This window comes from Lysobacter korlensis, from assembly GCF_042434515.1.
Map to the genome: position 1 here is coordinate 226,572 of NZ_JBHLTG010000006.1, position 54,921 is coordinate 281,492.

At 70.1% G+C, this 54,921-nt stretch carries 56 protein-coding genes and 1 riboswitch (2 of these 57 running past the window's edge); of the genes, 33 read left to right on the top strand and 23 right to left on the bottom strand.

The window, feature by feature from the left end; all coding sequences use genetic code 11:
• The 6 genes from ACFFGH_RS23395 to ACFFGH_RS23420 form a co-directional block, all read left to right on the top strand.
• Nucleotides 1–726, top strand: the 3' portion of a protein-coding gene (locus ACFFGH_RS23395; RefSeq protein ID WP_386672841.1) for a hypothetical protein. The gene continues 87 nt to the left of window position 1, outside the view; 726 of the gene's 813 nt are visible here — the last part of the coding sequence; its start codon lies off the left edge, out of view; it ends in the stop codon at nt 724–726.
• Nucleotides 727–799: 73 nt separating this feature from the next.
• Nucleotides 800–1,921, top strand: coding sequence for a GuaB3 family IMP dehydrogenase-related protein (locus ACFFGH_RS23400; protein ID WP_386672843.1), 1,122 nt, complete (start codon nt 800–802; stop codon nt 1,919–1,921).
• A gap of 63 nt (nt 1,922–1,984) precedes the next feature.
• Nucleotides 1,985–2,749: an SURF1 family protein gene (locus ACFFGH_RS23405; protein WP_386672844.1), complete on the top strand. Its 765-nt coding sequence runs from the start codon at nt 1,985–1,987 to the stop codon at nt 2,747–2,749.
• 4 nt (nt 2,750–2,753) lie between these two features.
• Complete coding sequence (locus ACFFGH_RS23410; RefSeq protein ID WP_386672845.1) at nt 2,754–3,197, top strand: DUF3817 domain-containing protein; 444 nt, start codon at nt 2,754–2,756, stop codon at nt 3,195–3,197.
• A complete protein-coding gene (guaA, locus tag ACFFGH_RS23415) occupies nt 3,194–4,768 on the top strand; it encodes a glutamine-hydrolyzing GMP synthase (protein ID WP_386672846.1) in 1,575 nt (524 codons plus the stop codon). Before ACFFGH_RS23410 ends, guaA begins: the two co-directional genes overlap by 4 nt.
• A 32-nt stretch (nt 4,769–4,800) precedes the next feature.
• Entirely contained in the window at nt 4,801–5,133 is a 333-nt protein-coding gene (locus tag ACFFGH_RS23420; RefSeq protein ID WP_386672848.1) for a TfoX/Sxy family protein, read from the top strand.
• 100 nt (nt 5,134–5,233) lie between these two features.
• Here the strand turns inward: ACFFGH_RS23420 and ACFFGH_RS23425 are convergent, their stop codons facing one another.
• Entirely contained in the window at nt 5,234–6,034 is an 801-nt protein-coding gene (locus ACFFGH_RS23425; RefSeq protein ID WP_386672850.1) for a Bax inhibitor-1/YccA family protein, read from the bottom strand.
• Between the two features lie 47 nt (nt 6,035–6,081).
• Entirely contained in the window at nt 6,082–6,648 is a 567-nt protein-coding gene (locus ACFFGH_RS23430; RefSeq protein WP_386672852.1) for a hypothetical protein, read from the bottom strand.
• A gap of 24 nt (nt 6,649–6,672) precedes the next feature.
• Here ACFFGH_RS23430 and ACFFGH_RS23435 point away from each other — a divergent pair, with 24 nt between their 5' ends.
• From ACFFGH_RS23435 to ACFFGH_RS23450, 4 genes are all read left to right on the top strand, one after another.
• On the top strand, nt 6,673–7,671 hold the full coding sequence (locus ACFFGH_RS23435; RefSeq protein ID WP_386672854.1) for a glycerophosphodiester phosphodiesterase family protein: 999 nt from the start codon (nt 6,673–6,675) through the stop codon (nt 7,669–7,671).
• 150 nt (nt 7,672–7,821) lie between these two features.
• Entirely contained in the window at nt 7,822–9,417 is a 1,596-nt protein-coding gene (locus tag ACFFGH_RS23440; RefSeq protein WP_386672856.1) for a S1C family serine protease, read from the top strand.
• 191 nt (nt 9,418–9,608) lie between these two features.
• Nucleotides 9,609–11,999 carry an ATP-dependent helicase gene (locus ACFFGH_RS23445; RefSeq protein WP_386672858.1) on the top strand — a complete coding sequence of 797 codons (2,391 nt, stop codon included), beginning with the start codon at nt 9,609–9,611 and terminating at the stop codon, nt 11,997–11,999.
• A gap of 178 nt (nt 12,000–12,177) precedes the next feature.
• Nucleotides 12,178–12,663: a TspO/MBR family protein gene (locus ACFFGH_RS23450; protein WP_386672859.1), complete on the top strand. Its 486-nt coding sequence runs from the start codon at nt 12,178–12,180 to the stop codon at nt 12,661–12,663.
• Here ACFFGH_RS23450 and ACFFGH_RS23455 read toward each other — a convergent pair.
• Nucleotides 12,660–13,400, bottom strand: coding sequence for an oxygenase MpaB family protein (locus ACFFGH_RS23455; protein WP_386672861.1), 741 nt, complete (start codon nt 13,398–13,400; stop codon nt 12,660–12,662). The genes ACFFGH_RS23450 and ACFFGH_RS23455 overlap by 4 nt on opposite strands.
• A 186-nt stretch (nt 13,401–13,586) precedes the next feature.
• On the opposite strand from ACFFGH_RS23455, the gene sucC reads away from it, so the two are divergent.
• Both sucC and sucD read left to right on the top strand, forming a co-directional pair.
• Entirely contained in the window at nt 13,587–14,750 is a 1,164-nt protein-coding gene (gene sucC, locus ACFFGH_RS23460; RefSeq protein WP_386672862.1) for an ADP-forming succinate--CoA ligase subunit beta, read from the top strand.
• Between the two features lie 16 nt (nt 14,751–14,766).
• Nucleotides 14,767–15,654 (top strand): succinate--CoA ligase subunit alpha, encoded by an 888-nt coding sequence (gene sucD / locus ACFFGH_RS23465; RefSeq protein ID WP_386672864.1) that lies wholly within the window; start codon nt 14,767–14,769, stop codon nt 15,652–15,654.
• Nucleotides 15,655–15,664: 10 nt separating this feature from the next.
• Here sucD and ACFFGH_RS23470 read toward each other — a convergent pair whose 3' ends face one another.
• A complete protein-coding gene (locus ACFFGH_RS23470; RefSeq protein ID WP_386672866.1) occupies nt 15,665–17,002 on the bottom strand; it encodes a phosphotransferase family protein in 1,338 nt (445 codons plus the stop codon).
• A 126-nt stretch (nt 17,003–17,128) separates the two neighbouring features.
• Between ACFFGH_RS23470 and ACFFGH_RS23475 the strand changes: the two genes are divergently transcribed.
• Genes ACFFGH_RS23475 through purH form a run of 3 tightly spaced genes read left to right on the top strand, consistent with a single transcriptional unit; the run spans nt 17,129 to nt 20,623 of the window.
• Nucleotides 17,129–18,373 (top strand): cell division protein PerM, encoded by a 1,245-nt coding sequence (locus tag ACFFGH_RS23475; protein ID WP_386672868.1) that lies wholly within the window; start codon nt 17,129–17,131, stop codon nt 18,371–18,373.
• 49 nt (nt 18,374–18,422) lie between these two features.
• On the top strand, nt 18,423–19,016 hold the full coding sequence (gene purN / locus ACFFGH_RS23480; protein ID WP_386672870.1) for a phosphoribosylglycinamide formyltransferase: 594 nt from the start codon (nt 18,423–18,425) through the stop codon (nt 19,014–19,016).
• Nucleotides 19,013–20,623 (top strand): bifunctional phosphoribosylaminoimidazolecarboxamide formyltransferase/IMP cyclohydrolase, encoded by a 1,611-nt coding sequence (gene purH / locus ACFFGH_RS23485; protein ID WP_386672872.1) that lies wholly within the window; start codon nt 19,013–19,015, stop codon nt 20,621–20,623. The genes purN and purH overlap by 4 nt, the downstream gene beginning before the upstream one ends.
• A 76-nt stretch (nt 20,624–20,699) precedes the next feature.
• Here the strand turns inward: purH and ACFFGH_RS23490 are convergent, their stop codons facing one another.
• The 3 genes from ACFFGH_RS23490 to ACFFGH_RS23500 are packed head-to-tail and all read right to left on the bottom strand — an operon-like array spanning nt 20,700 to nt 22,694.
• The gene (locus ACFFGH_RS23490) at nt 20,700–21,464 is read right to left on the bottom strand and encodes a DUF3618 domain-containing protein (RefSeq protein ID WP_386672874.1); all 765 of its coding nucleotides are present in this window, start codon (nt 21,462–21,464) and stop codon (nt 20,700–20,702) included.
• Nucleotides 21,465–21,477: 13 nt separating this feature from the next.
• The gene (locus ACFFGH_RS23495; RefSeq protein ID WP_386672876.1) at nt 21,478–21,900 is read right to left on the bottom strand and encodes a phage holin family protein; all 423 of its coding nucleotides are present in this window, start codon (nt 21,898–21,900) and stop codon (nt 21,478–21,480) included.
• Nucleotides 21,897–22,694: a hypothetical protein gene (locus ACFFGH_RS23500; RefSeq protein ID WP_386672878.1), complete on the bottom strand. Its 798-nt coding sequence runs from the start codon at nt 22,692–22,694 to the stop codon at nt 21,897–21,899. Before ACFFGH_RS23500 ends, ACFFGH_RS23495 begins: the two co-directional genes overlap by 4 nt.
• Nucleotides 22,695–23,172: 478 nt before the next feature.
• On the opposite strand from ACFFGH_RS23500, the gene ACFFGH_RS23505 reads away from it, so the two are divergent.
• Together ACFFGH_RS23505 and ACFFGH_RS23510 are read left to right on the top strand one after the other, a co-directional pair.
• Complete coding sequence (locus tag ACFFGH_RS23505) at nt 23,173–24,993, top strand: ABC transporter ATP-binding protein (protein ID WP_386672880.1); 1,821 nt, start codon at nt 23,173–23,175, stop codon at nt 24,991–24,993.
• On the top strand, nt 24,990–26,798 hold the full coding sequence (locus ACFFGH_RS23510) for an ABC transporter ATP-binding protein (protein WP_386672882.1): 1,809 nt from the start codon (nt 24,990–24,992) through the stop codon (nt 26,796–26,798). The genes ACFFGH_RS23505 and ACFFGH_RS23510 overlap by 4 nt, the downstream gene beginning before the upstream one ends.
• Before the next feature lie 19 nt (nt 26,799–26,817).
• Here the strand turns inward: ACFFGH_RS23510 and ACFFGH_RS23515 are convergent, their stop codons facing one another.
• From ACFFGH_RS23515 to ACFFGH_RS23525, 3 genes are read right to left on the bottom strand one after another with little or no spacing between them, the layout of a single operon-like run.
• Nucleotides 26,818–27,249 carry an MGMT family protein gene (locus ACFFGH_RS23515; RefSeq protein ID WP_386672884.1) on the bottom strand — a complete coding sequence of 144 codons (432 nt, stop codon included), beginning with the start codon at nt 27,247–27,249 and terminating at the stop codon, nt 26,818–26,820.
• Nucleotides 27,138–27,596, bottom strand: coding sequence for a GNAT family N-acetyltransferase (locus ACFFGH_RS23520; RefSeq protein ID WP_386672886.1), 459 nt, complete (start codon nt 27,594–27,596; stop codon nt 27,138–27,140). The genes ACFFGH_RS23515 and ACFFGH_RS23520 overlap by 112 nt, the downstream gene beginning before the upstream one ends.
• A 10-nt stretch (nt 27,597–27,606) precedes the next feature.
• Nucleotides 27,607–28,059 carry a GNAT family N-acetyltransferase gene (locus ACFFGH_RS23525; RefSeq protein ID WP_386672888.1) on the bottom strand — a complete coding sequence of 151 codons (453 nt, stop codon included), beginning with the start codon at nt 28,057–28,059 and terminating at the stop codon, nt 27,607–27,609.
• Between the two features lie 122 nt (nt 28,060–28,181).
• Here ACFFGH_RS23525 and ACFFGH_RS23530 point away from each other — a divergent pair, with 122 nt between their 5' ends.
• On the top strand, nt 28,182–29,396 hold the full coding sequence (locus ACFFGH_RS23530; RefSeq protein WP_386672890.1) for an NADP-dependent isocitrate dehydrogenase: 1,215 nt from the start codon (nt 28,182–28,184) through the stop codon (nt 29,394–29,396).
• Nucleotides 29,397–29,413: 17 nt separating this feature from the next.
• Nucleotides 29,414–30,382, top strand: a complete 969-nt coding sequence (locus tag ACFFGH_RS23535; RefSeq protein ID WP_386672892.1) for a malate dehydrogenase — start codon at nt 29,414–29,416, stop codon at nt 30,380–30,382.
• 27 nt (nt 30,383–30,409) lie between these two features.
• Here the strand turns inward: ACFFGH_RS23535 and ACFFGH_RS23540 are convergent, their stop codons facing one another.
• From ACFFGH_RS23540 to ACFFGH_RS23550, 3 genes are all read right to left on the bottom strand, one after another.
• Entirely contained in the window at nt 30,410–30,985 is a 576-nt protein-coding gene (locus ACFFGH_RS23540) for a dihydrofolate reductase family protein (protein ID WP_386672894.1), read from the bottom strand.
• Nucleotides 30,986–31,045: 60 nt separating this feature from the next.
• Nucleotides 31,046–32,008, bottom strand: coding sequence for an RNA polymerase subunit sigma-70 (locus ACFFGH_RS23545; protein WP_386672896.1), 963 nt, complete (start codon nt 32,006–32,008; stop codon nt 31,046–31,048).
• A 97-nt stretch (nt 32,009–32,105) separates the two neighbouring features.
• Nucleotides 32,106–32,543 (bottom strand): Hsp20/alpha crystallin family protein, encoded by a 438-nt coding sequence (locus ACFFGH_RS23550; RefSeq protein ID WP_386672897.1) that lies wholly within the window; start codon nt 32,541–32,543, stop codon nt 32,106–32,108.
• A 155-nt stretch (nt 32,544–32,698) separates the two neighbouring features.
• Between ACFFGH_RS23550 and ACFFGH_RS23555 the strand changes: the two genes are divergently transcribed.
• The 7 genes from ACFFGH_RS23555 (at nt 32,699) to ACFFGH_RS23585 (ending at nt 40,222) form a co-directional block, all read left to right on the top strand.
• The gene (locus ACFFGH_RS23555; RefSeq protein ID WP_386672899.1) at nt 32,699–33,838 is read left to right on the top strand and encodes an ROK family transcriptional regulator; all 1,140 of its coding nucleotides are present in this window, start codon (nt 32,699–32,701) and stop codon (nt 33,836–33,838) included.
• Nucleotides 33,839–33,901: 63 nt separating this feature from the next.
• A complete protein-coding gene (locus ACFFGH_RS23560; RefSeq protein ID WP_386672901.1) occupies nt 33,902–35,194 on the top strand; it encodes an extracellular solute-binding protein in 1,293 nt (430 codons plus the stop codon).
• Between the two features lie 137 nt (nt 35,195–35,331).
• Nucleotides 35,332–36,306 (top strand): carbohydrate ABC transporter permease, encoded by a 975-nt coding sequence (locus ACFFGH_RS23565; protein ID WP_386673339.1) that lies wholly within the window; start codon nt 35,332–35,334, stop codon nt 36,304–36,306.
• Nucleotides 36,306–37,163 carry a carbohydrate ABC transporter permease gene (locus ACFFGH_RS23570; protein ID WP_386672903.1) on the top strand — a complete coding sequence of 286 codons (858 nt, stop codon included), beginning with the start codon at nt 36,306–36,308 and terminating at the stop codon, nt 37,161–37,163. Before ACFFGH_RS23565 ends, ACFFGH_RS23570 begins: the two co-directional genes overlap by 1 nt.
• Entirely contained in the window at nt 37,160–38,557 is a 1,398-nt protein-coding gene (locus tag ACFFGH_RS23575) for a glycoside hydrolase family 3 N-terminal domain-containing protein (RefSeq protein ID WP_386672905.1), read from the top strand. The genes ACFFGH_RS23570 and ACFFGH_RS23575 overlap by 4 nt, the downstream gene beginning before the upstream one ends.
• Complete coding sequence (locus tag ACFFGH_RS23580; protein WP_386672907.1) at nt 38,554–39,450, top strand: ROK family protein; 897 nt, start codon at nt 38,554–38,556, stop codon at nt 39,448–39,450. Before ACFFGH_RS23575 ends, ACFFGH_RS23580 begins: the two co-directional genes overlap by 4 nt.
• Before the next feature lie 4 nt (nt 39,451–39,454).
• Nucleotides 39,455–40,222, top strand: a complete 768-nt coding sequence (locus ACFFGH_RS23585) for a glucosamine-6-phosphate deaminase (RefSeq protein WP_386672909.1) — start codon at nt 39,455–39,457, stop codon at nt 40,220–40,222.
• A 42-nt stretch (nt 40,223–40,264) separates the two neighbouring features.
• On the opposite strand, the gene nagA is transcribed toward ACFFGH_RS23585, so the two are convergent.
• Nucleotides 40,265–41,419 carry an N-acetylglucosamine-6-phosphate deacetylase gene (nagA, locus tag ACFFGH_RS23590; RefSeq protein ID WP_386672911.1) on the bottom strand — a complete coding sequence of 385 codons (1,155 nt, stop codon included), beginning with the start codon at nt 41,417–41,419 and terminating at the stop codon, nt 40,265–40,267.
• A gap of 28 nt (nt 41,420–41,447) precedes the next feature.
• Nucleotides 41,448–42,302, bottom strand: coding sequence for a formyltetrahydrofolate deformylase (gene purU / locus ACFFGH_RS23595; protein ID WP_386672913.1), 855 nt, complete (start codon nt 42,300–42,302; stop codon nt 41,448–41,450).
• A 125-nt stretch (nt 42,303–42,427) separates the two neighbouring features.
• Here purU and ACFFGH_RS23600 point away from each other — a divergent pair, with 125 nt between their 5' ends.
• On the top strand, nt 42,428–43,639 hold the full coding sequence (locus ACFFGH_RS23600) for an MFS transporter (RefSeq protein ID WP_386672915.1): 1,212 nt from the start codon (nt 42,428–42,430) through the stop codon (nt 43,637–43,639).
• A 16-nt stretch (nt 43,640–43,655) separates the two neighbouring features.
• On the opposite strand, the gene ACFFGH_RS23605 is transcribed toward ACFFGH_RS23600, so the two are convergent.
• Nucleotides 43,656–43,973 (bottom strand): SWEET family sugar transporter, encoded by a 318-nt coding sequence (locus tag ACFFGH_RS23605; protein ID WP_386672917.1) that lies wholly within the window; start codon nt 43,971–43,973, stop codon nt 43,656–43,658.
• Between the two features lie 91 nt (nt 43,974–44,064).
• A riboswitch (ZMP/ZTP riboswitch) is annotated at nt 44,065–44,147 on the top strand.
• A gap of 60 nt (nt 44,148–44,207) precedes the next feature.
• Here ACFFGH_RS23605 and glyA point away from each other — a divergent pair.
• Nucleotides 44,208–45,476: a serine hydroxymethyltransferase gene (gene glyA / locus ACFFGH_RS23610; protein WP_386673341.1), complete on the top strand. Its 1,269-nt coding sequence runs from the start codon at nt 44,208–44,210 to the stop codon at nt 45,474–45,476.
• Complete coding sequence (locus ACFFGH_RS23615; RefSeq protein ID WP_386672919.1) at nt 45,473–46,357, top strand: bifunctional methylenetetrahydrofolate dehydrogenase/methenyltetrahydrofolate cyclohydrolase; 885 nt, start codon at nt 45,473–45,475, stop codon at nt 46,355–46,357. The genes glyA and ACFFGH_RS23615 overlap by 4 nt, the downstream gene beginning before the upstream one ends.
• A 20-nt stretch (nt 46,358–46,377) precedes the next feature.
• Here ACFFGH_RS23615 and ACFFGH_RS23620 read toward each other — a convergent pair whose 3' ends face one another.
• The 5 genes from ACFFGH_RS23620 to galT are packed head-to-tail and all read right to left on the bottom strand — an operon-like array spanning nt 46,378 to nt 50,918.
• Entirely contained in the window at nt 46,378–47,241 is an 864-nt protein-coding gene (locus ACFFGH_RS23620; protein ID WP_386673343.1) for a 5-oxoprolinase subunit C family protein, read from the bottom strand.
• Nucleotides 47,242–47,246: 5 nt separating this feature from the next.
• On the bottom strand, nt 47,247–47,867 hold the full coding sequence (locus tag ACFFGH_RS23625) for a 5-oxoprolinase subunit B family protein (RefSeq protein WP_386672921.1): 621 nt from the start codon (nt 47,865–47,867) through the stop codon (nt 47,247–47,249).
• Nucleotides 47,864–48,580: a LamB/YcsF family protein gene (locus ACFFGH_RS23630; RefSeq protein ID WP_386672923.1), complete on the bottom strand. Its 717-nt coding sequence runs from the start codon at nt 48,578–48,580 to the stop codon at nt 47,864–47,866. The genes ACFFGH_RS23625 and ACFFGH_RS23630 overlap by 4 nt, the downstream gene beginning before the upstream one ends.
• 59 nt (nt 48,581–48,639) lie before the next feature.
• Nucleotides 48,640–49,800 (bottom strand): galactokinase, encoded by a 1,161-nt coding sequence (gene galK, locus ACFFGH_RS23635; RefSeq protein WP_386672924.1) that lies wholly within the window; start codon nt 49,798–49,800, stop codon nt 48,640–48,642.
• Nucleotides 49,797–50,918: a galactose-1-phosphate uridylyltransferase gene (galT, locus tag ACFFGH_RS23640; RefSeq protein ID WP_386672926.1), complete on the bottom strand. Its 1,122-nt coding sequence runs from the start codon at nt 50,916–50,918 to the stop codon at nt 49,797–49,799. The genes galK and galT overlap by 4 nt, the downstream gene beginning before the upstream one ends.
• A gap of 76 nt (nt 50,919–50,994) precedes the next feature.
• Between galT and ACFFGH_RS23645 the strand changes: the two genes are divergently transcribed.
• The 3 genes from ACFFGH_RS23645 (at nt 50,995) to ACFFGH_RS23655 (ending at nt 53,128) form a co-directional block, all read left to right on the top strand.
• Complete coding sequence (locus ACFFGH_RS23645) at nt 50,995–51,801, top strand: DeoR/GlpR family DNA-binding transcription regulator (RefSeq protein WP_386672928.1); 807 nt, start codon at nt 50,995–50,997, stop codon at nt 51,799–51,801.
• A gap of 9 nt (nt 51,802–51,810) precedes the next feature.
• Nucleotides 51,811–52,719, top strand: a complete 909-nt coding sequence (locus ACFFGH_RS23650; RefSeq protein ID WP_386672930.1) for an aldose 1-epimerase family protein — start codon at nt 51,811–51,813, stop codon at nt 52,717–52,719.
• Nucleotides 52,720–52,828: 109 nt separating this feature from the next.
• Entirely contained in the window at nt 52,829–53,128 is a 300-nt protein-coding gene (locus ACFFGH_RS23655; RefSeq protein ID WP_386672932.1) for a DUF7882 family protein, read from the top strand.
• Nucleotides 53,129–53,325: 197 nt separating this feature from the next.
• Here the strand turns inward: ACFFGH_RS23655 and ACFFGH_RS23660 are convergent, their stop codons facing one another.
• On the bottom strand, nt 53,326–53,976 hold the full coding sequence (locus ACFFGH_RS23660) for an arsenate reductase ArsC (RefSeq protein WP_386672934.1): 651 nt from the start codon (nt 53,974–53,976) through the stop codon (nt 53,326–53,328).
• On the bottom strand, nt 53,973–54,383 hold the full coding sequence (locus tag ACFFGH_RS23665) for an arsenate reductase ArsC (RefSeq protein ID WP_386672936.1): 411 nt from the start codon (nt 54,381–54,383) through the stop codon (nt 53,973–53,975). Before ACFFGH_RS23665 ends, ACFFGH_RS23660 begins: the two co-directional genes overlap by 4 nt.
• Nucleotides 54,384–54,537: 154 nt before the next feature.
• Here ACFFGH_RS23665 and ACFFGH_RS23670 point away from each other — a divergent pair, with 154 nt between their 5' ends.
• Nucleotides 54,538–54,921: the 5' portion of an aquaporin gene (locus ACFFGH_RS23670; protein ID WP_386672938.1), read on the top strand. 309 nt of this gene lie beyond the right edge of the window; 384 of the gene's 693 nt are visible here — the first part of the coding sequence; its start codon is at nt 54,538–54,540; its stop codon lies beyond the right edge, outside the window.

Genomic DNA, 54,921 nt, shown 5'->3' on the forward strand with positions numbered 1-54,921 from the left:
CACGAGACCGCGGCGCTGTTCTGGGGTATCCCGCGGATCCGGCCCCTTCCCTCGCGGATCCATGTGCTCACCTCGAGGGCGTCGGGGAGTCGCACTGAGGGCGCCTTCCAGCGGCACGCCACCGATGATCAGGAGGTGTACGTCGTCGCGCAGCAGGGTGTGCGGATCACCGGCGTGCTCAGGACCCTCGTCGACCACTGTTCGGTGATGCCCTTCGCCGACGCGGTCGTCGCGCTGGACTGGGCGCTCGGACCTGAAGGTGCCGTGACATCGCGTTCCATGTTGCGGCTGCTGACGGACCGGCTGTCGTCGCCGCGCGCCCGTCCCAGGGTGCTCCGAGCACTGGAGTTCGCCGATCCGCTCGCCGGTTCTCCGGGGGAGTCGCTCAGTCGCGTCGTGCTCCACCAGCTCGGGTTCCCGCGTCCGGTGCTGCAGCAGCGTTTCGAGGACCGTAGGGGCTTCGTCGGCATGACGGATTTCTGGTGGCCGGAGCATGGGGTGATCGGCGAGTTCGACGGCGCGGTGAAGTACCTGGCTCCGGAGTTCGCTGCCGGAGCCGCTCCTGCGCAAGTGCTCATCGCCGAAAAGCGGCGAGAGAACCGCCTGCGTGCGCTCGGCCCGAAGATCGTCCGGTGGGACTGGCGTGCCGCGACGCACCCGGCCGAGCTGCGCGGACTGCTGCTGGAGGCCGGCCTCCCGCTCGAACGCGGCCGGAATCGGCGTTGACGGGCCGCCGCGGCGGCCCGGTGACGCCGAAGCGGGCCGTTTTCGCGAATCGGGGAGCCGGTAGGCTGGGGCGGTGAGTGACATCGAGATCGGGCGGGCGAAGCGCGCCCGGCGTGCCTACTCCTTCGACGACATCGCCGTGGTGCCGAGCCGCCGCACCCGGGACCCGAAGGATGTGTCGGTCACCTGGACTATCGACGCGTTCACCTTCACGATGCCGGTGCTGGCCGCCCCGATGGACTCGGTCGTCTCGCCGTCCACCGCGATCGCGATCGGCAAGCTCGGCGGTCTGGGAGTGCTCGACCTCGAGGGCCTGTGGACCCGCTACGAGGACGCCGAAGGCGCGCTCGCCGAGGTCCGGGGTCTGCCCGAGGCCGAGGCCACCGAACGGATGCAGCACCTCTACGCCGAGCCGATCAAGCCGGAGTTGATCAAGAGCCGCCTCGCGCAGATCCGTGCGGCGGGGGTGCCCGTCGCCGGCGCCCTCAGCCCCCAGCGCACCCAGCAGTTCCACAAGACCGTCATCGACGCCGGCGTCGACCTGTTCGTCATCCGGGGCACCACCGTGAGCGCTGAGCACGTGGCCAAGTCGAGCGAGCCCCTGAACCTCAAGGAGTTCATCTACGAGCTCGACGTCCCCGTGATCGTCGGCGGCGCCGCCACCTACACCGCCGCCCTGCACCTCATGCGCACCGGAGCCGCCGGCGTGCTCGTCGGATTCGGCGGGGGAGCCGCGTCCAGCACGCGCACCACGCTCGGCATCCACGCCCCGATGGCGAGCGCCGTGGCGGATGTCGCCGGCGCACGCCGGGACTACCTCGACGAATCGGGCGGACGCTACGTGCACGTCATCGCCGACGGCGGCCTCGGCACCAGCGGCGATCTCGTGAAGGCGATCTCGATGGGCGCCGACGCGGTGATGCTCGGCTCCACCCTCGCCCGCGCCACCGAAGCGCCCGGCGGCGGCTGGCATTGGGGGCCAGAGGCGCACCACGAGGAGCTCCCGCGCGGACGCCGTGTGCAGGTCGGCACGATCGCTCCCCTCGAGCAGATCCTCCTCGGCCCGTCCCACACCGCAGACGGCCGGGTCAACCTCATCGGGGCGCTGCGGCGCTCGATGGCCACCACCGGATACTCCGATCTCAAGGAGTTCCAGCGGGTCGAAGTGGTCGTCGCCCCGTACACCGCCCACTAGGCGGCGCCAGCCGAGCGCACAGAGCCGCCCGGGGAACCGGCGACACGCGAATCGGAGAGCGAAGTGGATACAGGCGTCTGGAAGGTCGCTCGGCGACCGCGCTGGATCGCCGCGCTGCTGCTCGCGCTCGCCATCGCGGGCACGCTCGCCTGGCTCGGGCAGTGGCAGCTCGAGCGCAGCTTCCGCGCCACCGACGCACCGACCATCGACACCGAGACCGCCGTTCCCCTGACCGAGCTCACCGAGCCGCAGACCAGCGTGACCGAGAACGAGGCGGGCCGGGTGGTCACCGTATCGGGCACCCTGCGAGCCGAGGAGCCGGTTCTGCTCACCGGACGCTCCGGCGGCGGAGCGCAATCCGTCTGGCTCGTCGGCCGGCTCGACACTGAAAACGGCGCCACCCTGCCGGTCGCGCTGGGCTGGGCGGAGAGCGAGGATGCGGCGCTCGCCGCAGCACCGACGGCGGAGCAGCCGGCCGAGTTCACCGGCCGCTACCTTCCCGGTGAGGGCCCCCAGGAGTCCGACTTCGAGGCGGGGGAGCGCACCGCGCTCGCGCCGGCGGAGCTCGTCAACCTGTGGGACGACGTCGACGCCATCTACGGCGGCTACCTGCTGCTCCACGACGAATGGCCGGGACTCGGCCGGATCGACAGTCCAGAGCCCGAGCCCCCCGTCGCGGTCAACTGGCTGAACCTCTTCTATGCGATCGAGTGGGCAGTCTTCGCCCTCTTCGCCCTGTTCATCTGGTACCGGCTGGTGGCGGACGAGCGCGAGCAGGAGGCGGAGCAGGACCGCGACCAGTCGCCGCAGGCGGCCGCCGTAGACTAGAGGCATGCCGCTGGGTCCCCGGAAAGCCGACGTCCCCCGCATCCGCCGCACACTCGCCGTGTACAAGGTCTCGTCGATCATCACCGGCACGTTCCTGCTGCTGCTGTGCCTGATGATGGTGCTCCGATACGGCGTCGGCGTCGACATCGAGCTCGCCGGTGCCTACGGATTCCTCGCGCTGACGCCGAAGGAGCTCATCACCGGCATCAACCTGTCGATGTTCATCCTCATCGTGCACGGGTGGCTGTACGTGCTCTACCTCGCCTGCGACTTCCTGCTCTGGCGCTACCTGCGCTTCTCGTTCGCGCGCTTCGTCGTCATCGCCCTCGGCGGTGTGATCCCCTTCCTGTCCTTCTTCCTGGAGCGGCGCGTGCCGCGCGACGTCGAGGAGCGGCTTCGCCCCCTCGTCGATGCGGAAGCCCCCGACCTCGTGGAGACCCGCCCGTGACCGAAACCGACCACAAGCCGGTCCTCGTCGTCGACTTCGGCGCGCAATACGCACAGCTGATCGCCCGTCGCGTGCGAGAGGCGAACGTCTATTCGGAGATCGTTCCGCACACCATCACCGCGGCGGAGATCGCCGCGAAGTCGCCCGCGGGCATCGTGCTGTCGGGAGGCCCGTCGAGCGTGTACGAGCCGGGCGCCCCGGCGCTCGACCCCGGCATCCTCGACCTCGGAGTGCCCGTGCTCGGCATCTGCTACGGCTTCCAGGCGATGGCGAAGTCCCTGGGCGGCGAGGTGGCGAACACCGGCCTGCGGGAATACGGTTCCACCGCCGTCAGGGTCGCCGGTGACGGCGGCAGCCTGCTGGGCGGATCCCCGGCGGACCAGACCGTGTGGATGAGCCACGGCGACTCCGTCTCCAAAGCGCCGGATGGCTTCGACGTCCTGGCATCCAGCGACGCCACCCCCGTCGCGGCGTTCGCCAGCGACGCGAAGAAGCTCTACGGCGTGCAATGGCACCCAGAGGTGAAGCACTCACCGTTCGGTCAGCAGGTGCTCGAGAACTTCCTGCACCGCGCCGCCGGCATCCCGTCCGACTGGAACAGCGGGAGCGTCATCGCCGAGCAGGTGGCGAAGATCCGCGAGCAGATCGGCGAGGGCCGGGTCATCTGTGGCCTGTCCGGCGGCGTCGACTCCGCCGTCGCGGCGGCGCTGGTGCACGAGGCGGTGGGCGACCAGCTGGTGTGCATCTTCGTCGACCACGGCCTGCTCCGGGCGGACGAACGCCGTCAGGTCGAAGAGGACTTCGTCGCGTCGACCGGCGTCCGGCTCGTCACCGTCGACGCGCGCCAGCAGTTCCTGGACGCGCTCGCCGGGGTCAGCGACCCGGAGCAGAAGCGCAAGATCATCGGGCGGGAGTTCATCCGCACGTTCGAGGGCGCCGCGGAGGCGCTCGTCCTCGAGGCGAAAGCGGAGGGCGACAAGGTGCGCTACCTGGTGCAGGGCACACTGTACCCCGACGTGGTGGAATCCGGTGGTGGCGCCGGAACTGCGAACATCAAGAGTCATCACAACGTCGGCGGGCTGCCTGAGGATCTGCAGTTCGAGCTGGTCGAGCCGCTGCGCACCCTGTTCAAGGACGAGGTGCGGGCCATCGGACGGGAGCTGGGCCTTCCTGAGGCGATCGTCGGCCGGCAGCCGTTCCCCGGCCCCGGGCTCGGCATCCGGATCGTGGGCGAGGTCACCGAGGAGCGCCTCGAGCTCCTCCGCGCCGCCGACGCGATCGTGCGCGCGGAGCTCACCGCGGCGGGACTGGACGAGGAGATCTGGCAGTGCCCGGTCGTGCTCCTCGCCGACGTGCGCTCCGTCGGCGTTCAGGGCGACGGACGGACCTATGGACACCCGATCGTCCTTCGCCCGGTGTCATCCGAGGACGCGATGACCGCGGACTGGACACGGGTGCCGTTCGAGGTGCTGGCGAAGATCTCCAACCGGATCACGAATGAGGTCGCCGGGGTGAACCGGGTCGTGCTCGACGTGACCTCGAAGCCTCCGGGCACCATCGAGTGGGAGTAGCCGGAGCCCGCTGACTGGAAGTGAGGCCGCGGATGCCGACCGCCGAGACCGAGCAGCAGCTCGCCCGGATCCGGACGCTGCTTCCGGACCTTCCCGTCCGGGAGGTGCCGATGTTCGGTGCTGTCGCCGTCATGGTCGACGGCGCCATGGTGGTCGCGGTCCACAAGGACGGAAGCCTGCTCGTGCGCGTCGACCCAGCGGAGGACGCCGAGCTGCTCCAGCGTCCGCACGCCTCCCGGGCGGAGATGGGCGCCGGCCGGTCCATGGGCATCGGATGGCTGCACGTCGACGCAGAAGGTCTCGAGAACGACGACGCCCTCGAGGACTGGGTGGAAGTCGCCCTTCGGTTCCGCCTCCGGCGCTGACCTCGCTGGGGAGCTTCCCACGGGAGCACGACCCCGGATCGCCGACCGGCGGAAACGGAAACGGGCCGCCCCGAGGGGCGGCCCGTTCGAGTGTTGCGTGTTACTCGCTGCCTCGCAGGATCGCGATGAGGCGGAGGATCTCGATGTAGAGCCACACGACGGTCACCATGATGCCGAAGGCGGCCTGCCAGGCGAACACCCGCGGAGCGCCGTTCCGCACGCCGCGCTGGATGTTGTCGAAGTCGAGCACCAGCGAGTACGCCGCCATGAAGATGACCAGAACGCCGAGCACGACGCCGAGGGGGATCCCCAGGCCCGGGATCTCCCAGCTCCGCATGCCGAAGGGCTGGTCGGTCGCGCCGAAGAACATCATGCCGAGGTTGATCAGCGAGAACACGGCGTAGCCGATCATGGCGATCAGGAAGATCTTCGTGGCCTTCTTGGAGGCACGGATCTTGCCGCTCGTGAACAGCGCGAGCGTCACACCCACCACGGTGAGCGTCGCGAGGACGGCCTGCACGGCGATGCCCGGGTAGATCGTCTCGAAGAACGCGGAGATGCCGCCGACGAACACGCCCTCGAAGGCCGCGTACGAGAGCACCAGGGCCTTCGACGGCTTCTTCTTGAAGATGTTGACCAGCGCCAGCACGAAGCCGATGAGGGCGGCGGGCAGCGCGAGGACGGGGAAGATCCAGCCGACGACCGCGCCGGCGAGGAGGATCGCGAACGAGAACACCGTCTTGACGATGGTGTCCTCATACGTCATCCGGTCGGTCTCGACCGGCGTCGCGGCCGGACGCCCGTACAGCTCGTCGAGCTGCTGCGCGCTGATCGCCGCGGGCACCGCTGCCTGCGCCTTGAACGCCGGTGAGTTCGTGAATGCGGGGTTTGAGCTTGCCATTGACATCCTCTGTTCGGGGCGGTCCGATGCTGTGAACTTGGGACCGCTCACTTGAACATCCTACCGGCGGAGGCCTTGGTTTTCCTGGCCGCGGCGAGGAATCGTGCCGCCCACGCCGAGCCCGAGAGGACCACCGCACTCATCAACAACGCCAGCGGCATCTGCGCGTATTCCCGGAACAGTACGATCGCCAGCACCCCGTTCGCCGCCACGGCGGGCACCGTGGTGTAGCTGACCGCGGGGCGGTGGCGCACCAGCAGCCAGGCGCAGTACGGGATGAGGAGCGTCCACATCGATTGCGGCCCCGTCAGCAGGAGCCACACCTGCACCCCGCACGCCAGCGGCACGACCAGCCGGCGCCACCCTGCCGCGGGCAGGATCCACCAGCCGATCGTGTGCGCCACGGTGCCCACCACCAGCGGCCACAGCAGGTGTGTGGTGGATGACTGCAGGTGCAGCAGACCGCCCACGATCAGCAGCAGCCCGGCCAGGTAGCGGCCGCGGTAGGTGCCCCAGCGCAGCGCGAGTCGCGTGGTCGGCTCCTGCCAGCGGAGCTCCGCCGCGCGCCGGCGTCTGCCCGGCCCTGCCCCGGCCGCGAACTCGACCCCCGCCATGGCGAGCAGTTTAGGGTGTGGCTCATGCCCCGCACGCCCCTTGTCATCGCGCACCGCGGTGCGAGCGGGTATCGGCCCGAGCACACCACGGCGGCGTACTCGCTCGCGTTCGCGCTCGGCGCCGACGCGGTCGAGCCGGATATCGTCGCGACTCGCGACGGCGTGCTGGTGCTGCGGCACGAGAACGAGATATCGGGCACCACCGACGTCGCGTCCCGCCCCGAGTTCGCGGACCGTCGCACCACGAAGCGCGTCGACGGGGTGGCGCTCACGGGCTGGTTCACCGAGGACTTCACCTGGGAGGAGCTGCGGACCCTCCGGTCCTTCGAGCGCATCCCGGGCGTGCGGGCCGCCAACACCGTCTTCAACGGCTGGTACGGCATCCTGCGCCTCAAGGACCTCATGCGGATGATCGACGACGCGTCGGACCGGGCGAGGCGGCAGATCGCGATGGTCGCAGAGATCAAGCATGCCGACTATTTCTCCTCGATCGGGATCCCGCTCGACGAGCTCCTCGCCGACGAGATCAGCGGCTGGGCGACGGGCGAGAACCTCATCGTCGAGGCGTTCGAGCAGACGGTCCTCGAGCGCATCCGAGCGCGCGGGGTGCCTGGCCGATACGTCTTCCTTCTCGAGGAGTCCGGATCGCCCGCCGACCTGGTGTCCCGGGACGGGGCGGGCGCCCGCACGTTCGCCGACCATCTGACCGACGGGGGCCTCGCGCGGCTCGCGACGGAGGTGCATGGCATCAGCGTGAACAAGCGGCTGCTGCTCGACATCGAGCGGGGCAGGCTGGTGGGGGCCACCGACCTGGCGCACCGCGCGCACGAGGCGGGGCTGAGCATCTACTGCTGGACGCTCCGCCCAGAGAACCGCTTCCTGCCGAGGTCGCTGCGGACCGGCTCGCGCGCCGGCGGGTACGGCGATTGGCCGACCGAGTTCCGCACCCTGATCGACAGCGGTGTCGACGGCGTGTTCGCAGATCATCCCGATCTCGTCCGCGAGCTCCTCACGACTGCCTGAAACGCCCCGGAAAGCACGGGACCGACCTCCCGACTGGTCGGGACAGCGGTCCCTGTGGCCTAGGGCGGCGGGACCGGCACGGTGGAATCCATCGGCCGCAGGGTGTGGCCGAGCGGCGCGAGCCGCTTCCCTCGAAATAAGGAAACCGCCATGAACACCCCTTCCCGACTGGGGGCCACAACCAAGCGCCGGCGTGCGCTCGCCACCGTCGCAACACTCCCCGTCCTCGCCGTCTCGCTCTCCGCCTGTATGCCGTTCGGCCTCGGCACCGCCACGCCGCCCGCAGGGGCGGCAGGCGGCGGAGGCGGAGGCGTCGACTTCGACGGCGTCCAGTCCGCAACCATCCAGATCGAGGCCATCGGCACCTTCGTCGACCCTGCCGAGGGCGCCTTCGAGGCGGCCGGCCGCGGCTCCGGCTTCATCATCAGCCCGGACGGCATCGCCGTCACCAACAACCACGTCGTGGTCGGCGCCGGCACCCTCGAGGTGTGGCGCGGCGGCGACACCACGGACACCCTGAACGCCAAGGTGCTCGGCTCCTCGGAGTGCCTCGACCTCGCGGTCATCGACCTGAATGGCGACGACTACCCGTACTTCGAGTGGCGGAAGAAGGACATCACGACCGCACAGGACGTGTACGCCGCCGGCTTCCCGCTCGGAGACCCGACCTTCACCATGACCCGCGGCATCGTGTCGAAGGCGGAGACCGCCGGTGAGACCCCGTGGGCCTCCATCGACTCGGTCATCGAGCACGACGCCCGCATCCGCGGCGGCAACTCCGGCGGACCGCTCGTCGACCCGGATGGGCGCATCGTCGGCGTGAACTACGCCGGCAACGACCAGCACGACACCAACCTCGCGATCCACCGTGACGAGGCGATGGAGGTCGTCGAGCAGCTCGCCGCCGGCGAGAGCGTGCTGAGCCTCGGCATCAACGCGCAGGCGCTGATGGGTGAGGACGGCACGGGTCTCGGCATCTGGGTCGCCTCCGTCGCAGCCGGCTCCGCGGCCGACAAGGCCGGTGTCGAGCCCGGCGACCTGCTCACCCGCATGCAGGGCGTCACCCTCGGCACGCAGGGCACGATGAGCGAGTACTGCGACGTGCTGCGCACCCACGGCCAGGACGCAGCCCTCGACGTGGAGCTCTACCGCCCGGCGGACGGCCTCTACTACCGCGGCCAGTTCAACGGCGAGGCCCCCATCGAAGCGGTCACCGTGCTCGGTCAGGACGGCGGCAACAGCGGCGGCGGCAGCGGCGGCGGCACGACCGGCGACTTCGTGAACGTGTCCGACGATTCGGGCATCGTCACGGTCGATGTGCCGGCCGACTGGTCCGACATCGACGGCTCCCCGTTCACCGACGAGGCCGGCAACAGCTGGGCGCGACTGGTGGCGAGCACCGACCTGGACTCCTACTTCAGCAGCTGGAACACCCCCGGGCTCGCGGTGATGGCGTCGCAGGATGCGCTCTCGAACATGTCCGTCGACGACATCCTCAACGACACGACGAACGCCCTGCCCGGTGCCGGCTGCACCGAGGACGCGCGGGACGCGTTCGAGGACAGCTACTACACCGGCACCTTCAGCTACTGGACCGGCTGCGGCGACACCGGCGCCTCCTACCTGGTGGTGGCCGCGACGGACATGAACCAGAGCCACGCGATCGTGGTCGCCGTCCAGGCGAACTCCGACGCGGACCTCGCGGTGGCAGACCGGGCGCTCGGAAGCTTCTTCGCCAGCTTCTGACGCCTGTGGGACCGGCGGCTTCCCCGAAAAGCGCCGGAAACCCGCACTCAGGACGGCATCGGCTGGTCGGGCAGGCGGTGCCGACGACACCCCGGTGGGGAGGATCTCCTCCCCCCGGGGTGTCGTTGTGTCTGGTCGCCGGACCGCCTCCGGAGGTCGGCGTCGGACGGCCGACCTACACTTGAATCGCAATGACCTCCGTATCCGGCGTCCCCGTCACCGTCCCCGCATCGGCAGGGCCTGGCGACACGCGTGACCGCCTGCTCGAGGGCCTCAACCCGCAGCAGCGGGAGGCCGTCGAGTACCGCGGGCCCGCCCTCCTGATCGTCGCGGGCGCCGGCTCCGGCAAGACGAGCGTGCTGACGCGCCGCATCGCGAGCCTGCTCGCATCTCGGGAGGCGTGGCCGAGCCAGATCCTCGCCATCACGTTCACCAACAAAGCGGCGAACGAGATGCGCGAGCGTGTGGAGGCGCTCGTCGGCCAGAAGGCCGAGGGGATGTGGATCTCCACGTTCCACTCCGCCTGCGTGCGGATCCTGCGGCGGGAGGCGGAGCACTTCGGCTTCACCCGCAACTTCACCATCTACGACTCCGCCGACAGCCGCGCGCTGATCAAGCGGATCGTCAAGGACCTCGACGCGGATGCGGTGGGTCTGACCGTCAGCGCCGTCGCCAACAAGATCTCGAAGCTCAAGAACGAGCTCAGCGATGTCGAGTCGTACGCCAGGCAGGCGAACTTCAACGACCCCAACGAGGTCATGTTCCTGGAGTGCTTCCGCCAGTACACCCGGGAGCTGCAGCGGGCGAATGCGTTCGACTTCGACGACCTCCTCGCGCAGACGGTGTACCTGTTCCGCGCCTTCCCCGGCGTCGCGGCGATCTATCAGCGCCGGTTCCGGCACATCCTGGTGGACGAGTACCAGGACACCAACCACGCGCAGTACTCGCTCATCCGCGAGCTGACCCGCTCGCCGGAGCCGGAGGCGCTCGGCCCCGGTGACACCAATGTGCGCATCCTCGACGACCGCGGCTCCGTGCCGCCCGCATCGCTCACGGTCGTCGGCGACTCCGATCAGTCGATCTACGCGTTCCGCGGTGCCGACATCCGCAACATCGTCGAGTTCGAGCGCGACTTCCCGAACACCAAGGTGATCCTCCTCGAGCAGAACTACCGCTCGACGCAGAACATCCTGGACGCCGCGAACTCGGTGATCTCGAACAACTTCGACCGCAAGGACAAGAAGCTGTTCACCACCATCGGCGCCGGTGAGAAGATCGTCGGCTACACCGGGTATTCGGGGCACGACGAGGCACAGTTCGTCGCGGACGAGATCAACGCGCTCCACAAGTCGGGCATCGCCTACAAGGACATGGCGGTCTTCTACCGCACGAACTCGCAGACGCGAGCCCTGGAGGAGATCTTCATCCGCTCGGCGCTGCCGTACCGGATCGTCGGCGGCACGAAGTTCTACGAGCGCGCCGAGATCAAAGACGTGATGGCGTACCTGGTGTGCATCGCGAACCCCGCCGACCCGCTGGCGCTGCGGCGGATCATGAACGTGCCCAAGCGGGGGATCGGGCCCGCCACAGAGGCGGCGCTGCAGGCGCACGCCGATCGCGACGAGGTCTCGCTGCGAGAGTCGATGCGATCCGTGGAGCTGCTCGGCCTCGGACCGAAGGTGACGGGTGCCATCCGCGAGCTGGTTGACCTGCTCGACGAGCTGACCGGCATCCAGGAGAAGACCATGGTGCCGAATCTGCTCCAGACACTGCTGGAGCGCACCAAGTACATCGACGCGCTCCGCGCATCGCGCGACCCGCAGGACGAGGCACGGGCCGAGAACGTCGAGGAGCTCCTGGCGGTGGCGAAGGAGTTCCAGCGGAACAACCCCGGCGGCCGGCTGCTCGACTTCCTCACCGAGGTGGCGCTGGTCGCTGCCGCCGACGAGCTCGACGACTCCAGCGGCACCGTCTCACTGATGACGCTCCACACCGCCAAGGGACTCGAGTACGAGGCGGTGTTCATCACCGGCGTCGAAGAGGACCTGCTGCCGCACCGGATGTCGGCCGGGGAGCCCGGGGGCCCGGCGGAGGAGCGGCGGCTGTTCTACGTGGGGATCACGCGTGCCCGCAAGCGGCTCTACCTGTCGCTCGCGATGACGCGGTCGATGTTCGGCGACGTGTCGGTGGCGATGCCGAGCCGGTATCTGCAGGAGATCCCCCCTGAGCTCATCGACTGGCGCCAGTCGCCCGGCGACGCGACCAGCCGTGGCGGAACGCAGCCGCGGGCGCTGAACGCGCGCCGCGAGAAGTTCTCATACGGCGGCTCGCTGCCGCCTGGTCCGTCGGCGACCCGACCGGCCATTCGGCAGCATGAGTGGGCCAACAAGGTCACCAACCAGGTGCGCGACAACGGCGACCTGACGCTGGAGAAGGGCGATCGCATCCGCCATGTCGACTTCGGCGACGGCCGCGTCGTGGATGTCACCGGGGCGGGCACGAAGCGGATCGCCGAGGTGCAGTTCGACACCGCGGGCCGCAAGCGCCTGCTCATCAAGATCGCCCCGATCGAGAAGCTGTAGGAGCAAACAGCCGAAGGGCCGGTGCGGATGCGGTCCCGAAACCCAGTGCCCATCGAGCTCCCGGGATCGGTGCGAGCCGACGGGGTAGGCTTCGTGCCGATCACACCGGCAGGGGGCGGATTCCATGGATGCTGAGGGGCTGCGACCTTCCGGCGGCGCTGTCCGCGCCGATCGGCCGATGCCGTCGATGTGGGTGCTGATCCTGCTGGTCGGGATCTCCGTCGTGGTGCTGAGCGTCTTCTCACGTGCACTCGGACCGGTGTCGATCGACGGCTGGTATGCCGACGGGAACCGGCTCTGGTGGGAGCTGCCGATGCCGGTCCGCAGCACCGTCTGGTACGCGGAGGTGCTGCTGGTGTCGGTCGCGGCGTGGCTGCTCTGGATGTACCCGCAGCCGGGACTCCGGGCGCGGGCGATCGCGCTCCTCTCCGGCAATCTGCTGCTGGCCGCCATCGTGCGGCCCGTATTGCTCGGCCTGGTGGCGGGGCAGGGCACGCAGGCGCTGTGGCTCGTGGTCGTGACGGTCACCGTCCTCGCCGGCGTCCTCACCGTGGCGGCCGTGCTCCTGAGCCGGACGCACCGGGTCTCGTCGCTGCTGATGATCCCCTGCGTGCTGTGGGCGCTGTATGTCGCCGCCGTCAACCTGGGGCACATTCTCGGCTAGTCGAGCACCTTGAGGAAGTGGTGCATCGGCCACTGCCGAAGGCGGCGCGGGAGCGGGCGGTACACCGCGGCCAGCACACGGAAGGCCCGCCCGAACCGTTGCTGGCGCAGCCTGCTCCACGGCAGGCCGTAGGCGGCGCGGATCTCAGCTGGGAGCAGCCCCGCGGTGAGCAGCCGGACAAGCGGCATCCCGGGCCGCAGCCACCACGGAAGCGCCGTCGGGTGCAGCAGGTCCTGCATCACCTTGCGCGCGTCGGCCGTCACCTCCAGGCGGGTTCGCCGTTCCTCCCAGTACGACCGGAATCCCGCGAGGTCCGGGGGCCACAGTTCCGGCGGCATCTGCAGGGCCGTGCCGAGGACGGCGTTGTCCCGGTACACCTGCTCGGCGCTCGCGGGGTCGAGCGGTCCCCAGATCCGCTCGTCGACATCCGCCCCTGTCGCGTAGAGCGTCGCAGCGACCCACAGCTGCAGTTCGGGGTCGGCGGCGCCCGGAACCGAAGCGTGCGCCCGGTCGACCATCGCGCGGACGGTCGCGACCTGATCGTCCCGCCCGAACACGACGGCGTACACGTACGACAGCGTGGTCCGGAGGCGCAGCAACGGTCGCGTGGCGAAGTCGCTGTGGCGAGCGACGCCCGCCGCGACGGTCGGCTCCGCGACCTGCAGCAGGATCGCGGCGCCGGCGCCTGCGAGGAGGGCGCCCTCCGCGGACACGTCTCGGATGCTCGCTCGGCGCACGCGAGCACTCTAGCCGTGCGATCGGGGGAAGCCGTTTACCACAGCCGAGAGCCCGCACAGAGGCGCATCGGCCTGCCAGGGCGAACCGGTAGAGTTCTCTGTGGCCCAACTGTCTTGACGTCGAGTTATTCCGGCGTCCGGGAGGGCCGTGGACTTGTCGCCGATGCGCGGATGGGATTGAGCAGCGTGGACCTTTTCGAGTACCAGGCACGGGACCTCTTCGAGTCGTACGGAGTGCCGGTGCTCGCCGGCATCACCGCTGACGACCCGGAGCAGGCGCGTGCCGCCGCGGAGAAGCTCGGCGGAACCGTCGTGGTCAAGGCTCAGGTGAAGACGGGCGGGCGGGGCAAGGCCGGCGGCGTGAAGCTCGCGCACTCGCCGGACGAGGCGTACTCCGTCGCCCAGCAGATCCTGGGTCTCGACATCAAGGGCCACGTCGTGAGGCGGGTGATGGTGGCGGCGGGAGCCCGGATCGCGCAGGAGTTCTACTTCTCGATCCTGCTCGACCGCGCGAACCGCTCGTTCCTCTCCCTCGCCAGCGTCGAGGGCGGCGTCGACATCGAGACCCTCGCCGTCGAGCGCCCTGAGGCGCTGGCCCGGGTCGACATCGATCCGCTCGCCGGGATCGACGAGGCGAAGGCCGGCGAGATCGCCAAGCAGGCAGGATTCCCGGACGAGATCCTGCCGAAGGTCGTCCCGGTCATCGTGCGACTCTGGGACCTGTTCAAGAACGAGGACGCCACGCTCGTCGAGGTGAACCCGCTGGTGCTCACGGAGAGCGGCGAGATCATCGCCCTGGACGGCAAGATCACCATCGACGAGAACGCGGAGTTCCGCCAGAGCGCGCACGCCGAGCTCGCGGAGGCCGGCGACGTCGACCCGCTCGAGGCGAAGGCCAAGGAACACGACCTCAACTACGTGAAGCTTGACGGCTCGGTCGGCATCATCGGCAACGGTGCCGGCCTCGTCATGTCGACGCTCGACGTCGTGAGCTACGCCGGCGAGAAGCACGGCGGCGTGAAGCCGGCCAACTTCCTCGACATCGGCGGCGGCGCCTCGGCCGAGGTGATGGCGGCCGGCCTCGACGTGATCCTTCACGACCCGCAGGTCAAGAGCGTCTTCGTCAACGTCTTCGGCGGCATCACCGCGTGCGACGCGGTCGCCAACGGCATCGTCGGCGCGCTCGACAAGCTCGGCGACACCGCGAGCAAGCCGCTCGTCGTGCGTCTGGACGGCAACAACGTCGAAGAGGGACGCCGGATTCTGGCGGAGGCGGGTCACCCGCTCGTCACCGTCGTCGACACCATGGACGACGCAGCCGACAAGGCCGCCGAACTCGCCAACGCGTAGGGACAAGGAACTAGAGATGTCGATCTTCCTCGACGAGAACTCCCGGATCATCGTTCAGGGCCTCACCGGCTCCGAGGGCACCAAGCATGCGACCCGCATGCTCGCCAGCGGCGCCTCCATCGTGGGCGGCGTCAACCCCCGCAAGGCGGGCACCAGCGTGGAGATCGGCGGCCAGTCGCTGCCGATCTACGGCACGGTCGCCGAGGCGATGAACGACACCGGCGCCAACGTGTCGGTCATCTTCGTGCCGCCCGCCTTCGCAAAGGACGCCGTGATCGAGGCCATCGAGGCGCAGATCCCGCTGGCGATTGTGATCACCGAGGGCATTCCGGTGCACGACTCGGCGGCGTTCTGGTCCCTCGCGAAGTCCAAGGGCGGCGTCACGCGCATCGTCGGCCCGAACTGCCCCGGCGTCATCAGCCCCGGCAAGTCGAACGCAGGGATCATCCCCGCCACCATCACCGGCCCTGGCCCGATCGGTCTCGTGTCGAAATCGGGCACGCTGACCTATCAGATGATGTTCGAGCTGCGCGACCTCGGCTTCTCCACCGCCGTCGGCATCGGCGGCGACCCGGTCATCGGCACCACCCACATCGATGCCCTCGAGGCGTTCGAAGCGGACCCGGAGACCAAGGCGATCGTCATGATCGGCGAGATCGGCGGCGACGCGGAAGAGCGGGCAGCGGAGTTCATCAAGGCGAATCTGTCGAAGCCGGTCGTCGCCTACGTGGCGGGCTTCACCGCCCCGGAGGGCAAGACGATGGGCCACGCCGGCGCGATCGTGTCCGGCTCGTCCGGCACCGCGCAGGCCAAGAAGGAAGCGCTCGAAGCAGCCGGCGTGCGCGTCGGCAAGACGCCGAGCGAGACCGCTGCCCTGATGCGCGAGGTCTTCACCTCGCTCTGAGCGGCGCCGGCTACCCAACGCCGTCGACCAGCTCCGGCAGGCGGCGAAGGAAGCGCTCGACGACCCCCTCCAGCTCCCAGCGGGACGCGTCCTCCTGGGCGCGGGAGATGCCCTCGTACGAGATCGCCTGGTACAGCTCGGTCACCGGGACCGCCAGCTCCATCGCCCGGGCGACGTCGGCGTGGGGACGGTGCCTGCGCCAGCGGGCCAGGTACGCGTCGATGACGTCGCGGTCGAGGCGGAAGCCGTCGCCCGGATCCGCCGGCTGCTCGACCGCGGACCGGGCCAGCAGCACCGCGTCCAGGAACGGATGGCCGACGGCCGCGTCGGTCCAGTCGAAGATGCGCACGCGGCTCCCGTCGTAGGCGACATTGCCGACGTGCAGGTCGCCATGGGTGAGCGTGTCGGGCAGACCACAGGCCCACAGCTCGTGCACCAGCTCCGCCATCCGCGGAGCCGCCGCACGTGCCAGGGCCTGTTCCTCTGCAGTCAGCCGTGCCAGCTCGAGGCTGTCGTGCAGCAGCATGGCCAACCCGTCGAGCACCGAGGGCGCGGCCCGGTCCGGGCAGCCGACGGCCCGCAGCTCGACAAGGTCGTCGACCGAGCGGGCCTGCAGATCCGCCAGGGTCGGTGCGAGCGCCAGGGCCACTCCCGGCTCCTGGTCCGGCTGGACTCCGCTGAGCTCCTCGAGCAGCATCCACACGCGACCTCGGCCCCGCGGGTCCGCGTCATCGGAGCCCGCGGCACCGGAGCCCGCGGTCGCGAGCACGGTCGGGATCAGCTCCCCGTGCCGCTTCGCGAGCAGCGCCGTCACCGCCGGCTCCGCGTCGAAGCCGCCGCCGGTCGCCTTGAAGTACACCGTGCCGGAGTCCGTCGCGACGCGGACGATCGCCGACAGGCTCCACATGCGAGTGACGATGCTGTTGCCGGTGCGCCGCCTGCCGACGGAGTGAAGGGCCGCGTCGATCCATTCGTCGACCGTGTCCAGCCAGCCCGGCGAGTACCATTCGGGGCGGCGGGGCGGCGCCGGCGCCCAGCCGAAGTGCTGCCGCGCGGCCGTGACGACCGCCGACCGGACGGCTGGCCCAAGCTCGTCCGGCGTCGCCTGTTCGGCGGTGAGGCCGCTCACCGCGATCCATTCGCCAGGCGGGCGCGACGGCGTCCGCCCGGCGACGGTGTGCACGAACACCTCGGAGCCGACACGGTGCACCGGCCCGGTGAACCTGTCGGCGCAGACGCGGTCGAGCACGTTCCGCTGCGAGTCCGGCTCGAGCAGCACCGGCAGCATGCCCGACTCGAGCAGCACGTCACCGTCCGACAGGAAGGCAATGATGTCCCGCGACGGCATCCCGGGACGCTACCAGGCGCCGCGGAACGGTCGCGCTGAGCACTGGGCCTGCGCACCCGTTGGGAAATCGGGCCGGCACAGCGGGGGAGCGTCGCTGCGCGGCGGCCCCCGGGTACCGTCGAGGGGATGAACCGCGCGACCACCGCCATGCTCTCTGCCTTCGAGGCGGTGCTGGTGATCGCCATCGGGGTCGGGCTCGCGTTGGCGCCGCTGACGGTGATGTGGGCGGTGCACTACGGGTTCTCACTCGACTGGCTGGTGTTCTGGCGCGCCGCAGTCGACATCTGGCTGCTCGGGCACGGGGTCGACCTGCGGCTGACTCTCGACCCGCTCACCGCGGCGTCGCTCGGAACGGCGGGCGCTGCCGAGCCGGTGACAGTGACGATCGCCGCCCTCGGATTCGCTCTCGTCACCGTGCTGTTCGCGGTCCGTGCGGGCCGCCGGATCGCCCAGTCGCCGCACCGGCACACGGGTGAGCTCGCGGCGCTCGCAACCTTCGCGCTGCTCTCCATCGCGCTCACGATGAGCGCCGACTATCCCCTGGCGCAGCCGTCGCGCTGGCAGGGCGTGGTGCTGCCCGCCGCGGTCTTCGCCGGTGGCATGCTCTTCGGGTCGACCCGGGAGCGGCTGCGCCGCCCGCGGGAGGACACCGGCAGCTCGCTGCGCGACTGGATCGAGGACTGGGTGCCGGCGGCGCGCGCGATGGCGACGACCGCGCTCCGCGGTGGGGCGGCGGCGGCGGCGTTCGTGCTCCTGGTCTCCTCGATCGCCGTCGCGGCGCTCGTCGTGCTGTCGTACGCCGAGATCATCACGCTGTACGAGCGCCTGCACGCTGACGTGCTCGGCGGCGCCGTGCTGACCCTGGGGGAGCTGGCATTCCTGCCGAACCTCGTCGTCTGGGCCGCTGCCTGGTTCGTAGGGCCGGGATTCGCGATCGGGACCGGCTCCGCGGTGAGCCCGCTCGCCACCACGCTCGGCCCCGTTCCCGCCATCCCGCTCCTCGGCGCGATCCCGGCGGGCGAGACGTCGTTCGGGTTCGCCGGCCTTGCGGTGCCGGTGATCGCGGGGTTCGTCGCCGGGGCGGTGACCGGGCGCGCTGTGCGTGATGAGTCGGCTGCGACGAGAGCGGTGACCGCGCTCGGAATCGGCGCCGTCGGCGGCGTCCTCCTCGGCGCCCTCGCCGCCGCATCGGCGGGTGCGGCAGGACCGGGCCGCCTCGCCTCGGTCGGCCCCGATCCGCTGCTGGTCGCCCTCTTCGGGGCGATCGAGATCGGCGTGGCGGCGCTGCTCGGGATGGCCACGCTCGACATCGGTCGCGGGCGGCGGGCGCGCGCGGACACCACATCGTCGCTGGCGGACGTCGAGGGCTGAGCCCCCGCGGGCTCGAAGCGGCTCCGGCCGCCCGCGGTAGGCTTTCCCGGTGCTTCGTCTCGTCGTTCTGATCTCCGGCGGCGGATCGAACCTCCGGGCGCTCCTCGAGGCGGCCGAAGACCCGGAGTTCCCCGCGCACGTCGTCGCCGTCGGCGCCGACCGCCCGGCCGACGGATTCGAGCACGCGGAGCGCTACGGCATTCCGACCTTCGACGTCAGCCCCACCGCCTTCCCAGACCGCGACGCGTGGGGTGAGGAGCTGCTCCGGCAGATCCGCGTCTGGCAGCCGGACCTCGTCATCCTCAGCGGCTTCATGCGTCTGCTCCCGGCCGGCGTGGTGGACGCGCTGTCACCGAACCTGATCAACACCCACCCGGCCTACCTGCCCGAGTTCCCCGGCGCGCACGCTGTGCGGGACGCGATCCAGGCGGGCGTCCCGGAGAGCGGGGCCAGTGTCATCGTGGTCGACGACGGTGTCGACACGGGGCCGGTGCTCGCCCAGCGCCGGGTGCCGGTGCTGCCGACGGACACGCAAGCCACGCTGCACGACCGCATCAAGGTGGTCGAGCGTGAGCTGCTGCTCGACGTCGTCGTGGGCGTGGCGACCGGCCGGATCGATCTGAGGGAATGGGTGAGGGCATGAGCGCAGCCGCGGGAACGAACGAGGAGCGGACGGAGCGGAACGCCATCCCGATCCGCCGGGCGCTGATCTCGGTGAGTGACAAGAGCGGGCTGCTGGAGCTCGCCGGGGCGCTCGCCGGGGCAGGTGTCGAGATCGTGTCGACCGGGTCCACTGCGCGGACGATCGCGGAGGCCGGGCACGCCGTCACCGAGGTGAGCGAGGTCACCGGCTTCCCGGAGTCCCTCGACGGCCGGGTGAAGACCCTCCATCCGAGCGTGCACGCCGGCATCCTCGCCGATCTCCGGCTCCGCTCCCACGAGGCGCAGCTGGAGGAGCTGCAGGTTCGGCCCTTCGAGCTCGTGGTCGTCAACCTCTACCCATTCGTCGAGACGGTGGCGTCCGGAGCGCAGGGGGACGCGGTGGTGGAGCAGATCGACATCGGCGGCCCGGCGATGGTGCGTGCCGCGGCGAAGAATCACGCGAACGTGGCGATCGTCGTGTCGCCCGCCGACTACGGGCAGGTGATCAAGTCGCTGACGCTCGGCGGCACCACGCTGGCCCAGCGCCGCCGCCTCGCCGCTGCCGCCTTCGCGCACACCGCCGCGTACGACACCGCGGTGGCCGAGTGGTTCGCGATCCAGGGGCCGACCACGGACGACGCGGTCGGCGCAGAAGCGGATGCCGCAACCGGGTTCGAGCCGGAGTTCCGGATCGCGCTGAGCCTCGCCAGCACGCTTCGCTACGGAGAGAACTCGCACCAGGCGGCCGCCCTCTACCGCGACCGCGACGGGCGTGGCATCGCCCAGGCGGAGCAGCTGCACGGCAAGGAGATGTCGTACAACAACTACGTCGATGCTGATGCCGCCGTGCGCGCCGCATACGACTTCGAGACTCCGGCGGTCGCCATCATCAAGCACGCCAACCCGTGCGGGATCGCCACGGCGGACAGCATCGTGGCGGCATACCGGCTGGCGCACGAGTGCGACCCCGTCTCGGCGTTCGGCGGGGTCATCGCGAGCAATCGCGCGGTCAGCGCCACGATGGCGGAGCGGATCGCCGACGTATTCACCGAAGTCGTCATCGCGCCCGGCTACGAGCCCCTGGCGCTCGAGATCCTCCGGGCGAAGAAGAACATCCGCCTGCTGCAGCTCCCGGACGGGTACCGCCGGTCGCCGATCGAATACCGCCACATCTCCGGCGGCGCCCTCGCACAGACGGTCGATCAGCACTTCGCCCCGGCGACCGAGTGGCAGCTCGTCTCCGGTTCGGCTGCGGACGAGGCGACGCTCGCGGACCTCGAGTTCGCCTGGCGGGCCTGCCGGGCCGTGAAGTCGAACGCCATCCTGCTGGCCGCCGGCCGCGCGTCCGTCGGCGTCGGGATGGGGCAGGTCAACCGCGTCGACTCCTGCCAGCTGGCCGTCTCCCGCGCGGGGGACCGCGCTGCGGGCAGTGTCGCCGCGTCAGACGCGTTCTTCCCCTTCGCCGACGGGCTGCAGGTGCTGCTGCAGGCCGGCGTCCGTGCGGTGGTGCAGCCGGGCGGCTCGGTGCGCGACGCGGAGGTGATCGCCGCAGCGGAGGCCGCCGGCGCCACCATGTACTTCACCGGCGAACGCCACTTCTTCCACTGACGGCTCCTCAGGACCCGGGGGAGGGACAGGAAAGGCCGGAGCCCGAGAGCTCCGGCCTGTTCTCTGTCGCCAGGTGTCAGGAGTTCTGCACGTTGTCCTTGGCCTCCTGGGTGCGGCCCTTGACGTCTTCGGCGGCGGACTGGCCCTCGGCCTTGACCGCCTCGACGCCCTCCTGAGCGGTGCCCTTGACGGCGTCGACCGCCTCCATCGCCGGCTCCTTGAGGTTCTGCGCGGCCTCCTTGGCGACCTGCGTCACCTCCTGGGCGAGCGGCTGCGCGGCCTCCTTCGCCTGCGAGGCGAGCTCTCGCTCCTTGCTGCTGGCGGGGATGAGCGACGCGGCGAGCCAGCCGACGCCGAAGGCGATGAGCCCGACGGCGAGCGGGTTGCCCTGCGCGGTCTGGACCGCCTTGGCGGGGGCGTTGCGGACGGCGGTGCCGACCGAGCTCGCGGCGGACGACACGGTGCCTCCGACGGAGGACGCCATGTCGCCGACGGACTCGCCGACGCCGGATGCGGCGTCACCGGTGCTGCTCTTGGCGTCGTGCGCGACGCCCATCACCCGGTTCTTCACCGAGCTGAGCTTGTCCTTCACCTTGTCGGTCCTCCGCTGCACGATCTTGGCCGGGTTCACCTTCTCGGCGAGCACGTCCACGTCGTAGCTGAGCTCGTTCCGGGTGCGCTCGATCTCCTCGCGGATCGCGTCCGGGTCGCCGGAGTTGAGCACATCGTCCGAGCGGGTCATCGGCACGTCGGTGGTGTCGCGGGTCACCGACGGGTCGGTGGTGCCGCGCGCCAGCGGGTCGTTGGTGCCGTAGGCATCAGGTCCATTGAGATTCGTCATGTTCGGTCTCGATTCACTTGAAGGTTTCGGGGATTTCTTTGATGGTTTCCGCGGTCTGCGGGGCGCCCTTGATCTTCTGGAACTCCTTCTTGCCCTGCAGTGCCAGGATGATCGCGACGATCGCCCAGAGGACGGCGACGATCACTGCCGACCAGCCGAGGCTCTCGATCAGGTCGCCGAGGCCCCACCACAGGGCGATCGACAGGAAGAGCAGCACGAAGTGCCCGGCGACGCCGGCGCCTCCGAAGAGACCCGCGCCCTTCCCGGCCTTCTTTCCCGAGTCGGTGACCTCCGCCTTGGCGAGGGCCACCTCCTGCCGGAAGAGCGTGGAGATGTCCTTCATCACCTCGCCGAGCAGGGTGCCGAGCGACGTGCGTGCCGCCTTGTCCTCCGCGCCGTTGTCGCCGCCCACGGCCGAGGCACCGGTATTCGTCATAGTCGGCTGCCTTCCGTGCCCTCGTAGCCGGCGCCGGGCTCATACCCGCCGCTCACGCCGCCGCCGCTGAGGCCGGTGCCGGTCGCCGGTGCTGACACCGGCGGGAACGCCGTCTCGCCCGCGACCTCTGGGCTCGGCGCCAGCGGGCTGTCGACGTTGGTGGTCGGCATCACGGAGGTCGTCGAGGAGTCGGCGAACGATGCTTCCGCCTTCTCGGCTTCCTTCGCCTCCTTGGCCTCGGTCACCAGCGAGGTGGTGAGCCGGCCGGCCACGATGCCGGCAAGTGCGGCGATGGCGATGAAGGTGCCCGGACGACGCGAGGCGAAGCTCTTCACCTCGCCGAGCAGGGAGCCCGGGTCGCGCGACTCGAGCCAGCTGGCCGCCGAGTCGGCGCGGTCGGCGACCGCGCGGACGATGGACAGCGCCGGGCCCTCTGTGGGCGTGCCGGTGCCGGAGGCCATCGAGTTCAGCTGCTCGCCGAGAGAGCGGATGCCCTGCGCGACGCGCTGCTGCTGGGTGTCGGCCTGCTGCTTCAGCTCACTGCCGGCCTGGCTGGCGAGTCCTCGAACCTGGGTGGCCGCCTCGGAGGTGACCTTCTTGGCCTGCTGCTTCGCGGTGCCGGCGACCTGCTTGCCCGCCTGTGCGGCATCCTGGGCGACGCCTGCAGCCTCCTGCTTGGCGGTGTCCTTCTTGCCTGTGCCACCGGTCTGCGTGTTCGTGGCGTCCAGCGAGATGTCCTCATAGACCGGGGTGCTGGGATCCGGTGTGAACCCATCTTGTGAATACGTGCTCATTGCATCCCTTTCCTTACGTGTTCTCCACACGATTTCGTGCCGCGCTGGGAAACGCGGAGCGCGGCTTTCCTCCACCATGCGTCGCACGCCTGAAAGCGACACCATCCCTGAGAGCATCCCCAGCAACCTGCCGACCGGCGTCCAGGCAGCATCCAGAAAGCACGATCTCTGATCGAGTAGTTGCGCCGCGACAGATCGCACGCATAGGCTGGAGGGCTCCGGCCGCGCGACAGGTTGACCGGAGCTTCGGGAGACACGGGAGGCCGCCATGCGATTCGAGACCATGCAGCGCAAAGCGTCCTTCCTGGCCGTCGGCGTCAACGCCGCCCTCCGCCTCCGGACCCCGTCCGCCGCCTAGCGGCCCGGTCCGGGCGCACCGCCCGCCAGCACGCCACCGAAGCCCCGCTGGGCTGCGGAATCCTGTCACGAACCATCCGAGCCCGCCGACGACCGTCGGGCCGACTCCCGGAAAACACATATGCCTGCGCCTTCTGAGCCCTCTGGCGGTCCGACCCTGTCCACCTTCAAGTCGATCGCCCGCATCTATCCGTACGCGCGCCCGGCGATCCCGCGCATCGCGCTCGGCATGGTCGCGGCCCTCATCGGCGCGCTTGTCGCCCTTGCGATCCCGCAGGTGCTCCGCTCACTGGTCGACGGGCCGCTGAAGGACGGTGACGGCAGCGCCGTGTGGGCCACGGGTGCCCTGGTGCTGGGACTCGGCGTGCTCGAGGCGGCGATGGTGGCTCTCCGTCGCTGGTTCGTGCTGGTGCCGAACACCGTCGTCGAGCGGCGGATGCGCACCGAGCTGTACGCGAAGCTGCAGGACCTGTCGGTCTCCTTCCACGACCGGTGGCCGAGCGGGCAGCTGCTCTCCCGGATCGTCAGCGATCTCAACCTGGTGCGGCGCTGGCTGAGCTTCGGCCTGGTGCTGTTCGTCGTGAACATCGTCACGATCGTCATCGGCTTCACAGTGCTGATCAGCATCAACTGGATGCTCGGCGTGCTGTTCGCGGTGTGCTCCATCCCGCTGTGGATCTTCGGCTACTTCTTCGAGCGCAAGTACTCGGTGGTGGCACGGCGCAGCCAGGATCAGGCGGGCGACCTGGCCACGACCGTCGAGCAGTCGGTGCACGGCATCCGGGTGCTCAAGGCCTTCGGCCGCGGCAAGCACGCCCTCCTGAACTTCGCGACGCAGGCGGACGACTTGCGGAAGACCGAGCTGGAGAAGGCGCGAGCGATCGCCGGGATCTGGCTGTGGCTGCTGCTCGTGCCCGACGTGACCTTCGCGCTGGCGCTCTTCGGTGGCGTGGTGCTCGCCGCGGACGGCCAGGTGAGCGTCGGCGAGCTCGTCGCGTTCTTCGCAACCGCCACCGTGCTCCGCTTCCCCGTCGAGTCGATCGGGTTCCTGCTGGCGATGACGTTCGACACGCGCACCGCGATCGACCGCTTCTTCGAGGTCATGGATGAGCCGGTGACCATCACCGACCCGGAGCACCCCCGCACCATCCCACGGCCGCACGGCCACCTGGTGTTCGAGGACGTGCACTTCCGCTACCAGGACTCAGCCGACTCGTACCCCGATCTCATCGACGGGGTCGACCTGGAGCTGATCCCCGGCGAGACGATGGCGCTCGTCGGCGTGACCGGATCGGGCAAGACGACGCTCACCGCGCTCACCTCGCGGCTCTACGACGTCACCGGCGGGCGGATCCTGCTCGACGGCGTCGACATCAGGGACCTCTCCCGGGCGGAGTTGCGCCGGCACATCGCGATGGCATTCGAGGACGCGACACTGTTCTCGGCGTCGGTGCGCGACAACGTGCTGCTCGGCCGCCCGGACGCGACCGACGACGAGCTGAAGGAGGCGCTGGAGATCGCGCAGGCCGGGTTCGTCTACGAGCTCCCGGACGGGCTCGACACCGTCGTCGGGGAGGAGGGGCTCAGCCTCTCCGGTGGGCAGCGGCAGCGGCTCGCACTGGCCCGCGCCGTCGCGGCGAAGCCGGCCGTGCTCGTGCTCGATGACCCGCTCTCGGCGCTCGACGTCGACACCGAGGCGCTCGTGGAGGCCGCCCTGCGCCGGATTCTGGCGTCGACGACCGCCCTCATCGTGGCGCACCGCCCATCGACCGTGCAGCTCGCGGACCGGGTCGCGGTGATGGAGGACGGCCGGATCTCCGCGGTCGGCAAGCACTCCGAGCTGCTCGCCACCAGTGAGCACTACCGGTTCGTCATCTCCAGCTTCGAGGACGACAGCGCCGATCAGAAACCTGAGAACGAGCGGGAAGGGGTGCGCGCATGAGCGTCGTCGGCGTCGAAGGTGAAGAGCGCGAGGACCTCAGCCGCGCGGAGAGCCGCTCCGTGCGGAAGCGGTCGCTGCGGCTCCTCGGCTCGCTGCTGCATCCGCTCCGGTGGAAGGTGGCCCTCGCTGTCGTCGTGGTGGTGGTGGGCACCGCGCTGCAGGTCGCGGGGCCGGCGCTGATCGCATTCGGCATCGACGACGGACTCCCCGCGCTGAGAGACGATGAGAACTGGCTGCCGATCAGCCTGACGGTCGGCGTATTCCTCGTCGCCGCGATCGTCGGTGCCGCGTTCGCCGCCTGGTACACCGTGCTCACCGCGCGGATCAGCCAGTCGATCCTGCTCGACCTCCGCAAGCGGGTCTTCCTCCACACCCAGCGACTCAGCCTGGAGTTCCATGAGAAGTACACCTCTGGGCGCATCATCGCGCGGCAGACGAGCGATCTCGACTCGATCAAGGAGCTGCTGAACGAGGGCATCAACCAGCTCATCCAGGGCCTGCTCTACATGACCTTCATCGTTCTCGCGCTGTTCAGTCGCGACTGGGTGAGCGGTGTGATCCTGCTGCTCGCGCTCATCCCGCTCGCCGGGCTGTCGCGCTGGTTCCAGGTGATGTCGCAGAAGCTGTTCCGCCGCACCCGCGTCACCTCGGCGCGGCTGATCGTGCATTTCGTCGAGACCATGACCGGAATCCGTGCGGTGAAGGCGTTCCGCAAGGAACGACGCAACGAAGACGAGTTCGGACGGCTCGCGGAGGACTACCGCGACGCGAACGCCAAGGTGATCCAGGTGTTCGGCACGTTCGATCCTGGGCTGGTGCTCATCGGCAATGTGACACTCGCCGCCGTGCTGGTCGTCGGCGGACTGCGGGTCGCGGATGGCGCACTGGAGATCGGCCTGCTGCTCGCGGCGCTGCTCTACACGCGGTCGTTCTTCGCGCCCGCGCAGGAGATGGCGATGTTCTACAACGGCTACCAGTCGGCGGCCGCGGCGCTCGAGAAGATCTCCGGCGTGCTCGAGGAGCAGCCGAGCGTTCCGGACCCGAAGGATCCGGTCGACCTGTGGACGTCGAAGGGGCACGTCCAGTTCGACAACGTTCGATTCGCGTACAAGAGCGACCGCGTCGTGCTGCCGCGGATCGACCTCGACATCCCGGCCGGGCAGACGATCGCGCTCGTCGGCACCACCGGCGCCGGCAAGTCGACGCTCGCGAAACTGGTGTCGCGGTTCTACGACCCGACCGAAGGCTCCGTGTCGCTCGACGGGGTCGACCTGCGCCGGCTGCACCCGAAGGATCTCCGTCGCGCCATCGTGATGGTGACGCAGGAGGCGTACCTCTTCTCCGGCACGGTTGCGGACAACATCGCGCTCGGGAAGCCGGACGCCACCGCCGAGGAGATCGTTGCGGCCGCGAGGGCGGTCGGCGCCGACACCTTCATCCGGGCACTGCCCGACGGCTACGACACCGACGTGAACAAGCGCGGCGGGCGCGTGTCGGCGGGCCAGCGGCAGCTGATCTCGTTCGCGCGCGCATTCCTCGCCGATCCCGCGGTGCTCATCCTCGACGAGGCGACCGCATCGCTCGACATCCCGAGCGAGCGGCTCGTGCAGCAGGGGCTGCAGACCCTGCTCGCGGACCGGACCGCGATCATCATCGCGCACCGGCTGTCGACGGTGTCCATCGCGGATCGGGTGCTCGTCATGGAGCACGGGGAGGTCATCGAGGACGGGTCACCCGACGAGCTCATCGGCGGTGACGGCAAGTTCGCGCAGCTGCACGCAGCCTGGCGCGACTCGCTGGTGTAGCCGCGGCGGTGGCAGAAGCTCAGCGGGGAGTGTGGCGCGCTCGCGCGAGGTCTACGCGCCAGGTGCCCGCGGCGGTGCGGACGATCGGGGTGCCCTCCGCGCGGTAGTGCTCGAGCGCCCGCGCCTCATGCCCCGCGGCCGCGTGCCCGCTGGCGCGCACCACCCGCCACCATGGCACGTCGGAGCCGTAGTACGCCATCACCTGGCCGACACCGCGCGCCGATCGCGAGCCGATCGCGGCCGCGACGTCGCCGTACGTCATCACCCTCCCCGGAGGGATGGCGTCGACCGCCTCCAGCACGCGGGAGACGAAGTCCGTGCCGCCGTGGGTCTCCGTGCTCAGGGCGCCAGCTCCTTGGCGCCCACGACCTCGCCGAAGAGCTCCTCGCCCGTCGGGACGAAGCCGCACTTCAGGTAGAACGGCTCCGGTCCGCCCTCGCCACGCTCCCACAGCACGGTGATGCGGCGGACACCGCGGGCCCGGGCCTCCCGCTCGACCTGCTCCACGGCGAACCGTCCTACTCCGCGTCCCTGCGCATCGGCGGCCACATTGAGGCGCCAGATCCCTGCCCGGAACGCCTCGATCTCATGGTCAGGGTCGAAGTTCGCCATCACGAAGCCGACGACCGTGTCGCCGTCGAGGATCACCCGCGGCCACGCGGTCGGGTTCACATACGCCTCGGCGATCGACTCGACGACGGGCGCGACGAACCGCTCCTGTCCCTCGGCGACGCGCAGTTTCACCGCGGCCGGCAGGTTGTCGACGCTCAGCTCCGCGAGCTTCAACCCAGTGGTCACTGCCGCCCGTTCAGAGCTTCAGCGTGCCGATGCGCTCGCCGTACTGCGTTTCGCCGGTGATCTCGAAGCCGATGCTGGTGAAGAAGCCCTCGGGGCCGTCCTCGCCGGGATCCCAGATCGCGTTCAGGGTCTCGAACCCACGGGAGCGGGCCTCCTCGGCCAGCGCGTGCACGGCGAATCGTCCGATGCCCTGGCCCTGGGCCTCCGCCGCGACGTTGACGCGCCAGACGCAGCTGCGGAACTCGGGCTGTTCGGCGTCCGGGTCGAAGTTGCCGCGGATGAAGCCGACCACGTTCTCCCCGTCGAGCACCACCCGCGGCCACGTGGTCGACGGGTTGATGTACGCATCAGCGATCGCGTATGAGACCGGCGTCACAAACTGCTCTTGCCCAGGTCGGAGTGTGAGGCTGTTCGCCGCCACGATCGTCTTCGCTGACAGTTCTTCCAGTCGCAGGTCGCCCATGACCAGAGACTAACGGCTCGGCCGAGGACTGCACAGCGCAGAATCGGCCACAGATATCTTGATGTCGAGATACCTGCGGCGGGCGGGTAAGCTGAACGACGGCCACCGGCGGAAGGAACGAAGTGTCGAAGATCAAGGTCGAGGGAACGGTCGTCGAGCTCGACGGCGACGAGATGACTCGCATCATCTGGCAGAAGATCAAGGACAGCCTGATCCACCCGTATCTCGATGTGAACCTCGAGTACTACGACCTGGGCATGGAGCACCGTGACGCCACCGACGACCAGGTGACGATCGACTCCGCCCACGCGATCCTCAAGCATGGCGTCGGCGTCAAGTGCGCCACGATCACCCCGGACGAGGCCCGCGTCGAGGAGTTCGGCCTGAAGAAGATGTGGCGGAGCCCGAACGGGACCATCCGCAACATCATCGGCGGCGTCATCTTCCGCGAGCCGATCGTCATCTCCAACGTGCCCCGTCTGGTGCCCGGCTGGACCAAGCCCATCATCGTCGGCCGCCACGCGTTCGGCGACCAGTACCGCGCCACAGACTTCACGTTCGACCGTCCCGGCACGCTCACCGTGAGCTTCGTGCCGGATGACGGCTCCGAGCCGATCGAGCACGAGGTGTTCAAGGCGCCCGGCGGCGGCGTGTCGCTGTCGATGTACAACCTCGACGACAGCATCCGCGACTTCGCCCGCGCCTCCCTCAACTACGGTCTCGCCCGCAACTACCCGGTCTACCTGTCGACCAAGAACACGATCCTCAAGGCGTACGACGGCCGCTTCAAGGACATCTTCCAGGAGGTGTTCGACGCCGAGTTCAAGGCGGACTTCGAGGCCGCCGGCCTCACCTACGAGCACCGGCTCATCGACGACATGGTGGCCGCGAGCCTCAAGTGGGAGGGCGGCTACGTCTGGGCCTGCAAGAACTATGACGGCGACGTGCAGAGCGACACCGTGGCACAGGGTTTCGGGTCGCTGGGCCTGATGACCAGCGTGCTCACCTCCGCAGACGGCAAGACCGTCGAGGCTGAGGCTGCCCACGGCACGGTGACGCGCCACTACCGGCAGCATCAGCAGGGCAAGCCCACCTCGACGAACCCCATCGCGTCGATCTACGCCTGGACGCGCGGCCTTGCGCACCGCGGCAAGCTCGACGGCAACCAGGAGCTGATCGGCTTCGCAGACACGCTCGAGGATGTCGTCATCAAGACGGTCGAGTCCGGTGCGATGACGAAGGACCTGGCGATGCTTGTCGGCCCGGACCAGTCGTGGCAGACCACGGAGGAGTTCCTCGCGACTCTCGACGACAACCTCAAGGCGCGGCTCGGCTGAGGCCGGGCCATCCGGCCATGCGGGTCACGGTCACCGGGGCCGCCGGGCAGATCGGCTACGCGCTGCTGTTCCGGATCGCCTCCGGAGCGATGCTCGGGGCAGACACCCGCGTCGATCTGCGGCTGCTCGAGCTGCCCGCGGCGGCCCGGGCGGCCGAGGGGATCGCGATGGAGCTGCAGGACTGCGCTTTTCCCACGCTCGGCACGGTGGACGTCTTCGATGACGCCGTGCCCGCCTTCGACGGCGCCGAGATCGCGCTGCTCGTCGGGTCACGTCCGCGCGGCCCTGGGATGGAGCGCCGCGACCTGCTCGAGGCGAACGGCGGCATCTTCGCCCCGCAGGGGCGCGCGCTGAACGCGGGGGCCGCTGCCGATGTGCGCGTGCTCGTCGTCGGCAACCCGGCGAACACGAACGCGCTGATCGCCGCCGCTCACGCCCCGGACATACCGGCCGAGCGCTTCACGGCGATGACTCGGCTCGACCACAACCGTGCCGTGGCGCAGCTGGCGGCGCACGAGTCCGTGCCGGTTCACCAAGTGTCGGGTGTCGCGATCTGGGGCAACCACTCCGCGACGCAGTACCCGGATCTCACCCACACGCGCGTCGACGGCCGGCCGCTCGGGCTCGACCGCGGCTGGTATGCGGACGAGTTCATTCCGACGGTGGCGAAGCGGGGAGCCGCGATCATCGAGGCGCGGGGCTCGTCGTCCGCGGCGAGTGCGGCCAGCGCGGCGATCGATCACGTGCGGGACTGGGTGGCGGGCACTCCCGGCGGCGAGTGGACGTCCGCGGCGCTGCCGAGCGACGGCTCGTACGGTGTGCCGGAGGGTGTGGTCAGCTCCTTTCCGGTTCGCAGCGTCGCGGGGGAGTGGCGCATCGTCCCGGGGCTCGAGATCGACGCATTCTCGCGGGAGCGCATCGACGCCTCCGTGGCCGAGCTCGTCGAGGAGCGGAACGCGGTGCGCGAGCTGGGTCTGCTCGGCTGACGCCGGTCGGCGATCCGGGCGTCGTCCTCAGCGCAGCACCCGGTACTGCGTCAGGATGTTCCTCGACCCGTCGAACCTCCGCACACCGATCGGCTCCAGCTCGACCCTGTCGGCGAATGTGGTCACGCCGCGCCCGACTGCACGGGGGCTGAGCATCAGGTGCACCTCGTCGACGAGGCCGGCGGTCAGCAACCCGTTCCACATGGTGCGACTGCCGAACACGACGACGTCGCCGTGCAGCGCCTCGCCGACCGAGTCGCGTGGCACCACGGTGGTCTGCGACGCCCACGGGTTGTCCGAGGGGACCACATAGGACTCGCTCACGACGATGATGGGGGTGCGGTTCCAGGCGCGGCCGATGGCACGGTTCACCTCGTCGACCATGCGGTTGCCCGGATCGTCGGGGGCGTCCGCGATGAACGGCCAGTGGGAGCTGAACATCTCGAATGACCGTCGTCCGAGCAGCACGGCGTCGGCCGCCTCGATGCGCTCCAGGTTGTAGGCGTCGAACGCCTCGTCCATCTCGAGGACGGTGAAATCGCCTCCTTCGCCCTCGTAAAAGCCGTCGAGCGAGACGATGTTGGAAACGATGACAGTGCGCACGGTGCGCTCCTTCCGTCGGGGGATGCTGTCATCGGTACTGAGACACGGCGAGGGCGGAACTCATCGGTCGCGCGGAAGAATCTCCGGATGCGGCAACCGGGCCAGGAGCGCCGGGTCCAGGAACGAGGCGATCCAGGAGATCTTCTGCTCGGCGTCCACGTGCAGCACCTGCAGTGCGCTGGCGCGAAGCACCCCATGCTGCTCCTGGTAGCCGAGCAGTGCCGGGCAGCCGGAGACGTCGGCCATGCGCACCTGTCGCCAGGGCGTCTCGAATACGCGGTGCTCGAAGAAGCCTGCCACCGCTTCCCTGCCGTCGAACCAGGCCGGAAGCGGCGGCATCGTGAACTGCACGTCCTCCGCGAGCACGGAGACCAGCGCATCGAGGTCGCGCGCCTCCATCGCCGTCACGAAGCGATCGACAACCGCCCGGTGCTCTCCCGGCACTCCGGCCGTCGCGATCGGCCGACGGCGGTCGAGGGTGTCGCGCGCCCGCTGCAGGGCGCTGGTCACCGACGCGACGGAGGTGTCGAGCAGCCGTGCAGTCTCGACCGCGGAGAACGCCAGCACGTCGCGCAGGATCAGCACCGCGCGCTGGTTCGGCGGCAGGTGCTGCAGGGCGGCGACGTACGCCAGCCCCAGCGTTTCGCGCCGCGAGGCGATGTCCTCGGGATCGCCGCCGATCCACGGACCGACCCAGCCGGCATCCTCGACCGCGGCGCCCAAGTCCTCCCACTGGTCGAGAGGCGGGTGACGCTCCTGCGAGAGCAGACGGGCGCGCTGCTCCGACCTTCGCAGGACGGCACGGGACGCGATCCGGTAGAGCCAGGTCCGGATGCTGCTGCGGCCCTCGAAGCCGGCGAGCCCCCGCCACGCGGCCAGCAGCGTCTCCTGCACGACGTCCTCAGCGTCGGGGGCGGAGCCGAGCATCCGGTAGCAGTACGCCTCCAGCTCGCGTCGATGAGGGGCAACCAGCTCGCCGAAGGCCCGCTCGTCGCCCTGGCGGGCGGCGTCGAGGAGCGTCATCACTCGAGTCTGCACCGTCCGCGGGTGCTCGCCAATCGCCCGCCTGACGGCGGAAGGGCCGGAACCCGGTGGGTACCGGCCCTTCCGCGTGAAGGGGTCAGGACGCGGTGACCTGGTGTTGCGAACCGGTCGTCGTGCTCGCCGAGACCTCGATCTTGCGCGGCTTGGCCCGCTCGCTGACCGGGACCGTGACGCTCAGCACACCGTTGTCGTAGGTGGCGCTGATGTTCTCCGTCGCGATGCCGTCGCCGAGGTTGAACTGCCGCAGGAACGAGCCGTACGGACGCTCGTGTGCGAGCCACTTCACGCCCTCCTGGCTGCGCGCGGTGCGCTCGGCGCGGATGGTGAGCACCTGGCCATCGACATCGAGGTCGATGGAGCCCGGGTCCACGCCCGGCAGATCGGCGTTCAGGACGTAGTGATCGCCTTCGCGGTAGATGTCCATCGGCATCAGCCGCGGCCCCTGGCGGGTGTCCAGCATGCTCGCGGCGAGGCGGTCCATCTCACGGAACGGGTCGAACAGCATTCCAGCCATTTTCTCCTCCATTTCGCATCGTTGGGATGTCCAACCGGACTTCGATCTGACACCGATTTTAGCACTCGGGCATGGAGAGTGCTAATGGAATTCGACGTCCGATTCGTTACATTTCCCCCTTGCCGATTGTTTGTTCGTAAGGTTTACTAACAAACGTGACGACGGGGTTTCTGCCAGACCGGGCACTGCGGCCGACCCGCAAGGTTCTGCCAGAACACGCCCGTCGGCATAACCGCTCGCTGGTGCTGCAGACCCTCTACCGCACCGGCAGCCAGAGCCGCGCCGATGTCGCCCGCAGCACCGGCCTCACCAGGGTGACGGTGTCCGACCTCGTCGCGGAGCTGCTCGCCGACGGGCTGGTCGTGGAGCTCGGGCAGCGCGAGGACGCGCGTCCGGGCAAGCCGGCGACCCTCATCGACATCCACCGCGAGGCGTTCCAGATCCTGGGCGTCGACCTCAGCGCCTACGCCACCTTCCACGGCGCGGTGCTCGACCTCGATGGCCGCATCCTCTCCCGCGCGGAAGAGCCGCTGGAGCAGGCGACCGGCGACGCCGCGGCCGCCAAGGTGGTCGCCCTCATCGAGCGGCTGGTCGGGCTGGCGACGCTTCCGGTGCTCGGCATCGGCGTCGGCTCCCCCGGCATCGTCGACCTCACGGGCCGAGTGCTCAGCGCGCCCAACCTCGGCTGGGCGGGGGAGGAGCTGCAGTCCGGGCTCGCGAAGCGGTTCGGTCTGCCGGTCGTCGTCGCCAACGACGCCAATGCGGCCGCGCTCGCCGAGCACGGATTCGGCGGAGCGGGAAGCGACATGATGCTGGTGAAGGTGGGGCACGGCGTCGGCGCCGGCCTGCTCCTGAACGGCAGCCCCCTCTTCGGCGGCCGGTTCGCGGCCGGCGAGATCGGTCACGTGGTCGTCGGGACGGACGGCGGCGCCGAATGCGTCTGCGGCAAACGCGGTTGCCTTGAGACGTGGCTTGCGACGCCGCGACTGGACCGCGCGCTCGCTGCCGCAGCCTCGGATGCGGAGCGATCGGCCGTCCGCCGCGAGGCTGGGCAGCGGCTCGGCATCGCCCTTGCACCCATCGTCGGTGCCCTGAACCTCTCGGAGGTCGTGCTGAGCGGCCCCGAGCACCTGATCGACGGCGAGCTCCTCGAGTCGGCCGTCACCACGCTCCGCAGCCGCACGATGGCAGAGTTCCACGGCCATCTGGATCTGCGGATGACAACGCTCGGCGAGGACATCGTCATGCGCGGCGCAGCCGTCATGGTCCTCTCGGGGCAACTCGGGGTCTCGTGACCCTGCGCTACCAAGGGTGCCGGCGCTCGCTGACACCATCGCCCTAGGAAAGGAACGAAAGAGATGAGGAAGCGCAATCGGCCCCTCGGCGTCATCGCGGCGCTGGGGGTGGCGGGCTCCCTGGCCCTCTCGGCGTGTGCGTCCGGTGGCAGCACCGGCGGAGGCGGCGGCGGAGGTTCCGAGGAAGCCGAGATCCGGGTCTGGCTGGTCGGCACCGACACGCCGCAAGAGGCCCGGGACTACCTGAAGGAGACGTTCGAGGAGCAGAACGAGGGGTCGACGCTGACCATCGAGGAGCAGTCGTGGACCGGTCTCGTCGACCTGCTCACCACCAACCTCTCCGGCAGCGACAGCCCGGACATCGTGGAGATCGGCAACACGCAGGCGGCGGCGTTCACGTCCTCGGGTGCGTTCATGGACCTCACCGAGCACTACGAGGAGCTCGGCGGCGACGACCTGCTGCCCGGATTTGTCGAGGCCGGTTCCTACGACGGCAAGTTCTACGCACCTCCGCTGTACTCCGGGTCCCGGCTCGTCTTTTACAACAAGGCGGCGATGGAGGATGCCGGCCTCGCGGTTCCCACGACGCTCGACGAGTACATCGAGAACGGAGAGGCGCTCGCGGAGGCCAACCCCGGCAAGTCGGGCATCTGGTGGCCCGGCCAGGACTGGTACAACGCCCTTCCCTTCATCTGGGAGAACGGCGGCGAGATCGCGACGTTCGAGGACGGCGAGTGGCAGGCGCAGTTCTCCAGCCCCGAGTCGATCGAGGGGCTCGAGCAGGTGCAGCGGGTGATGCAGAACGCGTCGAAGGCTCCGACGGACGCGAACGAGACGAACCCGCAGGTGGGCTACTGCGAGGGCACGGCCCTGCAGATCTCCGCGCCGAGCTGGGTGAAGTGGTCGATCCTCGCGCCCGAGGATGCCGAGACGCCCGGATGCCCGGACGAGGAGGAGAATCTGGGCGTGTACGCCCTGCCCGGCAAGGACGGCGGCGCCGCGCAGGTGTTCGCCGGGGGCTCCAACATCGCCATCTCCGCGAACTCGCAGAACCAGGAGCTCGCGCTCGAGGCGATGAAGATCATCCTCAGCGACGAGTACCAGACGATCTACGGGGAGAACGGCCTGGTTCCGGCCAAGCAGTCACTCGCCGGTACCCTCGGCACCGATGAGGTGGCGCAGGCGCAGACGGAGGCCGCGGCCAACGCGAGGCTCACCCCGGCGTCACCGAAGTGGGCCGACGTCGAGGCCGCGGGAGTCCTCACCGACTTCTTCGTGCAGATCGCCGAGGGGGGCGACGTGGAGTCGCTCGCCGCGGAGCTCGACGAGCAGATCAATGGGATCCTGAACGGCTGATCCCTGGAACGGGGGTGCTCGGCGCGACCGGCACGTCGCGCCGAGCACCCTGATCCGCCATCGCCCTAGGAAGTGGCTGAGGCTCCCTCATCGTAACTTCCCCGCACCGAAGCCCCGAGGAGGCGTCGTTGTCTTCCGTGACCACCCCGGTCGAGACGGTGCCGAGCCGCGGCACCGGCGATCGGCTCGCGACACCACTGCCGCCAGCAGGTCGCCCCCGCAGGCGCCGGGGCGGGATCGCGCCGTACGCGCTGCTCGTGCCCGCGACCGTCGCCCTCGCCGCCATCATCGGCTGGCCGCTCATCCAGCTGTTCATCATGTCGTTCCAGGAGTTCGGCCGCGCGCAGGTGTTCGGGGCTCCGGCGCCGTTCGTCGGCTTCGACAACTACACGGCCGTGCTCGGTGACGCCCAGTTCTGGAATGTGCTGGCCCGCAGCGTCCTGTTCTGCCTCGTCAACGTGGTGCTCACCATGGTCGGCGGCACCCTCATCGCGCTGCTGATGACGCGGCTGCCCGCCTTCTTCCGCGTGCTCATGTCGGTCGGCCTGCTGCTTGCCTGGGCGATGCCCGCGCTGACGGCGACGATTGTGTGGGGCTGGATGTTCGACACGTCCTACGGCGTGGTCAACTACGTCCTCACCAGTGGGTTCGGCCTCGACTACGACGACCACTCCTGGCTCATCGAGCCGATCAGCTTCTTCTTCGTCGCCACGCTCATCGTGGTGTGGGGCGCCATCCCGTTCGTGGCCTTCACGGTCTACGCGGGCCTCACGCAGGTGCCGGATGACGTGCTCGAGGCGAGTTCGCTCGACGGCGCGTCCGCGACGCAGCGCTTCCGGCTCATCATCGTGCCGTACCTCCGCTCGATCTTCCTCGTGGTGACGATCCTGCAGATCATCTGGGATCTGCGGGTGTTCACGCAGATCTTCGCGCTTCAGGGCATCGGCGGCGTGCGCGAGCAGACATCGACGCTGGGCGTCTACATCTACCAGGTGTCGCTCGGCACCGGCGAGTACGGCATGGGCGGGGCCATCGCGGTGATCACGGTGCTGCTCATGATGGCGATCTCCGCGTACTACGTCCGGCACATCGTCCGCGAGGAGGAGCTCTGATGGGCGCCGCGACATCCCCACGCCGCCGCGTCGCCACGGTGCTGTTCAGCGCGCTCTCCGTCGGAATCTTCGCCTGCTCGGTGTTCCCGGTGTACTGGATGGTGCAGACCTCGTTCCAGCCGAACAACGAGATCATCGGCTCCGACGTCAACTTCTGGCCGGAGACCTTCACGCTGCGCAACTACGAGACGGTGTTCTCCCCCGACGGACGTGCGCAGTTCCTTCCCGCGCTCGGCAACTCGCTCACGGTGACGCTGCTCACCGTGGCCGTCGCGCTCGTCTTCGCCTTCCTGGCGGCGCTCGCCGTCACCCGCTTCCGGTTCCGCACCCGGAAGGCGTTCATCCTCGCCATCCTGATCGTTCAGATGATCCCGGCCGAGGCGATGATCGTCTCGACCTTCCGGGTGCTCGACGGCTGGAACCTGCTCAACACGATCGCGGGGCTCACCTTCGTCTACATCGCGACGGTGCTGCCATTCACCATCTGGACGCTCCGCGGATTCGTGAACGGCGTGCCGATCGATCTGGAGGAGGCCGGGATGATCGACGGGCTGTCGCGCATGGGCGCGTTCTGGCGGATCACCTTCCCGCTGCTGGCGCCGGGTCTCGTCGCGACCGGGGTGTTCGGGTTCATTCAGGCCTGGAACGAGTTCCTGCTCGCTCTCGTGGTGAACTCCCGCCCCGAGATGATGACCCTGCCGGTGTGGCTGCGCACCTTCCAAGTGGCGACGGGAACCACGAACTGGGCAGCCATCATGGCCGGCTCGACCCTGATGGCGATCCCGGTCATCGTGTTCTTCCTCGTCGTGCAGGGCCGCATGACCAAGGGCCTCGTCAGCGGGGCGGTGAAGGGGTGAATGAAGCCGATGGCCCCGCGGTGCTCCTCCCGGGCTTCGCCGGCGCAGAGCTTCCCGGCTGGCTGGAGCAGCGGCTCGCCGACGGACTCGCCGGTGTGTGCATCTTCGGGTCCAACATCACCTCGCGCGGTCAGCTGCGCGAGCTCACCGACCGCATCCGGGCGGCGAATCCGGCGGCGATCATCGCGATCGACGAAGAAGGCGGCGACGTCACGCGACTGTTCCACGACACCGGATCGCCGTTCCCCGGAAACGCCGTGCTCGGGCGGATCGACGACGAACGGCTGACCGAGCGGGTCGCCCGCACGGTCGGCGAGGAGCTTCGCGGCGTCGGCGTGAACCTCGACTTCGCACCCGTCGCCGACGTCAACTCCAACCCGATGAACCCGGTCATCGGGGTCCGAAGCTTCGGCGCCGACGCCGCCGCGACGGCGCGCCATACGGCCGCCTGGGTGCGGGGACTGCAGTCCACCGGAGTCGCGGGGAGCGTCAAGCACTTCCCCGGCCACGGCGACACCGCACAGGACTCGCACCTCGCGCTGCCGGTCGTCGATCTGCCCCTGGAGGCGCTGCGCCGGCGCGAACTGCTGCCGTTCCGGGCTGCGATCGACACCGGTGTGCGCACCGTCATGACCTCCCACATCCTGCTTCCGCAGGTGGACGGGTCGGGCCCGGCCACCTTCTCGGAGCGCATCCTCACCTCGCTGCTGCGCGAGGAGCTGGCGTTCGACGGGGTGATCGTGACCGACGCGCTCGACATGGCCGGCGCCAGCGGGACATCGGGGCTCGCCGCCGCCGCCGCTCGTGCGATCTCCGGCGGAGCGGACCTGCTCTGCCTGGGCAGCGAGACGCCGGAGGCGCTGCTCGGCGAGGTGGAGTCGGCGCTCGCCGCCACGCGGGACCGGCGCCTGGCGGAGGCGGCGGCGCGGGTCCAGGCGCTGGGCACGGAGCTCGCGGTCGCCGCCGCCCCGTCCGCCTCCGGTGCGGCATCGGAGGCCGCCTTCCCGCTCGAGCCCACGATCGCGGCGTTCGACGTGCGCGCCGGCACGGTGGTTCCCGGCGGCGCCCGCATCGTGGTGCTGGAGACGGAGGCGAACATCGCCGTCGGAGCGGCGCCGTGGGGACCCGCCGCTGCGGGCGCCGACGTCATCGCGCTCCGAGCTGGGGACCGGCTGCCGTCAGCCGGTCCGCTCATCCTGGTGGGCAGGGACAATCACCGGCACGAATGGGCGCGCGGCGTAATTTCCACGGCCCGCGAAGCGCGCCCCGGTAGTGTCGCGGTCGACATGGGGTGGCCATCCGAGGATCGCGCGTTCGCCGACGTCGCAACGTTCGGCGCCTCCCGGCATGCCGGCGATGCCCTGCTGCGGTGGCTCGAGGAGCGGTCCTCATGAGGGCGGGCATCGACATCGGCGGCACCAAGACGGACGCCGTCGTGCTGGCGGACGACGGCACGCTCGCGCACCGGCTTCGGCTGCCGACCGGCTTCGGATCGGAAGTCGTGCTCGACACCGCGCACTCCGCGGTGCTCGGGCTCGCGGACCTGGCGAGCGTCGACCCAAGCGGGTTCGCCACCATCGGGGTCGGCATCCCCGGCACGGTGGACAGCTCCTCCGGTCGCGTCTCGCACGCCGTCAACCTGGGCTTCGACGACCTCGACCTCGGCGAGCGGCTGGCCACCCGGCTCGGCCGGGACGTGCGGATCGAGAACGACGTGAACGCCGCGGCGCTCGGCGCCTTCCACCTGCTCGGGCTGCCGGGATCGAGCTCGATGGCGTACCTGAACCTCGGCACCGGACTCGCCGCCGGACTCGTGCTGCGGGGATCGCTCTGGCGCGGAGCGCGCGGCGCCGCGGGGGAGATTGGGCACATCCCGATCGATCCGGCCGGCGCGGAGTGCCCGTGCGGCCAGCGGGGGTGCCTGGAGACGGTGGCGTCCGGATCGGCGGTGGCGCGGATGTGGCCGACGGCCGACTCGAGCCCCGTCACCGCGCTGTTCTCCGCGGCAGAGGCAGGGGACCCCGCGGCGATCGTGGTGGCGCGGAACCTGGTGGAGAACGTCGCCGCCGCGGTGCGGCTCCTTGTGCTGACCGTGGACGTCGAGACCGTCGTCATCGGGGGCGGTCTCAGCGCCCTCGGACCGCGGCTCATCTCAGAGGCGCGCGCGGTGCTCGGCGGGTGGGGCGCGCGCTCGCCGTTCCTCGCCTCCCTCGGGCTGGGCGACCGCGTTCAGCTCGTCCCGGCGGGTGCCCCGGCGGCGGCCATCGGCGCGGCGCTGATCGGCTGACGCGATGGCTGAGGTCGTGATCGTCCGCGATGCGGAGGCGGCGGGAGAGCTGGCCGCATCGGTGATCGAGCAGGTCCTGCGCGACAAGCCCGACGCGGTGCTGGGGCTCGCGACCGGGTCGACGCCGCTCACCACCTACGCGGCCCTCGCCGCCCGACGCCCCGACCTCGCCGCCGTGCGCGCATTCGCGCTGGACGAGTACGTGGGGCTGCCGGAGGGTCATCCGCAGAGCTATCGCGCCGTGATCGCCCGGGAGGCGGTGGCACCGCTGGGTCTCGATCCGGCGAAGGTGCGGGTTCCCGGCGACGACGGCGGACCGCTGGCCGGCGCCGGTGATCGGTACGAGCGCGCGATCGCGGAGGCCGGCGGGATCGACGTGCAGCTGCTGGGCATCGGCCGCACCGGACACATCGGGTTCAACGAGCCCGGCTCCTCGCTCGCCTCATCGACGCGGATCAAGACCCTGACGGAACAGACCCGCCGCGACAACGCCCGGTTCTTCGACTCGCCCGCAGAGGTGCCGAAGCACTGCCTCACCCAGGGGCTCGGCACGATCCTGCGCTCTCGTCGGCTGATCCTGCTCGCGTTCGGGGAGGCGAAGGCGGACGCGGTCGCGGGTGCCGTGGAGGGTCCGGTCACCGCGAGCCTGCCCGGATCGGTGATCCAGCTGCATCCCGAGGTGACGGTGATCGTCGATGAGGGGGCGGCGTCCCGGCTCGCGAACGCCGAGTACTACCGCTTCGCGTGGGAGAACCGCCCCGATCTCGGGTGAGTGACCGGGTGCTGAGCCCGTCGAAGGGACGATCGTCGTGCGTCAGACCGTCGGGAGCTCCCGGCCGTCCGCCCAGACCCGCTGCACCCGCCAGTCGGCGTCGAGCAGCACCGCGTCGGCGGCGTAGCCCTCGGCCAGCAGGCCGAAGCGGTCGTCGAGTCCCAGTGCCCGCGCTGGCGTCGACGTGACGGCCGCCACCGCGTCGGCGGGGTCGATGCCGAGCTCGAGCACCGCCCGGCGGAGCGCCGCGTCCTGGGTCAGCGTCGACCCCGCCAGCGTGCCGGCGCCGTCGAGAGTGGCGGTGCCGTCGCGCACGGTGACCGGCAGCGTTCCCAGCAGATATGCGCCGTCGCCGGAGCCGGCGGCCGCCATCGAGTCGGTGACGAGCGCGATGCGTCCGGGCGCCGCGGCGAAGAGGAGCCGGGCGACCAGCGAGTCCACGTGCCGCCCGTCGAGGATCAGCTCCAGCGTCACGCGGTCGTCGGCGACCGCCGCGCCGATGGGTCCCCCGCGCCGCGCCTCGATGCCGGCCATCGCGTTGAACGCGTGGGTGAGCAGCGTCGCCCCGCGATCGAACGCCGCGGATGCCCCCGCCGCGTCCGCGTCCGTGTGCCCCACCGCGACCGCGCATCCGGCAGCGACCAGCGCGTCGATCGCCTCCAGAGCGCCCGGCAGCTCGGGAGCGATCGTCGCCTGCCGCAGCGTGCCGCGAGCCGCCGTGAGCAGCGACTCCACGGATCGGTGCTCCGGATGGGTCAGCGCCTCGGCGGCGTGGGCGCCCCGCCGCGCGGGGGAGAGGAACGGGCCCTCGAGGTGTGAGCCCAGCACGAGCGGGTCGGATGCGGTGAGCTCGGCCACGAGAGCGAGGCGGCGGGCGAGGTCCTGCACCGGGGCCGCGACGAAGCTGACCACCGAGCGGGTCGTCCCGTGGGCGCGATGCGTCGCGAGGGCAGCCGCGATCGCCGCAGCGCCGTCCTCGAAGCTGCTGCCACCCCCGCCGTGACAGTGCAGGTCGACGAACCCTGGAACGAGCCGGGCACCAGCGGCATCGACCACCCAGCCGACGCTCGGCAGATCGTCGGTCGGTGGCGCACCGGTCCCGGCCGCCACGATGAGCCCCTCGCTGAACAGCACCCACGTGCCGGGCTCCTCGCCACGCACGTCCACGCCGAGGGCGTTGTGGATGAGGGTCCTCACCGGATGCCTCCCCGCCGCCGTCGCCGGCTCACTTGAAGATGATGGTGCGGGCGCCGTCCTGCAGCACCCGGTGCTCGGCGAACCACTTCACCGACTGGCTCAGCGTGCGCGACTCCTCGTCCTGGCCGATCGCCATCAGCTCGTTCGGGGTGCGGGTGTGATCCACGCGCACGACGTTCTGCTCGATGATCGGCCCCTCGTCCAGGTCGCTGGTGACGAAGTGCGCGGTCGCGCCGATCAGCTTGACCCCCCGGGCGTGCGCCTGACGGTAAGGGCTCGCGCCCTTGAACCCGGGGAGGAAGGAGTGGTGGATGTTGATGATCCGCCCGGCGAGAGCGGCGCAGAGCTCGGGGGAGAGGATCTGCATGTAGCGCGCCAGCACCACGAGCTCCACGTCATGCTCCGCCACCACATCGAGCACCGCGCGCTCGAACGCCTGCTTGCCGTCGGCATCCTGCACGGGCCGGTGCTCGAACGGCACCCCGTAGAAGGCGGCGAGCTCGGCGAGGTCCGGGTGGTTGCTCATCACGAGCGGCACCTCGATGCCCAGCTGCCCGGCCCGCTGCCGGAACAGCAGGTCGTTGAGGCAGTGACCCGCCTTCGACACGAGCACGAGCGTACGCAGCGGCCGCCCCACGACGTCGAGCTTCCACTCCATGTCATAGCGCGAGGTCACCGGCGCCAGGGCCGCCTCGAACGAGGCCCGGTCGATGCCGGACTCCACCTGCAGTCGCATGAAGAACCGGCCTGTGTCGGCGCTGGAGAACTGCTGCGACTCGGTGATGTTGCCGTGCGCCTCGACCACCGCGCCGCTCACGGCATGCACGATGCCCGGCTGGTCGTCGCAGACCAGGGTCAGGATCCAGTGGGTGGCGTCGCTCACCCGACAAGCGTATTGGCCGCGCCCGTCGTCCCCGGTATCTCGGCTAATGTCGATGCGACGACGCGTTCCGCGGTTCGTCCAGCGGGCGGCTTCACGCACCACTTCTTGTTCGTAAGGATCGTCGTATGGTCGCGCCCGCGGCACGCAGGCCCTTCCCGTGGCTTCCGCTGGTCACCCTCAGCGCCACGAGCTTCGTCGCCGTCACCGGAGAGTTCCTGCCCGGTGGCCTGCTCCCGCAGATGGCAGAGGATCTCGGCGTCTCACAGTCGCGGATCGGCCTGCTCGTCACGATCCTGGCCGCCACCATCGTGATCTCCGCGGCGCCGCTCACCGCGGTCACGCGACGGTTCTCCCGCAAGTCGCTGCTCGTCGCCACGCTGCTGACCTTCACGGTCGCGAACCTTCTGGCCGCCGCCGCGCCGACCTACGAAGTCCTCGCCGGCGCGCGGATCCTCAGTGGAGCGGCGCAGGGCCTCTTCTGGTCGGTGATCGGTCCCTACACCACACTGCTCGTGCACCGGACGCAGATCGCGAAGGGCATCGCCGTCACGAACTTCGGCGGCACGGCCGCGTTCGTGCTCGGCATCCCGGTCGGCACCGCGCTCGGCCAGGCGTTCGGCTGGCGGATGGCCTTCGTCGTGCTGGCGCTGCTGGTGCTGGTGCTGACCGCGATCGTGATCCTGCGCCTGCCGCAGGTCACGCACATCGAGCGGCTGGCCACCGGTGAGATCAGCGTGCCGGTCTACCGGGACCGCACCATCCCGACGGTCGCGGTCACCTGCCTCACGGTGCTGCTCGTGATGATGGGTCAGAACGTGTTCACGACCTACATCGTGCCGTGGATGCTCGAGGTGCCGGGAGTGGCCGAGGGGGCGATCAGTCCGCTGCTCTTCGCGCAGGGCGCTGCCGGCGCGGTCGGCGTGCTGCTCGCGGGCCGGTTCGGCGACCGATTCCCGCGCGCCAGCGTGCTGATCTTCCTGTGCGGCGTGATCGTGTTCGTTGCGTTGCTCGGCGCCTTCGGCCACGTGCCCGCCGTCGCGTTCGTCGGCCTGCTGATCTGGCCGCTGTTCTTCGGCGGCATCCCCGCACTCATGCACGCCCGGGTGATGGCGTCGGCGTCGCCGCGCATCCGGGATCAGGCGTCCGCCTTCCTCACCATCTCGTTCAACGTCGGCATCGGCGGCGGTGCGCTGCTCGGCGGGATCCTGATCGACGGACTCGGCATCCGCACCTTGCCGTGGGGCGAGGTCGCCTTCCTGACCGTGGCCGTGCTCTTCGTGATCGGGGCGAACGTCTATGCGGCCCGATCCGCGCGGGCGGCTGCGCCGGTCCCCTGACACGGCCCCGGAACGCTCAGGCCGAGCTTCCCTCGACAGCAGCGTCAGGCCGGGTGGCCGGTGCCCCGGGGTTCCGGCGGAAGTGCACGGCGACGAGCATCGTGGCGATTGCGACGCAGAACGCGACGGCGTTCGGAACGATGAGTGCTGGATCCCCTCGGGCGACGCCGTAACTGACCCACAGGACATAGCCCGGTAGCAGCAGCCCGAAGAATCTCAGCGAGACGTCCCTCGCGTTCCGGGTGCGCACCATCTTCCGGAGCTGCATGCCGGGTGCGATCGCCATGACGACGCCCCAAGTCCCGGCACAGATGCCCAGTACGTCGACGACCACGCTGTTCTCCCTGCCCACCGGATCCGGCGATCAGACGACGGTAACGTCCGGCCGCTGGGAATCTCTCGGGGCGGCGTCCGTTTCGCTAGACTGTGCGGGTCGCGACTGGCGTTCGGGTGGGCAACCACCGGGGAGCGATTGACAGGATTGTGGCCGTTCGCCTGGGCTCCGATCTGAATGCCACTGTCACGTCCGAAGGAGCGCCTCGTGTCCGACTCGCAATCCACTGCAACGCTGTCCGCCTTCAACTCCCCGCTCTCGGTGGTCGACCCCGAGATCGCGGCGGTGCTCGAGCAGGAGCTCGGCCGCCAGCGGGAGACGCTGGAGATGATCGCCAGCGAGAACTTCGTCCCCGTCTCGGTGCTCGAGGCGCAGGGCTCGGTGCTGACCAACAAGTACGCCGAGGGATACCCGGGCCGCCGCTACTACGGCGGCTGCGAGTTCGTCGACATCGCCGAGGAGCTCGCGATCTCCCGCGCGAAGTCGCTGTTCTTGGCGGAGTTCGCCAACGTGCAGCCGCACTCCGGCGCGCAGGCCAACGCGGCCGTGCTGCACGCGCTCGCGAGCGCCGGTGACACCATCCTCGGCCTCGAACTCGCCCACGGCGGTCACCTGACGCACGGCATGAAGCTCAACTTCTCCGGCAAGCTCTACAACGCCGTCTCCTACGGTGTCGACCCGGAGTCCTTCCGCGTCGACATGGACGTCGTCCGCGCCAAAGCCATCGAGCACAAGCCTTCGGTGATCATCGCCGGCTGGTCCGCGTATCCCCGTCAGCTCGACTTCGCCGCGTTCCGTGAGATCGCCGACGAGGTGGGCGCGAAACTGTGGGTGGACATGGCGCACTTCGCCGGCCTCGTCGCCGCAGGGCTCCACCCGTCCCCGGTGCCGTATGCGCACGTGGTCAGCTCGACGGTGCACAAGACGATCGGCGGACCCCGCTCGGGCTTCCTGCTGAGCAACGACGAGTCGCTCTTCAAGAAGCTGAACTCCGCGGTGTTCCCCGGCCAGCAGGGAGGCCCCCTCATGCACGTCATCGCGGCGAAGGCCACCGCCTTCAAGCTCGCGGCCGAGCCCGAGTTCGCCGACCGGCAGCAGCGCACCCTCAGCGGCGCGCGCATCCTGGCCGAGCGGCTCACCGCGGATGACGCCACGGACGCCGGCATCGATGTGCTGACCGGCGGCACCGACGTGCACCTGGTGCTCGTGGACCTTCGGAACTCCGAGGTCGACGGCAAGCAGGCGGAAGACCTGCTGCACCAGGTCGGCATCACGGTGAACCGGAACGCGGTGCCGTTCGACCCGCGTCCGCCGATGGTCACCTCCGGGGTGCGCATCGGCACGCCCGCCCTCGCGACCCGCGGCTTCGGGGACGAGGAGTTCGCCGAGGTGGCGGACATCATCGTGGCAGCTCTGAAGCCCTCGCCGGAGCTCGAGCCGCTGCGGGCGCGGGTCCGCGCGCTGGCCGACCGTTTTCCGCTCTACCCGACGCTCGGCCGATGACCGCGCGCCTCCTCGACGGGACGGCGACCGCTGCGGCGATCAAGGGCGAGCTCACCGAACGGGTCGCCCGCCTGCGGGAGCGCGGCGTCGTCCCCGGGCTCGGCACGGTGCTCGTCGGCGACGACCCGGCGTCCAAGTGGTACGTCGCAGGCAAGCACCGCGACTGCGCGGAGGTCGCCATCGCGTCGATCCAGCGGGAGCTGCCCGATACCGTTTCGCAGGCGGAGCTCGAGGCCGTGATCGACGAGCTGAACGCGGATCCGGCGACGACCGGCTACATCGTTCAGCTGCCGCTGCCGGCGCACATCGACACCGATGCGATCCTCGAGCGGGTGGCACCCGAGAAGGACGCCGACGGACTGCACCCCACGAACCTCGGCCGGCTGATCCTCAACGTGAACCGGCCGATCACCTCGTCGCTGCCCTGCACCCCGCGCGCCGTGATCGAGCTCGTCGAGCGCGCCGGGCTGAGCTGGGCCGGCAAGGACGTCGTCGTGGTCGGCCGAGGGGTGACGGTGGGCCGTGCGATCGGTCCGCTCCTCACGCGCCGCGAGTACAACGCCACGGTGACGCTGACGCACACCGGCACCGTGGATCTCGCCGATCATCTCCGCTGGGCCGACATCATCGTCGCCGCGGCCGGCGTGCCGGGCATCGTGTCTGCCGGGGCCGTGAAGCCGGGCGCCATCGTGCTCGATGTCGGCGTCAGCCGCGTCACCGACCCCGAGACGGGGAAGAAGCGGATCGCGGGCGACGTCGCCCCCGACGTCGCCGACGTTGCGGGGTGGCTCTCGCCGAATCCCGGCGGCGTCGGGCCGATGACCCGCGCCCTGCTGCTCGCCAACGTGGTCGACTCCGCCGAGCGCGCCCTCGCCTCCTGACCCGAAAGACAGCTGTGCGGTCAGGCGTGGCCGGTGGCGTGGGTGAAGCGGATCGGCTGGCCAGGGCGTGCCTGCGCGAGGCGGTCCACGGTGGCGTCCGTCACGACGGCGATCACGGGGTAGCCGCCGGTGACGGGGTGATCCGCGCCCAGGACCGTCGGCGCCCCGTCGGGTGACACCTGGATGGCCCCGCGGAGCATCCCCTCGCTCGGCAGCTCACCGGATCGCACTCGCTCCAGCGCGACCCCGTCGAGCCGCACGCCGGTCCGGTCCGACCGGGCCGAGACGCTCCACGATGTGTCGCTCAGCGCGCGCCACGCATCCGCGGCGAACCAGTCGCGGCGGGGACCCGGCCGCAGCGCCAGCTCGATCTCGCCGCGGGTCGGCGGGTCCACCGGAACGCCGTCGACCGGGGGGATCCGCCGCACCGGAGGCGACCCGACCGGCAGCAGATCACCGGCCGCCAGCGGCGACGGGCCGAGCGCGGCCAGCACATCGCGCGAGCGGGACCCGAGCACCGGTTCCACAGCGATGCCGCCGCGGACGGCGAGGTAGTAGCGGATGCCCGCGGTCGCCTCTCCGACGGAGAGCACTGCGCCAGGCTCGACCGGTGTCGCGGTGTGCGGTTCGACCCGCGCAGCGTCGATCGTGACGTCGCCCCAGGCGCCGGTGACCGCGATCCAGAGCGGGCCTTCGGCGGTCAGGCGCAGGCCGCCGAGCAGCACCTCGAGACCAGCGGCGGCGTCGTCGTTGCCAAGCAGCCGGTTCGCCAGCGCCAGAGCGGACCGGTCCATGGCGCCGGACGGGCTCACCCCTTGGGCGGCGAGGCCGGGACGGCCCAGGTCTTCGATCAGCGTCGACGGACCGGATTGCAGCACACGCATCTGGGTCACGTGCCGATCACCTCGAAGACCACCTCCGTTCCCGGCCGCAGCAGCGCCGGGGGAGTGCGATTCACATCCCAGAGGTTCGCTTCCGTGCGCCCGATCAACTGCCAGCCGCCCGGGGAGTCGCGCGGGTACACGCCGCTGAACTCACCGGCGAGGCCCACCGACCCGGGCGCCACGCTGGGGCGCGAGGTCGCGCGGCGGGGAACCTCGACGCGGAACCCGGGGCTCGTGAGATAGGCGAAACCCGGGGCGAAGCCGACGAAGGCCGCTCGCCAGGAGGAGCCGGAGTGGCGCGCGACGAGTTCCTCGGGCGACATTCCGAGTAGCTGCGCCGTCTCCTCGAGGTCGTCCCCGTCGTAGCGGACCGGGATCGTCACGCGATCTCCGGCACGGGGCTGGGCGCCAGACACCTCGACGCCCGCGATCCACCGTTCCACCGCCATGAGGGAGATCGCATGCGGTTCGAAGCGGACGAGGACGCTGCGGGCGCCTGGCACCAGCTCGAGGACGCCGCGGACGTGGGCCCGGTCGGTCTCCAGCGCCGCGCTGAGCGACACCGCCTGCTCAAGGGTGTCCACCTCGGCGAGCACCGCCCGTTCCCCGTACGGCAGGATCCTCATGCGAACGGCCGCACCTCGATCCCCGCCCCTTCGAGCGCCCCGAGCGCCGCCTCCGCCATCGCGACGGCGGAGGGGCTGTCGCCGTGTACGCACAGCGACTCGACCCGGCCGGACCGTGCCAGGTCGACGGACCGCTCAGCGGCTGCCTGCGGATCCGTGAGCACCGACCCACGCTCGGACCGCGGCACCAGCGTGCCGTCGTCACGGTACGCGCGGTCGAGAAACCCTTCCCGCCAGAACCGCACGCCCGCCTCGGCGGCAGCCGCCTCGATCGCGCTGTCCGGAAGCCCGAGCAGCGGCAGCCCGGTCTGCCGTGCCGCGTGCGCCACCGCTGCCGCCTGCGCGGGGTCGCTGACGATGCGGTTGTAGAGCGCGCCGTGCGGCTTGACGTAGCCGAGGCGTGCGCCCACCGTCTCGGCGACGGCCCGCACCGCGCCGATCTGGTAGATCGTGTCGGCGTAGAGGTCGGCAGGGTCGATGTCCATGCTGCGCCGGCCGAAGCCGGCGAGATCCGGATATGACACGTGCGCCCCGACGGTCACCCCTCGCTCTGCGGCGAGCCGGCAGGTGCGCAGCATCGTCGCCGGGTCCCCGGCGTGGAATCCGCAGGCGACGTTGGCGCTCGTGACCAGCCGCAGGAGAGCGGCGTCGTCGCCGAGCGTCCACGCCCCGAACGATTCACCGAGGTCGCTGTTCAGGTCGATTCCCGCCATGACGGGAGGATAGCCAAGGCGGCTTGGCGAAACCGGCGGTCGGCTGCCTCGTGCCGGGATCACTCGTCGCGGATCGCACCGTCCGCAGCCGACACCGCGAAGGTCTCCGGGATGCTGAACCCGTGCTCCGCGAACGCACCGTCGATCGCGACCTGCAGTCGCGACCTCGCGTCTATGGGGATGAGGGCGATCGCGGCGCCGCCGAAGCCGCCGCCGGTCATCCGGGCGCCGATCGCGCCGTGCTGCTGGGCCGTCTCGACCGCCAGGTCCAGCTCGGGCACCGAGATCTCGAAGTCATCGCGCATCGACACGTGGGACGCGTCGAGCAGCTCGCCGATCGCGGCCGGGCCCTGCGTCTCGAGCGTGCGGACCGTGTCGAGCACCCGCTGGTTCTCGGTGACGACGTGCCGCACCCGGCGGTACGTCACGTCGTCGAGCAGCCGCCGAGCGCGGGGCAGGTCGTCGACCGTCACGTCCCGCAGACTGGCGGCACCGAGCGCCGCGGCGCCGGCCTCACAGGAGGCGCGTCGCTCCGCGTAGCCGCCGGTGGCATGGGAGTGGGAGACGCCGGTGTCCATGATGACCAGCTCAAGGCCCGCGTCGGCGAAGCCGAGGGGCACGACTCGTGACTCGAGGCTGCGGCAATCGAGGAACACGGCGCTGTCCCGGCGACCGAGGAGCACCGCGGACTGATCCATGATCCCGGTCGGCGCGCCGACCGCCTCGTTCTCGGCGAGCTGCCCCAGCCGGGCGAGGGTCCGGCGATCGAGGCCGGCCTGCCAGACGTCGTTCAGGGCGAGTGAGACGGCGCACTCGAGCGCCGCGGACGACGACAGCCCCGCGCCGACCGGCACGTCCGACTCGAGGTAGAGGTCGACGCCCGGCACGGCCGCGAGGTCGACACCGAAGCGGCCGAATGCCCACGCGACCCCGAGCGGATACGCCGCCCAGCCGCTCAGCGCGTCGGGGCTGAGCTCATCGAGCCGGATCTCCGCCACCTCGTCGGCGAACGCGCTCGCCACCCGGATCACGCGGTCCTCGCGGATGCCGAGGGCCGTGACGGTGCGGCGATTGATAGCCAGGGGCAGCACGAATCCGTCGTTGTAGTCGGTGTGCTCGCCGATCAGGTTGACCCGGCCGGGTGCCGACCAGGTGCCGGCGGGCTCAACGCCGAAGCTCTCGGAGAAGCCGCGTCTGGCGTCGTGTCGGATGTCGCTCATGCCCGTTCGATCCCCTTCCGGATGAGTTCCGCCGCGTTCTCGGGCGGGATGTCGGCGATCCAGGCGCCCATGGCCGCTTCCGATCCTGCCAGGAACTTCAGCCGGTCTTCCGCGCGCCGAGGGGAGGTCAGCTGCAGCATCAGCCGTGCGCTGTCGCGGTGGGTGTGAACCGGCGCTTGGTGCCATGCGGCGATGTACGGGGTCGGCGTCGGGTAGATCGCGTCGACCCCGCGCAGCAGCTGCAGGTACAGCCGCGCCAGCTCATCCCGCTCGGCAGGCGACGTCTCCGCGAAGTCGGCCGCGTGCCGGTGGGGCAGCATGTGGACCTCGATCGGCCAGCGGGCCGCGAACGGCACGAACGCGGTCCAGTGCTCGCCCTGCAGCACGACGCGTTCTCCGGCGCGCTCCCGCTCGAGGATCGACGCGAAGAGGTCGGGACCCAGCCGGTCGAGCGAGGCGAGCAGCCGCTCGGTGCGCGGCGTGACGTATGGGTAGGCGTAGATCTGGCCGTGGGGGTGGTGCAGCGTCACCCCGATGGCCTGGCCACGGTTCTCGAACGGGAACACCTGCTGAATGCCGGGGAGGCGGCTGAGTTCCGCGGTGCGGTCAGCCCACGCCTCGATGACCGTGCGCGCACGCGTCTCGGTCTGCGTTCCGAAGGACCCCTCGTGCTCGGGGCTGAAGCACACCACCTCGGTGCGCCCGACCGCGGGCCGCCGCCGCTCGTAGCCGACGTCGCGGAGGTCCGCGAGCCTGACCGCTGCGTCGGCGTCATCGAGTTCCGGGCCGAACGACGGTGACCGGTTCTCGAACACCGCGACGTCGTACTGGTCCGGGATCTCGGAGGGGTTCTCCGGAGTCGTGGGTGCGAGCGGGTCCAGATGCGCCGGCGGCAGGAACGCCCGGTTCTGCCGGGCGGCGGCGACGGAGATCCAGTCGCCGGTGAGCACATCCTGCCGCATCTCGGCGGTTGCGGGGCGCGGCGGCATGCTCCGGGCGTCGGCGGCGCGCTCCGGCGGCAGCGTCGTGTCCGGGTCGTCGTAGTAGATCAGCTCACGGCCATCGGCCAGCTGGGTGCGACGCTTCACAACGCCGCAGGTCAGGTGCTCCTGGCTCATGGGCTTACGATAACGTAAGTTCCGCGTCGAATGCGAAAGATCCAGCGGGCGCGAGCACAAGCCGGGAGGAGGCGAGATGGCGGATCCGGCCCTCACCCGGCGGCAGCGGCTCGGCGAGCTGGTGCTGTCGCACGGCTTCCTCCGGGTCGCCGACGCGAGCCGGATGCTCGGGGTGAGCGAGGTCACCGTGCGGGCGGACCTCTCGCTGCTCGAGACCGACGGGCAGCTCACCCGAGTGCACGGGGGAGCGGTGCCGGCAACCGCGGTGCGCGAGTTCCCGCTCGAGCAGACCGTGCGGCAGGACGCCGACATCAAGCGGCGCATCGGCGAGCGCGCCGCTGCGATGGTGCGCTCCGGTGAGAGCGTGCTGCTGGATGTCGGATCGACGGCGCTCGCCGCGGCGCGGGCGCTCGTGGCGCGGGACGACCTCAGGGACAACGTCGTCATCACCAACGGCCTCTCGATCGCACTCGCCCTGGAGCCGGCGATCCCGCGGTTCACCGTCGTCGTGATCGGCGGCACGCTGCGGCCGCTGCAGCACTCCCTCGTCGACCCGCACGCGACGGACGCGCTGTCTGCGCTGCATGCCGACGTCAGCCTGATCGGCTGCAACGGCGTCGACGCCGAAGCCGGCGTCACGAACCTCAACCTCGCCGAGGCGCAGGTGAAGCGCGCGATGGTGCGCTCGAGCACCCGGCGGATCCTGCTGGCCGACGCCTCGAAGCTCGGCCGGCGCCACCTCGGCAGGATCGGGGCGCTCCAGGACTTCGACGTGCTGGTGACCGCCGGGAACCCCGGTGAGGAACTCCTCGATCCCGTCCGCCGGTGCGGCGTCGCGGTGGAGTGCGCCGACCCTGGACACCGGTCCGGCGACCGCAAGTAGGCTGTGCCGGTGAGTTCCCCGACCGGTGAGCAGTTCCGCCTGACCCGCGGAAGTTCGGAAGCCGTCATCACCGAGCTGGCGGCCGCCCTTCGGATCTTCCGTGTCGGCGGCGTCGATATCGCGCAGCCCTACGGCGAGTACAGCTCACCACCGCAGGGCGCCGGCATCGTGCTCGTGCCGTGGCCGAATCGCATCGAGGACGGCATCTGGCATCTGGAGGGCGCCGAGCAGCAGCTCGACCTGACCGATCCCAAGCTGCGCCACGCGACGCACGGCCTGCTGCGGAACTCGCCGTACCGGCCGGTGGATCGCACCGATTCGGCGGTGACGCTGGCGGCAACCGTGTTCCCGCAGCACGGATATCCGTTCCTCCTCGACACGAGCGTCCGCTACGAGCTCCGCGAGGACGGCCTGCGGGTCACGCACTGGGTGCGCAACCGCTCCCGGTCCCGCGCGCCATACGCGGCCGGCGCGCACCCGTACCTCCAGATCGGTGATGTGCCGACGGAGAACCTCACGGTCACCGTGTCGGCCGAGACCTGGTTCGATGCGGACGAGCGGCTCATCCCGCGACGCGAGCTGCCGGTCGACGGCGCTCCGGTCGATCTGCGCGCCGGGCGCCGGCTCGGCGAACTCGAGATCAACACGGCGTTCGGCGAGGTGCGGACGGTGGATGGCGCGAGCGCCTGGCTGGACGCGCCGGACGGGCGCCGGGTCTCGCTGCTGCAGGACGACGACTTCGGATTCGTGCAGGTATTCACCACCCGCAAGTTCCCGGTGGCGGGCGACCAGGGCCTGGCACTCGGACTCGAGCCGATGACCGCTCCCGCGAACGCCTTCAACACCGGCAGGGGGCTGCGCTGGCTGGAGCCGGGGGAGGAGTGGAGCGGCTCCTGGGGAATTCGCTACTCCGGCTGAAGAGGATCGCGTCTGCCAAACCAGAGCCGGCTTGTCAAGCCCCCGATGGGAGATCCGCATCCCGAATATGGTGCTGTGGTTTGCGTCCGGTTCGGGAGGTGGAGAAGGCGTGGGGGCTCTGCTCTACGGCGACCGCCAGCGTCGGTTCGAGATCGACGACCGCACACTCGCGCACCTTCAGCTGGTCATCGCGGCGAAGCTGCGCCGCCGCGAGTCGTTCTTCTTCAGCTTCCGGGACGAGAACGAAGCCGTCGGACGGGTCAGCATCTGGATGTCGCCGATGGTTCCGCTGCACTTCAAGTACTACGGAAGCCGGCAGCCGGTGATCAACCGGCGTTGGGTCGAGGTGCTTCACGACGCCGCGAATTCCGCGGCGGGTCTGATCGTTCTCGAAGAGCCGGTCGATTAGCACAGCGGGCACGGAGTAACCCCTGTTCTGGGGGTTCCTCCAGGCTTCTCCACAGCGATTCGTCAGGTTAAGGTTGACCTACCTGTTGCATAGCTTGGACGACGGAGCTGATTCGGGTTCGGCTTCGAAGTCCATGATCGGGCGGCCGTTGCACAGGGGCGTTAATTCCGGCCGCTCGATCCGAATCTCCGCCGCGCTCAGAGCGTCGCGAGCAGCTCCCGCACGTGAACCGCGATGTCATCCCGAATGCGACGGACGGCCTCGAGCGGCTCGCCGTCCGGGTCCTCGAGCCGCCAGTCCTCGTACTGCTTGCCCGGGTAGACAGGGCAGGCGTCACCGCAGCCCATCGTCACGACGGCGTCCGCTGCCTGCACCACGTCGTCGGTCAGAGGCTTCGGGAACTCCTTGGAGATGTCGATGCCCAGCTCGGCCATGGCCTCGACGACGGCGGGGAGCAATCCGGCCGACGGGACCGACCCTGCCGAACGCGCGTGCACGCGGCCACCCGAGAGGTGCGACACGAGGGCGGCGGCCATCTGGGACCTGCCGGCGTTTCGCTCGCACACGAACAGCACGGTCGGCACCTCGCGTGACAGCGCCCCCTTCGCCGTGGCGAGTGCCGTCAGCCGGTCGGTCGCGAATCTCACCGTCCGGATGGCCAGGTGAGCGTGCACGGACGAGGTGCGCAGCAGGGCGGCGTAGGACTCGAGCACATACCGTTCGACGGTCTCCGCGTTGAACACGCCTTCGAAGCGCGATGAGAGATCGAGCGCCAGCCTCCGCAGATACTCCTCCGGGTAGGCCAGCCCGGGGAGGCCACGCCGCTCCGGATCCGTGCTGATGCTCATCGGTTCTGCGGCAGCAGTTCCGCGAGCAGCGACTGGACCCGCTGTCTGATGTCGTCGCGCACCCGCCGGACGGTTTCGAGGTCCTTCCCGGCCGGGTCCTCGAGCTCCCAGTCCTCATACCGCTTGCCGGGGAAGATCGGGCAGGTGTCGCCGCAGCCCATGGTGATCACGGCGTCCGAGTCCCTGACCGCCTCGGTGGTGAGCACCTTCGGCACGTTGGCGGCGATGTCGATGCCCTCCTCGCGCATCGCCTCGACGGCGACGGGATTGATGCGGTCCTTCGGCTCCGAGCCGGCGGAGAGCACCTCGACGGCTCCGTTCGACAGCGCCGTCATGTATCCGGCGGCCATCTGCGAGCGCCCAGCGTTGTGCACGCAGACGAAGAGCACGGTGGGCTTCTGAGACATGGTTCGGTTCCTTCGGCTTCTGAGGTTCTGGAAGTGAGCATAGATGGGCATCGATGCATGGTGCCGGTCGCAGGCCGCCTTGTTCACCGAGCGTTCACCTGCCGAGGGGTTCGAACGGCGGGGCGGGCGTGCGCGGGCTGGGTAGGCTCGCCGGGTGATCGCCGTCCCGCCCGCGCGTCTCCGGCGCGTCTCGGCCGAATTTCTGGGCAGCGGCTCGCTGACGATGGTGGTCGTGGGCTCCGGCATCGCCGCCGAGCGCCTGTCGCCGGATGACGTCGGTCTCCAGCTGCTCGAGAACGCGATCGCGACGGCGCTCGGGCTCTTCGTGCTCATCGCCGTGCTGGCTCCGGTGAGCGGAGCGCACTTCAATCCGGTGGTCTCGTTCGTCGACGCGGCGCTCGGGTATCGGTCGTGGCGCTCGATCCTGCCGTATCTGCCGGCGCAGGTGCTCGGCTGTGTCGGAGGCGCAGTGCTGGCCAACGCGATGTTCGGTCTGGCCCCGATCACGGTGAGCTCCACGGCGCGAGTGAGCGGCCCG

Bases quoted from the DNA above. Each gene is read 5' to 3' on its own strand.
- ACFFGH_RS23410 (WP_386672845.1), top strand. From the start codon at position 2,754: ATGCCGCTGGGTCCCCGGAAAGCCGACGTCCCCCGCATCCGCCGCACA.
- ACFFGH_RS23420 (WP_386672848.1), top strand. From the start codon at position 4,801: ATGCCGACCGCCGAGACCGAGCAGCAGCTCGCCCGGATCCGGACGCTG.
- ACFFGH_RS23425 (WP_386672850.1), bottom strand. From the start codon at position 6,034: ATGGCAAGCTCAAACCCCGCATTCACGAACTCACCGGCGTTCAAGGCG.
- ACFFGH_RS23430 (WP_386672852.1), bottom strand. From the start codon at position 6,648: ATGGCGGGGGTCGAGTTCGCGGCCGGGGCAGGGCCGGGCAGACGCCGG.
- ACFFGH_RS23435 (WP_386672854.1), top strand. From the start codon at position 6,673: ATGCCCCGCACGCCCCTTGTCATCGCGCACCGCGGTGCGAGCGGGTAT.
- ACFFGH_RS23440 (WP_386672856.1), top strand. From the start codon at position 7,822: ATGAACACCCCTTCCCGACTGGGGGCCACAACCAAGCGCCGGCGTGCG.
- ACFFGH_RS23445 (WP_386672858.1), top strand. From the start codon at position 9,609: ATGACCTCCGTATCCGGCGTCCCCGTCACCGTCCCCGCATCGGCAGGG.
- ACFFGH_RS23450 (WP_386672859.1), top strand. From the start codon at position 12,178: ATGCCGTCGATGTGGGTGCTGATCCTGCTGGTCGGGATCTCCGTCGTG.
- sucD (WP_386672864.1), top strand. From the start codon at position 14,767: ATGTCGATCTTCCTCGACGAGAACTCCCGGATCATCGTTCAGGGCCTC.
- ACFFGH_RS23470 (WP_386672866.1), bottom strand. From the start codon at position 17,002: ATGCCGTCGCGGGACATCATTGCCTTCCTGTCGGACGGTGACGTGCTG.
- ACFFGH_RS23475 (WP_386672868.1), top strand. From the start codon at position 17,129: ATGAACCGCGCGACCACCGCCATGCTCTCTGCCTTCGAGGCGGTGCTG.
- purH (WP_386672872.1), top strand. From the start codon at position 19,013: ATGAGCGCAGCCGCGGGAACGAACGAGGAGCGGACGGAGCGGAACGCC.
- ACFFGH_RS23490 (WP_386672874.1), bottom strand. From the start codon at position 21,464: ATGACGAATCTCAATGGACCTGATGCCTACGGCACCAACGACCCGCTG.
- ACFFGH_RS23495 (WP_386672876.1), bottom strand. From the start codon at position 21,900: ATGACGAATACCGGTGCCTCGGCCGTGGGCGGCGACAACGGCGCGGAG.
- ACFFGH_RS23500 (WP_386672878.1), bottom strand. From the start codon at position 22,694: ATGAGCACGTATTCACAAGATGGGTTCACACCGGATCCCAGCACCCCG.
- ACFFGH_RS23505 (WP_386672880.1), top strand. From the start codon at position 23,173: ATGCCTGCGCCTTCTGAGCCCTCTGGCGGTCCGACCCTGTCCACCTTC.
- ACFFGH_RS23510 (WP_386672882.1), top strand. From the start codon at position 24,990: ATGAGCGTCGTCGGCGTCGAAGGTGAAGAGCGCGAGGACCTCAGCCGC.
- ACFFGH_RS23525 (WP_386672888.1), bottom strand. From the start codon at position 28,059: ATGGGCGACCTGCGACTGGAAGAACTGTCAGCGAAGACGATCGTGGCG.
- ACFFGH_RS23535 (WP_386672892.1), top strand. From the start codon at position 29,414: ATGCGGGTCACGGTCACCGGGGCCGCCGGGCAGATCGGCTACGCGCTG.
- ACFFGH_RS23545 (WP_386672896.1), bottom strand. From the start codon at position 32,008: ATGACGCTCCTCGACGCCGCCCGCCAGGGCGACGAGCGGGCCTTCGGC.
- ACFFGH_RS23550 (WP_386672897.1), bottom strand. From the start codon at position 32,543: ATGGCTGGAATGCTGTTCGACCCGTTCCGTGAGATGGACCGCCTCGCC.
- ACFFGH_RS23560 (WP_386672901.1), top strand. From the start codon at position 33,902: ATGAGGAAGCGCAATCGGCCCCTCGGCGTCATCGCGGCGCTGGGGGTG.
- ACFFGH_RS23570 (WP_386672903.1), top strand. From the start codon at position 36,306: ATGGGCGCCGCGACATCCCCACGCCGCCGCGTCGCCACGGTGCTGTTC.
- ACFFGH_RS23580 (WP_386672907.1), top strand. From the start codon at position 38,554: ATGAGGGCGGGCATCGACATCGGCGGCACCAAGACGGACGCCGTCGTG.
- ACFFGH_RS23585 (WP_386672909.1), top strand. From the start codon at position 39,455: ATGGCTGAGGTCGTGATCGTCCGCGATGCGGAGGCGGCGGGAGAGCTG.
- ACFFGH_RS23600 (WP_386672915.1), top strand. From the start codon at position 42,428: ATGGTCGCGCCCGCGGCACGCAGGCCCTTCCCGTGGCTTCCGCTGGTC.
- ACFFGH_RS23615 (WP_386672919.1), top strand. From the start codon at position 45,473: ATGACCGCGCGCCTCCTCGACGGGACGGCGACCGCTGCGGCGATCAAG.
- ACFFGH_RS23620 (WP_386673343.1), bottom strand. From the start codon at position 47,241: ATGCGTGTGCTGCAATCCGGTCCGTCGACGCTGATCGAAGACCTGGGC.
- ACFFGH_RS23625 (WP_386672921.1), bottom strand. From the start codon at position 47,867: ATGAGGATCCTGCCGTACGGGGAACGGGCGGTGCTCGCCGAGGTGGAC.
- ACFFGH_RS23630 (WP_386672923.1), bottom strand. From the start codon at position 48,580: ATGGCGGGAATCGACCTGAACAGCGACCTCGGTGAATCGTTCGGGGCG.
- galK (WP_386672924.1), bottom strand. From the start codon at position 49,800: ATGAGCGACATCCGACACGACGCCAGACGCGGCTTCTCCGAGAGCTTC.
- galT (WP_386672926.1), bottom strand. From the start codon at position 50,918: ATGAGCCAGGAGCACCTGACCTGCGGCGTTGTGAAGCGTCGCACCCAG.
- ACFFGH_RS23645 (WP_386672928.1), top strand. From the start codon at position 50,995: ATGGCGGATCCGGCCCTCACCCGGCGGCAGCGGCTCGGCGAGCTGGTG.
- ACFFGH_RS23660 (WP_386672934.1), bottom strand. From the start codon at position 53,976: ATGAGCATCAGCACGGATCCGGAGCGGCGTGGCCTCCCCGGGCTGGCC.
- ACFFGH_RS23665 (WP_386672936.1), bottom strand. From the start codon at position 54,383: ATGTCTCAGAAGCCCACCGTGCTCTTCGTCTGCGTGCACAACGCTGGG.